Source organism: Pseudomonas cremoris (assembly GCF_014230465.1).
The window spans coordinates 228,875-284,819 of sequence record NZ_JAAXCY010000001.1 but is presented as its reverse complement, the minus strand read 5'-3'; the positions used below and the strand labels follow the sequence as shown (position 1 = coordinate 284,819).

Sequence of the window (55,945 nt, the reverse complement as noted above, 5' to 3'; positions counted from 1 at the left end):
TTCTTCCTTGGGCGTCTCGGCCAGCGCGCCCAGGAAGTGCGCGACTACGCCATTCATTCGCAGTGGAAGACCGATGCCTCCAGCCGCGCCAGTGGCCTGTTGTTCCAGTTCGGTATCGACATCTTTCGTGCAGCCGCGATGCTCACCGTGCTGTTTTCCGACCTGTCCATCGGCCAGATGCTCGCGGTGTTCAGCTACCTGTGGTTCATGATCGGGCCGGTGGAACAGTTGCTCAACCTGCAATACGCCTACTACGCCGCAGGCGGGGCACTGACGCGCATCAACGAGCTGTTGGCGCGCGCCGACGAGCCGCAATACGCCGGTGGGGAAGACCCGTTTACCGGACGGGAAACCGTCGGCATCGAAGTGCGCGGCCTCGATTTTGGTTATGGCGAAGACCTGGTGCTCAATCAGTTGAACCTGGCCATCGCGCCCGGCGAAAAGGTTGCGATTGTCGGTGCCAGTGGCGGCGGTAAAAGTACCTTGGTTCAACTGTTGCTCGGGCTGTATACGCCACAGGCCGGCAGTATTCGTTTCGGCGGTGCAACTCAGCAGGAAATTGGCCTGGAGACCATTCGCGAGCACGTTGCCGTGGTGTTGCAGCACCCGGCGCTGTTCAACGACACCGTGCGCGCCAACCTGACCATGGGCCGCACCCGCAGTGATCAGGCATGCTGGCAGGCGCTGGAAATCGCCCAGCTGGATGCTACCGTCAAGGCATTGCCGCTGGGGCTGGACAGTGTGGTCGGGCGCTCCGGCGTGCGTTTTTCCGGTGGGCAGCGTCAGCGCCTGGCGATTGCGCGCATGGTGCTGGCCGAACCGAAAGTGGTGATCCTCGACGAAGCGACCTCCGCCCTCGACGCCGCTACCGAGTACAACCTGCACCAGGCGCTGGCGCGGTTTCTCAGCGGTCGTACTACACTGATAATCGCCCACCGTCTGTCGGCGGTTAAACAGGCGGATCGAGTATTGGTGTTTGACGGTGGTCATATTGCTGAGGATGGCGATCATCAACAGTTGATTGCCGACGGCGGCCTGTACGCCAAGTTATATGGACACTTGCAACAAGTACGTTGATTTAGCCTAGGCTGAGCTATCGGAAGCGAATTATCGCGTGCGTACCAAGCAGTGCATGTGCAAGGGACTTCATGAAGCAAAAGCGGACTCTCGGAACGCCTCGGCTGTTGGGCATTGTGTGGCCCTTTATCGCCGTGGTGCTGTTCCAGGCATTGTTGGGTTGCGTCAGTCTCTACGTGCTTTCAGCCGTGCGTGGCTACGTGGCTGGCGAGAGCTTGTGGTCCAAGGGCCAGAAAGACGCCATCTATTACCTGACGCTCTATGCCGACAATCGCGACGAGGCAACTTACCTCAAGTATCAGCAAGCGATTGCTGTACCCCAGGGCGGGCACGAGTTGCGCATCGCGCTCGACCGCTCCACCCCGGACCTTACGGCCGCGCGGCTCGGCATCCTCAAGGGCGGCAACCACCCGGATGACGTGTCCAGCCTGATCTGGCTGTACCTCAATTTTCGCCATTTCAGCTACCTGGAAAAAGCCATCGAGCTGTGGACCGTCGGCGATGGCTACCTGGTGCAACTTGATGACCTGGCGCGGGAGATGCACCAGTCGATCCGCCGCGACCAGGTGAGTGCCAACGATGTGCGCCAATGGAAGGCTCATATCATTGCCATCAACGATGGGGTGACGCCAGCGGCCAAGGCCTTCAGTGATGCGCTGGGCGAAGGTTCGCGGATGATTCTGCGGCTGCTGTTGATCACCAACCTGGCCACGGCCCTGGGCCTGATCGTGCTGGCGTTGTTGCGCACCCATAAGCTGCTGACGCAGCGCCACGCCTTCGCAGATGCCTTGCAGGAGGAGAAGGAGCGGGCGCAGATCACATTGGAGTCGATTGGCGACGGCGTGATTACTACCGACGTCGATGGCGCTATCACCTACATGAACCCAGCGGCCGAAGCATTGACCCACTGGAATTCCGCCCAGGCCCAGGGCCTGCCTTTGGCGGCGTTGTTCAACCTGCTGGATGACAATGCCCAGCCCGACGGCTTTACGCTGATCGAACATATCGTCAAAGGGCAACTCCGGGGCGGCAGCGAGCATTCAAAGACCATCCAGCGTCTGGATGGCAGCACGGTTTCAGTAACGCTGGTGGGTGCGCCGATCCGCAGCGCCGGCAAGGTCAGCGGCGCGGTGCTGGTGTTGCACGACATGACCCAGGAGCGTCAATACATCGCCAACCTGTCATGGCAGGCGACCCATGACGCCCTGACCGGCCTGGCCAACCGTCGCGAGTTCGAGTTCCGCCTGGAGCAAGTACTGCACCCGGCAGGCCTTGCACAGGGCGGGCGGCATGCGCTGATGTTCCTTGACCTGGACCAGTTCAAACTGGTCAACGACACCTGCGGCCATGCGGCGGGCGACGAGCTGCTGCGGCATATCTGTGCGCTGTTGCAATCGGACCTGCGTGAAGGCGACACCCTGGCGCGCCTTGGGGGCGATGAGTTCGGCATCCTGCTGGAAAACTGCCCGGCGCCCGTGGCGGAAAAAATCGCCGAGAGCCTGCGCCACACCGTGCAAAGCCTGCATTTTGTGTGGAAGGGGCGGCCGTTCATGACCACCGTCAGCATCGGCCTGGTGCATATCTCCCAAACCCCGACCACCCTGGAAACCTCGCTGCGCGCCGCCGACATGGCGTGCTACATGGCCAAGGAAAAAGGCCGCAACCGCGTGCAGGTGTACCACGCCGATGACTCGGAATTGTCCCTGCGCTTTGGCGAAATGGCCTGGGTGCAACGGCTGCACATGGCCTTGGAAGAAAACCGGTTTTGCCTGTATGCCCAGGAAATTTCACCCCTGGGCAATACCGATGGCGGTAATGGGCATATCGAGATCTTGTTGCGCCTGCATGATGAGGCGGGCCGCATCATCCTGCCGGACAGCTTTATCCCGGCTGCCGAGCGCTATGGCTTGATGACGTCGCTGGACCGTTGGGTGGTGGAGAACGTGTTCAAGATCATCGCTCGCTGCATGCAGGAACGTCCGGGCCTGCCAATGGCGATGTGTGCGATCAATCTGTCAGGCATTACTATTGGCGATGAAGACTTTCTCGGGTTCTTGCGTGAGAAGTTTGACGCTTACAACATCCCGCCGGCGATGATCTGTTTTGAAATCACCGAAACCAGTGCTATTGCAAACCTCGGGAGTGCAATCCGCTTTATTAATGAACTCAAAGCCTTAGGTTGCTACTTCTCTCTGGATGACTTTTGTGCCGGAATGTCCTCATTCGCATATCTTAAACATTTACCTGTAGACTTCCTGAAGATCGATGGAAGTTTCGTAAAGGATATGCTGGACGACCCGATTAACCGTGCGATGGTCGAGGTGATCAACCACATCGGCCACGTCATGGGTAAGCGCACAATTGCAGAATTTGTCGAGACACCACAGATCGAACAGGCATTACTCGAAATTGGTGTGGATTACGCTCAGGGTTACCTGATTGAACGACCGCAATTGTTTACCTTTGATAGCCTGCAGTGTCGACCTGTGCGGCCGCAGCCTTTGTTGTTCAAGGCGCCCGGCACATTCCGCTGAAACGTTTGCTGGTCTGTACAATCACACATCAAAAGGAGCCCGACAGTGATCGACACATTCAACAGAACCGGCCCGCTTATGGAAGCCTCTAGTTACCCCGCCTGGGCGCAGCAATTGATCCAGGACTGTAGCGAGAGCAAGCGTCGCGTTGTCGAACACGAACTGTACCAGCGCATGCGCGATAACACGCTCAGCGCCAAGACCATGCGTCACTACCTGATCGGTGGCTGGCCCGTCGTTGAACAGTTTGCCTTGTACATGGCACAGAACCTCACCAAGACCAAATTTGCCCGCCATCCTGGGGAGGACATGGCGCGCCGCTGGCTGATGCGCAACATTCGCGTGGAACTGAACCATGCCGACTATTGGGTGCATTGGGCCCGCGCCCACGGGGTCAGCCTGGAAGACTTGCAGGCCCAGAACGTGCCGCCGGAATTGCACGCACTGAGTCACTGGTGCTGGCACACCAGCTCGGCTGACTCGCTGATCGTGGCCATTGCTGCGACCAACTATGCAATCGAGGGGGCGACTGGGGAGTGGTCTGCCGTGGTGTGCTCCACCGGCGTCTATGCGGCAGCCTTCCCCGAGGAAGACCGCAAGCGTGCGATGAAGTGGCTGAAGATGCACGCGCAGTACGATGACGCCCACCCGTGGGAAGCCCTGGAAATCATCTGCACCCTGGCCGGGATGAACCCGAGCAAGGCCCTGCAGGTTGAGCTGCGCCAGGCCGTGTGCAAGAGCTACGACTACATGTACCTGTTCCTGGAAAGCTGCATGCGCCTGGAGAAGGAAAAAGCCCCTGCGGTGGCGCGTGAGCGCCAGGCGCGGGTCGCTAGCGAAGCGTGATGTGAATGCGGTGGCGGGGGATTTACCCCGCCATTGCCAAGCGGTTGCGGCCTTCGCGCTTGGCCACGTACAGCGCGTTGTCGGCCCGGCGCAACAGGCTTTCGGCGGACTCGGCGGCCAGCAGCGTTGAACAGCCCAGGCTTACCGTCAATTCGATCCGCGTCCCATCCGCCCAATAATCCTGGGCCTGTGCTGCCTGGCGCAGGCGTTCACCGACCATTGCCGCGGCATCGCGACCGGTGTTGGACAGCAGGATCAGGAACTCTTCCCCGCCAAACCGAAACACCATATCCACGTTACGCAACTGGCCCTTGATCGCCCCGGCAACGGCGCGCAGTACGCTGTCGCCGGCGGCGTGGCCGTGGGTGTCGTTGATGTTCTTGAAGTGATCGATGTCCAGCATCAGCAAGGACAGCGGGTTCAGATGCCGGCGCGCCATGTCAATTTCCCGTTGCAGGGTTTGGTCCATGGCTACGCGGTTGCCGGTCTCGGTCAACGGATCGCGCAGGGCGCTGCGGGTGGCAGCGCGGTAGAGCAGGGCGTTGCGCATGGGGTATAGCAGCGTCGCCAACAGGGATTCGAGTTGGCCGAGTTCCTCTTCTGTCAGGCGCTGGTTGCGGCGAAAGATCAGCTCACCCAGGTGCTCACCTTCATGGCTCAGGCTGTAGCTGACCGAGTGGTGGCCGCGATGGCCGAACTCCAGGCGCAGGTCGCTGGCTTCGTGGCGGTATTGCAGGGCGTCCAGAGGCACCAGGCGCTGCACCTCCCGGAAGAACACCCCGAGGATGCGCTCCGGCTCCAGGCTGGTTTGCAGTTGCAGGCCCAATTGCTGGCGCAGTTGCGTAATGGTGGTACGGCGACGTGGAAGCAGGGACGGCTGACCAAAACCCAGGCGTTGCAATTTGGCACTGTCGAAGTCAATTGCGTTGGTCTGGGTGGGTGTTTTCATAAGCGAACGGCCTCTAAGCACTTAGCTGTCTTACAGGCTGGATGAAAGTGGCAAATGCCAGGCGTCTTACTGTTCCTTCAGTTCCGTAAAACATGAGTAACAGTTTAAACCGCTTTGCAACCGGTTATAACCCCTGGGCACCGCCGCACGTCTTGTCATCGCCTAACCTGCTTGAGAAAAGTTAGAGCGATATTCATGCCAAATCGTTCTGATTAAATAAAACTCCTTATAAATCAGTCGACTGCTCTTATCGCTAAAAACAGTCGCTGAACTATGGCGCCAGTTATTTGGCAAGTAGTGGCCTGGCTTACTGTTTTTGCGGGTCGAATTGTTTATCGCGAATAAACAACGCGGGGATTACGCCGCAGATAAAGTACGCGCCGCCCATCACCAGGAAACCCATGCCGATGGAACCGTGGGAGGCGAGGAAACCGATCGCCGCCGGCGCCACTGCCGCACCAATGCGCCCGATGTTGTAGGCGCCGCCCACGGCCGAACCGCGAAACTTCGCCTCGAAGCTTTCGGTCATGTAGGTCGCGTTCACGCCGTAGGGAATTCCGTACAGGAAGCCGAATACCACCAGCATCCACAGGATGTTCTCCGGGCTCTGGAACAACACGATCACCGGCAGGAAGATCGCCGTGCCCAGGGCGCCGAACGCAAACACCGCGCGACGGCCCAGTCGGTCTGCGGCCAAGCCGGCGAGGATCTTGCCGAAGATCATCGCCGCGTAGGTGCCGACCATGTAGCTGGTCATCGACTTGAAGTTCATCCCCAGCTCGCTCTCTAGGTACGACGGCATCCAGTTGTTCACGCCGTAGTAGCCAAACTGCAGGAAGCCTGCTGTCAGGGCCCAGAGCAAGAACATGCGGCTGGCCTTCGGGTCGCTGAAGATCAGCTTGAACATGCCGTCGGGCTTTTTCTTCAATGCGTTGCGAGTGCCGCTGGCTTTCTCCTTGGCGCGCTCGGCTCTGGCGGTGATCCAGGCTTGGGGCTCCGGCACCAGGCGCTGCATCAATACAGCGAGGATCACCGGGATGATCGCCACGTAGAACAGCCAGCGCCAGCCGTGCTCGGGCAGGATCCAGCCGGCCAATAACGTGGCAACGATGTAACCCACCGACCAACCGGCCTGCAGGGTGCCCAGCACGGTGGTGCGGTAGCGAGTCGGCACGTATTCCGCCATCAGGGTATTGCACGCCACATACAGCGCGCCCAAGCCCAGGGAGGCGAAGAACCGCGTGCTCGCGAACTGCCAATAGCTGTGGGTCATGCCCAGGATTGCCGTGCCGACGGAGAACAGCACGATGCTCCACACCACGGTTTTTACCCGGCCGAAACGGTCACAGGCCCAGCCACCGTAGATGCCGCCGATGGCCATGCCGGCCAGGGTAAAGCTGCCGAGGCTGCCGGCTTCGACGCTGGTCAGGCCGAACTCGGCCTTGAGGCTGCTGAGGCTGTAGGACAGCAGCATCAGGTCTGCGCCATCGATCAACAGGCCGAGGAAGCAGAAGATGAACACGATAATCCACAGTTTGCTTTTTGCAGGCGACAACGCGCCCGCCGATGCGGCGACTTCCATAGCGATACCTTGCTTGTAGTTGTTAGGGCATTGGGTATGGGTGGAGCGGTAAGGCCTAGCGTTGCGCCGCGCGAATCATGTTGCGGGCAATCACCAACTGCTGGATTTGCGTGGTGCCTTCATACAGGCGGAACAGGCGCACATCCCGGTAGAAACGTTCGATGGCGTACTCGCTGATATAGCCGGCGCCGCCATGGATCTGCACACAACGGTCGGCGACCCGGCCGCACATCTCGGTGGCGAACATCTTCGAGCACGAGGCTTCGGTGCCAATGTCCTGGCCCTCGTCACGCTTGCGCGCAGCGTCCAGCACCATGCAGCGCGCGGCGTAGATCTCGGCCTTGCTGTCGGCGAGCATGGCCTGGATCAATTGGAATTCAGCAATCGGTTGGCCGAATTGCTTGCGGTCGATGGCGTAGTGCAGAGCGTCGTTCAGCATGCGCTCGGCAGCGCCGACACTGACGGCGGCGATATGCAGGCGGCCCTTGTCGAGCACCTTCATCGCGGTCTTGAACCCCACGCCTTCCACGCCACCGATCAACTGGCCAGCGGGCACGCGCACGTTGTCGAAGATCACGTCGCTGGTATGCGCACCTTGCTGGCCCATCTTGTGGTCACGCTTGCCCAGGGACAGGCCTGGCGTGTCACGTTCGACGATAAATGCGCTGATACCGCCCGAACCGCGGATCGCCGGGTCGGTGCGCGCCATCACGGTGAAAATTCCGGCGTGAGGGGCGTTGGTGATAAAGCGCTTGGTGCCGTTGATCACGTAGTGGTCGCCATCGCGCATGGCGGTGGTTTTCAGCGAGGCGGCGTCGGAGCCGGAGTCCGGTTCGGTGAGGCAGAACGAGCTGAGCAATTCGCCGCTGGCCAGCAATGGCAGGTAGTGTTCCTTCTGCGCATCGGTACCGTCCAGCAGGATGCCGATGGAGCCGATGCCATTGTTGGTGCCGAAGTAGGAGCGGAAGGCGGGGGAGGTGCGCCCCAGTTCAAAGGCGATGGTCACCTCTTCTTCCATGGTCAGGCCCAGGCCGCCGTAGGCTTCGGGAATGGTCAGGCCGAACAGGCCCATGTCCTGGAATTGGCTGACGATGTCCGCCGGGATTTCATCGGTCTCGGCGACTTCGTTTTCCCGGGGAATCAGCGCTTCGTCGACGAACTGCGCAATGGCGTCCACCAGGATATGAAGCGTTTGTGCGTCTCGGATCATGTGCATTCCTCAGCGGCCCGTTCATCGGGCCTGTTATCGTCAATCTGCCGAGGCCATGCACCTGTCCTGCTAGCGGGCGGCGGCCTCGATATTGTTCACCATGTGCTTGAGGCGAGGTCCGATGTCGTCTTCGAGTTTCTCCCGCGAGAGGTGGAAACTCGGTCCGCCACAGTTGAACGCCAGCAAGCCGTGTTGGGCATGCAGCAGCGGTACGGCGATGGCATTGACATCGCGGTGCCACTCACCGATCGACATGCAATAGCCGAAGTCGGTGTAGTCCCGGAAGGCGCGTTCGAGCCCCTTACGGATGGTCGGCCAGTCCTCCAGATGACGCTGGCGGATGTGGTCGAGGATGAACTCCCGCTCGTTTTCCGGCATCGCTGCCAGGCAGGCGCGGCCTGCTGAACTCAGGTGCAACGGCAAGCGCGTACCCACCTGGCGGCGCATGGTCATGTTCGCTTCGCCCTGGACCACGTCCAGGTACACCGCGTCCAGCCGGTCCCGGGTGGCCATCGCAACGGCCGCCTGGGCGTACTTGGCCATGGTCTCCATCAACGGATGGGCCACGGCGCGCACCGACAGGTTCGACAACATCGCGTAACCGAAGGCCATCACCCCAACATCCAACTGATACCGGCCCGATTGCGGCAGGTGCTTGAGGTAACCCAGGCGTGTCAGCGTGTGGGTCATGCGGGTGATCGTCGGCTTCGGCAGCCCGGTCTTGCGCGCCAAGTCCTGGTTGCCCAGTACGCTCTCGCTCGGCGTGAAGCAGCGCAGCAATTCCAAGCCGCGTGCCAGGGCGGTGACGAACTGGCGGTCTTTGTCTTCCTCCTCATCGCTGTTCATCGGGTCAATCAACAAATGCTCGAAGGCGTTGTTGCCTGCAGGGACTTCGGTGCTGTCCGGGTCCGGGTTTCGACGGCGCATGTTAATCCTCATTTTTTTATAAAATCAACAAAACAAAATCATATTCCGCACAGCGAAACTAAGCAACTTTTTGAGAGTTGATTTTATTGTTGGATAACTCCCAATAAAACAGCGGTTTAGCAGCTGTTTTCGTAAGAGATTGGGTTTTTACGTTTACACCTGCCAGGTCGGTACTTATGATCATGGGTAAATACGGAATGTTATTTCGCACAGCGAAACAAGTAACAACCCAACTAACAAGAACATTGCAGTAGGAGAGCATGTGACCAGCGCAGACCCATCCGTGGTGACCCTCGACGTTCAGGACAATGGTGTGGCGGTAGTACGTATCCACCGTCCTGAGGTGAAAAACGCCCTCAACGCCCAGGTGCGTGAGGCACTGGCCGAACACTTCCGTGCATTGGCCAAGCGCCGGGATGTGCGCGCTATCGTGCTGACCGGTGGCGAGCAGTGCTTTGTGGCCGGAGCGGACATCAAGGAGTTCGCCCATGCCGGTGCAATCGATATGTACCGGCGCCACACCGAATACCTGTGGGAGGCCATCAGCCGTTGCCCCAAGCCGGTGATTGCGGCGGTCAACGGATTTGCCTTGGGCGGTGGCTGCGAGTTGGCGATGCATTGCGACCTGATTGTGGCCGGCGAGTCGGCACGGTTTGCCCAGCCGGAAGTGAAGCTGGGCTTGATGCCGGGCGCGGGCGGTACGCAACGCTTGATTCGTGCGGTGGGCAAATTCCAGGCGATGCGCATTGCGCTGACCGGTTGCATGGTCACGGCACCGGAGGCGCTGGCCATGGGCATGCTCAGCGAAGTCGTCAGCGATGACCGCACACTGCCTCGTGCCCTGGAACTGGCCGCGCAGATCGCCGCGCTGCCGCCGTTGGCCGTGGAGCAGATCAAGGAAGTGATGCTGGCCGGCGCCGACCTGCCGCTGGAAAGCGCGCTGGTACTGGAGCGCAAGGCGTTCCAATTGCTGTTCGATTCCAAGGACCAGAAGGAGGGCGCTGCCGCTTTCTTCGAGAAGCGCACGCCTGAATACCGGGGGGAATAAGCATGACCGATCCCATTAATACCTTGGGCCTGGTGGGCACCGGTGTCATGGGCGCCGGTATCGCGCAAATCGCGGCACAGGCAGGCGTGGTGGTGCGCCTGTTCGATGCCCGCGACGGGGCCGCACACACCGCGCGTGAGGGCCTTGCCGTCACGTTCGCCAAGCTGGTGAGCAAGGGCAAGATCAGCCAGGCAACGATGGACGCTGCGTTGGCCAACCTGCAGGTTGCGCACGTGATCAATGCGCTGAAGGATTGCGACCTGGTGGTCGAAGCCATCGTCGAAAACCTCGACGCCAAGCGCGGCCTGTTGCAACAACTTGAGGCCGTCGTCAGCCCGACCTGCATCCTCGCCACCAACACGTCTTCGCTTTCCGTCACGGCCATCGCCAGCGGTTGCCAGCGTCCTGAGCGGGTAGCCGGGCTGCACTTTTTCAACCCTGTGCCGCTGATGCGCGTAGTGGAGGTGATCGACGGCCTGGCCACCGCGCCAGCAGTCGGCAATGCACTGCTGGCGTTCGTCGCGCACACCGGCCATCGCGGCGTGCGCGCCAAGGATACGCCGGGGTTCATCGTTAACCACGCCGGGCGTGCCTACGGTACCGAAGCCCTGAAGATGCTCGATGAAGGCATCGCCGAACGTGGCGATATCGATCGCATTTTGCGCGACGGCGCCGGTTTCCGCATGGGGCCGCTGGAGCTGTTGGACCTCACCGGTCTGGACGTCTCGCACCCGGTGATGGAGTCGATCTACAACCAGTTCTACCAGGAACCGCGCTATAAGCCGTCGCCCCTGACCCGGCAGATGCTGCTGGGTGGGCGCTTCGGGCGCAAGACCGGCCACGGTTTCTATCAATATGAAAATGGCCAGGTCATCAATGGCCCGCAGCCGCAGCCAGTGCCTTCGGTTCACGCCAGGCCACCGGTCTGGATCGCCACCGAAAACAGTGAAGATTACGAGCGCCTAAGTCGCCTGGTGATAGACCTCGGTGCCCATCTGGAAAGCACGGCGCAACCTTCGTCCGAGGCGTTGTGCCTGCTGGCGCCATACGGCCGTGATGCCACCAGCGCCTGCGTGCGTTTCGACACCGACCCGGCGCGCACGCTGTGCATCGACCTGCTGACCGACCTGTCGCGCCATCGCACGCTGATGCAAAACCCCCTCACATCACCCGCCATGCGCGATGCCGCTCATGCCTTGCTGGGAGCGGACGGAGTGGGGGTAACGGTGATCGGCGACAGCGTCGGTTTCGTCGCCCAGCGAACTTTGGCGATGGTGGTCAACCTGGCCTGCGATATCGCCCAGCAACGCATCGCCAGCGTCGACGATATCGACCAAGCGGTGCACTTGGGCCTGGGCTACCCACACGGTCCGTTGGCCTGGGGCGATGCCCTAGGGCCGCGGCGCATCCTTACGATTTTGCAGCGCATGAGCGAACTGACCCATGACCCGCGCTACCGCCCCAGCCCTTGGCTGCGGCGGCGGGCGATGCTGGGGGTTTCCCTGCGCCATGAAGAGCCGGCAATCGGCTGATTTCACCACCTCACAGGATAAGAACAATGGGTGCTTTGACAGGTTTGCGGGTATTGGATTTAAGCCGTGTGCTGGCCGGCCCCTGGTGTGGGCAAGTGTTGGCCGACCTGGGTGCGGAAGTGATCAAGATCGAACGTCCAACCAGCGGTGACGACACCCGTGGCTGGGGGCCGCCCTGGATGAAGACCGACAGTGGCGAGTCGTCCGGCGAGGCCTCGTATTACCAGTCCACCAATCGCGGCAAATTATCCGTGGCCATCGACATGGCTACTCCCGAAGGGCAGGCGTTGGTGCGCGCGCTGGCGGCGAGCTCCGATGTGTTGATCGAGAACTACAAGGCCGGCTCCCTGGCACGTTACGGCCTGGACTACGCGACCCTGGCCGAGATCAACCCGCGCCTGGTGTATTGCTCCATCACCGGTTTTGGCCAGACCGGCCCGCGTGCCGAAGAGCCGGGCTACGACTTCATCATCCAAGGTATTGGCGGCTTGATGAGCATCACTGGCGAGCGCGATGACTTGCCGGGTGGTGGCCCGCAAAAAGTCGGCGTGGCATTTTCCGACCTCATGACCGGCCTGTATTCCACGGTGGCGATCCAGGCCGCTTTGCTCAGCCGTGAGCGCACCGGCGTGGGCCAATACATCGATATGGCGCTGCTGGATGTGCAGGTCGCCACGTTGGCCAACCAGAGCATGAACTACTTGGCCTCGGGCAAGGTGCCGCAGCGCTATGGCAATGCCCACGCCAACATCGTGCCGTACCAGGTGTTCCGCGCCGCCGACCGTGACTTCATCATCGCCTGCGGCAACGACAGCCAGTTTGTTGCCCTGTGCCAGAGTATCGGGCTGCCGCATTTGCCGGATGATCCACGCTTCCGGAGGAATGCCGACCGTGTGGCCCACCGTGAAGAGATCGTTGCGCTGCTCTCGGCGCACTTCCTCGGCCGCAGTGCGGATGAGTGGGTGGCATGTATTCATGCGTCGAAAGTGCCAGTGGGGGCGATCAACTCCATCGCCCAATCGTTGGAAGAACCCCAGGTGATTGCGCGCAACCTGATGGTGAACATCCCACATCCACAGAACCCGGATTTCGCCATGGTCGGCAGCCCGATCAAGATGTCCGGCACACCCGTGGAGTACGTGCGCCCGGCGCCGATGCTGGGGCAGCACACCGACGATATCCTTGGGCAGCGGTTGGGCCTGTCAGCGGAGCAACTGGCCCAACTCAAGGTGCGCGGTATCGTCGAACAGAAGGCTTAGACCAGGGTAGAGCGGTCGATCTGTTCGATCGAAGTCACGCCGGTCAGGGTCATGGCCACGCGCATTTCCTTGGCAAAGATGTCCAGCAGGTTTTCCACACCGTGCTGGCCATCGGCGGCCAGCGCGTAGGCGGTAGCGCGTCCCAATAGGCAGGCCTTGGCGCCCAGGGCGAGCATGCGCACCACGTCAAGCCCGGAGCGGATGCCGGAGTCCACCAGCACCGTGAGGTCATCGCCCACGGCTTCGGCAATCGCCGGCAAGGCCTTGGCAGTAGACAACACGCCGTCCAACTGACGGCCGCCGTGGTTGGACACCACAATGCCGTCGGCACCGAAACTCACGGCGTCCTTGGCATCCTGAGGGTCGAGGATGCCCTTGATGATCATCGGGCCTTTCCAGAAGTCACGGATCCACTCCAGGTCTTTCCAACTGATCGACGCGTCGAAATTGTTTGCCAGCCAACCGATGTAGTCTTCCAGGTGAGTCGGTTTGCCCAGGTACTTGGAGATATTGCCCAGGTCGTGGGGGCGGCCCATCAGGCCGACGTCGAAGGCCCATTGCGGCTTGGTGACGGCTTGCAGCATGCGCCGCTGTGCCGCGAATGGTCCGGACATGCCCGAGTGCGCGTCACGGTAGCGTGCGCCGGGCGTCGGCATGTCTACGGTAAAGACCAGCGTGGTGACGCCGGCAGCCTGGGCGCGCTCCAGCGCATTGCGCATGAAACCACGGTCCTTGAGCACGTAGAGCTGGAACCAGATCGCCTGCGCACTTTGCGACGCGACTTCTTCAATCGGGCACACCGACACCGTCGACAGGCAGAACGGAATGCCCTTGTTCGCCGCTGCCTTTGCCGCCTGTACTTCACCGCGTCGCGCATACATGCCGGTCAGGCCCACGGGGCTGAGGATCACTGGCATGTCCAATTCCTGGCCGAACAGCGTGGTCTTGAGGCTCAGGTTTTCGACATTGCGCAGGATGCGCTGGCGCAGGCTGATCTCGGCCAGGTCCGAACTGTTCGCACGCATCGTGTGTTCGGCGTAGGCACCGCCGTCGATGTAGTCGAACAGGAAGCGCGGCAGCTTGCGCTTGGCGGCTGCGCGGTAGTCGGAGGCAGACGAGATGATCATGAACAGTGGCTCCACAGGGCAAGGTAGGTTAAGGATAGGCAAACATCTGTCATGATAAAAACAACTTTTATCACTAGTAGCCAGTCGCGAAAGGAATACCGATGAACCTGAGAACCGTGCAGGCCTTTGTCGAAGTGGTGCGCCAGGGTGGTTTCTCCCAGGCCGCCGAAGTGGTGTCCCTGACCCAATCCACCGTGAGCAAGGCAGTCAAGACCCTGGAAGACGAGTTGGGCATGCCGTTGCTTAATCGCCTCGGCCATCGCAACGAACTCACCGCCGCCGGAGAAATCGCCTACCGCCGTGGCCTGGTGATGCTCGCAGAACGCAACGACCTGGTGGCCGAAATCAACGACCTGCGCGGCCTCAAGCGCGGCCAGCTGCGCATCGGCCTGCCGCCGGTAGGCTGCGGCGTGTTGTTTGCGACCATGTTCGCCACTTACCGCAGCCGCTACCCGCACATCGACATCGAACTCACCGAATACGGCAGCAAAAAACTGCGCGAATGCCTGGAAGCAGGGGAGATCGACCTGGCGGCCCTGTTGTTGCCGACAGACGAAGCGTTCGACTTCCAGCCCGTGCGCAACGAACCGCTGATAGCTGTGCTGCCCATGGACCACCCCCTGGCCCAGCGTAAGCGCATCGACTTCACCGACCTTGCGGACTCGCCGTTCATCCTGTTCGAAGCCGGCTTTGCCCTCAACGCCAAAATCCTCGCCGCGTGCGAACGCAAAGGCGTCACGCCACGGGTGACCGCCCGCAGTGGGCAGATCGACTTCATCGTCGACCTGGTGGCCGCCGGCTTGGGCGTGGCCTTCCTTCCACGCATGCTGGCGCACAAGCATCAACACAACGGCATCGCCCTGATCCCCCTCGACGAACCCCACACCGACTGGCACATCGCCCTGGCCTGGCGCGCCAGCGCCCACCTGCCACCGGCCGCGCTCGCCTGGTTGGAGTTGGCCAAGGAACAACAGCTTTCAACCGGCCATCCGGTTCAATCGACCGAATCACCAGAGAAAGCTTGACTTCCCCTTTTTAATCAGTAACATACGGCGCATTCCGCGATAGCTCAGTTGGTAGAGCAAATGACTGTTAATCATTGGGTCCCTGGTTCGAGTCCAGGTCGTGGAGCCAGATAGAGAAAAGCCTGCAGAGATGCAGGCTTTTTTTTGCCTTGGAATTCTCCGGGGTGATCAAAGCGCACAGCGTGACAGGCATGAAGACGTCTCTAATCCTACGATTTAGAGGTAAGCCCCATGAAAGTCGCTGCAGTCGTTTCAACCAAAGGCGGGCCGGGTAAAACCACGGTTGGCGCCCATCTGGGCGCGTTCTGCGCCGATGCAGGTGTTCGAACCCTGCTCATCGATCTTGATAATCAGCCTTCGCTGTCCTCGTTTTACAACCTGTCGCACGAGGCACCTGGCGGCACCTATCAGTTGATCACGAGCAATGAGACTCGACCTGATCAGATCATTTCTCAGACCTGTATTCCCAATCTGTCGCTGATCAAATCGAATGATCCGTTCAATTTGCTGAGCAATTTGTTACTGCACGCTGCTGACGGTCGCCTGCGTCTCAAGAATTTGATGCCAGCCTTCGCGCAGGACTTTGATCTGATTCTGATCGACACCCAGGGTGCTCGCTCCATCGTCCTAGAGATGGCCTTGCTGGGTTCTCAAATGGCGGTTTCTCCAATTACGCCCGATATGCTGACCGCTCGGGAGTTTCAGCGAGGGATGCTCCAGCTCTATCGGGACCTTGAACCGTTGGCTGCATTGGGTGCGGTGACCCACATGTTGAACATCGTGATCAACAAGCTGGATGCAACCAATGATGCAAACCTGATCTATCAGACGTTGACCGAGACCTTCTCTGATCACCCGAAAATTCAGATGGTCCATACAACAATTCCTGCTGCGGTGAGTTTTCGTCGCGCTGCCACCGAAGGTGTACCTGCCCACCGGCTGGAGTATCGGCTCCCCACTGCCAACTGGCAAGCACTCACACTGTCAATGGAAAAACACCGGCAGTGATGGGCGATAAGGCCTCCTGTCCGTTGCATTTAGGGGAGTTCGCGTTTATTGAAGGACACACCGTGCGGCGTATGAACAATATTCCAATCGTTCTGCAAGGTCATCGTCTGTCATGCGGGTGTCATGCGGGTGCCATGCGTTAGCAGGCGGCGCAAGGAGCGTGAGGGTTAGCGTCAGAATCAGCAGCCTCGCCAGAAATGTCAGTGCCGCATAGACCGCCGCCAATCCGTAGTTTTCAATTTGCAGGTGGATTTGGCTGCGGTGATGAAAGCGTATAGCGTGACAGGCATGAAGCCGTTTCTGATCCTGCGATTTAGAGCCCAAGCCCGGCGCTGCCACCTGTATTTGCTCCATTCGCCATGCCGCTGTGAACCACTGGAAAACAGCGGCATGCCACCCGCTCAGGCAAGAACCTAGTCTCAGGGCAGCCGCCGGGAGATCCCGGCGGGGGCAGAGTCCCTAAGAGAAGTGCGTGACCAACATCTCTCGAACCGCGCTGACCAGCGGGGCCTCACCAGGGCGCGGCGGTAACAGGCTGAACTCAACATCGGGCAGCGCCGGAAGCGATTGAGTCGACCGGTAGACTTCGGCTCCAGCAGGCACCGCTGAGCTGTTCAGGCATGCCACTCCCAGACCCGCCATCAGCGCCGATTGCAGGCCCCCGACACCCGACGCTGAATGTGCAATGACATACGGTACCCCACGCGCATCCAGTAGATCGATGGTGAATCGCTGCAAACTGCAATCCTGGGGAAGCACCACCAACGGCAGCGGCGCCAGGGGCTCGCGCTGCGCGTCAAACCCACTGAGTGCTACCCACCGCAGGGCCTCTCGTCGCACAGGGATGCCTTCGGGAAGGCTGCGCCCGTCAAGGATGCGCATCGACAGGCCGATATCGAATTCGCCGCTGTTGGAGCCATTTTCGATTTGCAGGCTTTTGCGCACCGAAACATGCAACCGAAGCTGCGGATAGCGCGTGCGCAACCCCTTCAACATACCCGCGATGGCGCTCGGTAAAAAATAGTCGGTGATGGCCAGGCGCAGTTCCCCGGTCAGGGTCACACCGCGCATGTCCTCCAGCACACAATCACTCAGCGCGAGCAATTCAAGTGCATGTGCCAACAACCGCTCTCCGGCGGGTGTTGGACTCACGCCTTTTTTTCCGCGCTCCAGCAGTGTGACGCCGGTAAATGTTTCCAGCTTGCGAAGTTGTTCACTGAGTGCTGACTGCGAGCGGAGCAGCTTGGGCGCGGCCGCTGAAAGGCTGCCGCACTGCAGGATCGTGACGAAGGAGCGCAGTTGCTCGAGATCAAAAGGGCGCATATCTATCCTGCGTTTTTTCCGATAGATACCATTATATCTTCCTGCTTTTCAGAATTTAATACTTTTCTTACTCTGGCGCCTCACCCTATCCATACGAGGAACTCCCCATGCCAGGCATCACCCTGAAAATCTCCGGCGAACGCAATCCCGAGCTTGTCCGCCAACTCGTCCCGCAGCTCACCGCGCTGACGTGTGAGGTGCTTGAAAAGCGTCCGGAACAGACCTTGCTGATACTCGATTTTGTGCCTCATGAGCAGTGGTTCATTCATAACCGCTCGCTGGTCGAACATGGACGTAATGCATTCCGCCTGGAAGTGACCGTCACCGATGAGACCAACACCAAAGCGCAAAAAGCGCGCTTCCATCGTGAGGCCTACGTGCTATTAGCCGAGTTGATAGGCAACCTGCATCCGCACTCCAATGTGCACATCATCGACTGCCGAGCCAGTGCCTATGGCTATGAAGGGGTTACCCAGGAGTACCGATATCAGCATGCTTGAGAGCAGGCGTTGTATGCGGATGTTGGATACGCCGGTGCCGATCACCTGATCAACTACAAGCGCGATTCAGACCGTTGCCCCCTGCAGAATGAAGTCGGTGCAACGTTCGCCAATCATGATGCAGGGTGCATTGGTGTTGCCGCTGATCAGGCTCGGCATGATCGACGCATCGGCGATACGCAGGCCCTCGACACCGCGTACCTTGAGTTGCTGATCCACCACCGAATGCTCATCCGAACCCATCCGGCAAGTTCCCGAAGGATGGAACACGGTCTTGCATACCCTGCGAATGTGGTCCGCCAGCGCCTGGTCCGAATATTCCCGGCGGTTGGGAAGAAGAATCGGGCTTTCGATCAATTCGGCCAACGGCCCGCTACGCAGAATTTCGAGGGAAATACGCACCCCTCGAATCATCGTCGCCAAGTCTTCTGGATGGCTCAGAAAGCCCGCATCCAGCCACAATGGGTCGCGCGGGTTGTTGCTGCGAAGCCGAGCCGTTCCTCGTGATTTTGGCCGCAGTGCGCAAGGGTTGATGCTAATGCCATGCCCCTCGGGTGGCGGGCGGTCGACGTCTCCCACCAGCGTCGGTGTCATGTGAATCTGGATATCCGGGCGACCGCCCGCGCCTGTGCTGTCGAAGAACGCACCTGACTCGATGACGTTGGAAGACAGCAAGCCTTTTCGGCCATACAGATACTTCAGGCCATGGCCTATCGCTGAGATGCCCTTGTCTTGGCCTAGCAAGCTGATGGGCGCGCGGGTACGGCCATAAACCGACGAAGTCAGGTGGTCCTGGAAGTTCTTGCCGACCTGCGATGCGTCGACAACCACGCCGATACCGTGCTGCCTCAGTTCATCAGCCGGGCCAATCCCCGACAGCATCAGCAGCTTCGGAGTCGCCACGGCGCCGGCTGCAAGAATGACTTCGCCTCGGCAGCGGAACTCTGCGGCGGGCTGCTTATGAAGGCTAGCCCGCACCCCGACAGCACGACCCGACTCGATCAATAACTGTTCCACCCCCGCATGGGTGAGGACCTGCAACAGTGGGCTGGGTAATACCGCCTTGAGGTAAGTGGCAGCGCTGCTCCCGCGACGACCGTTGCGCGTGGTGGTCTGGTAGTAACCCGCACCGGCCTGCGTGGGGCCGTTGAAGTCATCTGTAAACGGCAAACCGTAGGCGACTGCGGAGTCAACGAATGCCTTGCTCAGTGGGTGGCAATGGGTGTTGTCGCTGACGACCAAAGGCCCATCGTTGCCGTGCAGTGCAGTGTTTAATCGACGGTTGCATTCACTGCGCTTGAACACGGGCAGCACATCGTCCCAACCCCACTGCGTGCAGCCTGCCTTTTTCCACTCTTCGTAGTCCTCGGCCTGGCCACGGATATAGATCATGCCGTTGACCGAACTGCCACCGCCCAATGTGCGCCCTTGCGGTATGTACATCTGCCGGCCGTTGACGTAGCTCTGGCTGACCGTCTCATAGCGCCAGGTGCGGTGGGTGCCATGCACCTTGAAGAACGTGGCCGGGATGTGGATAAACGGGTGGTTATCCTTGGCCCCGGCTTCGAGTAGCAGCACGCTGTGTCCAGCTTGGATCAAGCGGCAGGTGACGGCGCAGCCTGCCGAACCTGCGCCCACCACGATGTAGTCGAACTCCCGCATGATGCGCGTTCCCCGTCTTTTACTTGTTGTTGTTGGTGGTGTTCTGGGCGCGGTGTTCAACCCAAACCAAGCTGTGCAATTGCGTAGTCGCGCAGGCGGTTTTTTTGGATTTTGCTGGATCCGGTCATGCCGATGCTTTCGAAGTCCTCGACCACCTGTAGGTAGCGAGGCACCTTGAAGTTGGCGCAGCGAGCCTTGCAGAACGCGATCAACTCTTCGCTGCTGGCCAGGCTTCCGTGCTTGAGGGTGACAAAGGCAGCAGGCACCTCGCCCAAACGTGGGTCGGGCACGCCAATCACCTGTGCCAACTCGATAGCGGGGTGTTTGAGCAGCACTTGTTCAACTTCCAGCGGCGCAACGTTTTCACCGCCCACGCGAAACATGTCCTTGAGTCGACCAATAAACTGCAGGCGGCCGTCTGCGGACAATGTCCCGAGGTCTCCGGTGTGCAGCCAGCCATCACGTAGCGCGGCGGCGGTTTGTTCGGGCAGCTTGTAGTAACCCTTCATCAGGCTCCAGCCGCGGGCGCAGATTTCACCGGGTGTGCCGGCGGGCACTGGCTGGCCGCTGTCCGGGTCAAGAACGCTAATCTCCAGGCCTTGGTGTGTGGTCATGGAGCCGTTCAGGCGCAGTGCCAATGGCTCACGGTAGTCAGAAAAGACCAAGTTCGGCGAAGCCTCCGAAAGACCGTAGGCATTGCAAATGTCCTTCGCCCCCATCTTCTCGACAACGTCGTGAAGTATCTGTGGGCTGGCAGCCGCCCAACCGCCGCGCAGGGACAATCGTTGGCCGCTGAATCCAGGCTCGGCCAGCATCATCAGAAACATCGTGTCGTTGCCCGACGTCAGGGTGCACTGTTCACGCTCCATGATCGCCAATGCCTGAGCCGGATCGAAGGTCGCGGATGTAATCAGGGCGGCGCCGTGAACCAGCGCAACCAGCAGCGACATGGTGCTGCCAGCCACATGGTAGAACGGCCGTGGGCTGAAGTAGCGGTCTTGCGGGCCGGCCCCCATGCGCACGGCCACGCATTTGGCGATGCCCAGCATTGAGGCGTGGCTGAGCATCACGCCTTTTGGAAAGGCGGTGGTGCCCGAGGTGAACTGGATCAACAGCGTATCGTCCGGCACGACGTGCGCGCGCGCAGCGGCCAACTCAGCAGGTGGGATGTGGTTGCCCATTTCGAGGAAGGCCGCTGCGCCGAGGCCCGCCGTCGGTACGTGTTGGCCGAACACCACCAGATGCTCCAACAGCGGCAGGTGGGTACCTGGCAGCTCTGTGTTGATCGCCGGTTCGACTGCTTCGAGCATGCCGACAAAATCGATTTTATTGAGGAACCTATCCACGCAGAACAATGCCCGCACGTCTTCATGAGCCAGGCCGTAACTGAGCTCGTCGCTACGAAAACGTGTGTTGAACGGCACGCAAACCAGTCCGAGCGAGGCCGCGGCATACCAAATCACCGCCCATTGAACGGAGTTGCCCATCAGTACGCCGATGTGCTCGCCAAGTTGCAGGCCCAACCCGAGCATGGCGCGAGCGGTGATATTTACCTGATCGAGCAGCTGGCTATAAGTGAGTCGGCCGTCGTCGGCAATCAACGCGTCATTGTCGGGGTAGTGCTGGGCAGCGTCGCTCAGTACGGTCCACAGGGGACCGGGCAGCGGAGAAGTCGTTACAGTCATGGGGATTCCTCAGGCGAAAGATGTCATGCCGGCACGCCAGGTGCCTTCGGTCAGGTTGTCCTCTATCGCGAGGATCTCGTGGGCCAGGGCACCCGCGCGGCTGTCATCCGCGCCTTTGTCGAGGGTGCGTTTGGCGCTGCGAATAGCGTGGGTGGGGGCCGAGGCGATCTCGTGGGCCAGCGCCTCGACATAGCGTTCGAACTCGGCATGGGGCAGTACCTGGTTGACCAACCCGATGGACTTGGCCTCCTGTGCGCTGACTTCGCGGCCAGTGAACATCAGCTCTTTGGCCATCCGGCGGCCGACGATGCGTGGTAGTCGCTGAGTTGCACCCACCGTCCCCCAGCGGGCCTCCGGGTAACGGAAGCTGGCCAGGTCGCTGGCGACGATGAAGTCACAGGCGCTGGCGATCTCGCAGCCGGATCCCACTGCCGGCCCCTGGATCACGGCAATCACAGGCATGGGCAGGTTTTCCAGTGCCGCATACAGCGCGAACGCCTTGATGCGTCGCGCGCGGATCTGGTCCTCATCCATCAGCTTGCGCTCCTTGAGGTCGGCACCGGCACAGAACACCGGGCCGTTGGCGCGTATGAGCAGCACATGGATGTCGGTGCGTGCGCCGATTTCGCGTAAGGCCACATGCAATTCGACGCACAGTTGGGTATTCAAGGCGTTGCGGGCTTGGGGGCGGTTCAGGGTCACGGTGGCGATGTTTCCCGCTACCGCAAGGCTTACCACGGATGGAACGTCGGGCTGAGTCATGGTCATACAGCTCCTGCGCGGTGCAAGGCGTCGATGTCTTGCGGGTTGTAGCCAAGGTCTTGGAGTACCCGGTCAGTGTGCTCGCCCAACAGGGGCGGGCGGTTTGCCGTGGGGTTGTCATAACCGTTGAACAGAAACGGCAATTGGATGGCCGGGAAACGCCCGCTCTCGGGGTGTTCGAAGTCGGCGAACACGCCGCGTGCGCGCAAGTGCGGGTCGACAATCACTTCGTCGAGCGTATTCAACGGCCCGGCGGGCACACCCGCCGCGTCGCAGGCGGCGCAAAGCTGAGCGCGGGTGAGCAGGGCGATGGCGCCCGTCAGGTGCTCCATGACCTCGTCGCGGTGCAATACGCGGCCACTGTTGTGCTGCAGTCGCGGGTCGGCGCCCAAAGCATCGAGGCCCAGCAAGGCACAGAGCGGACGCCAGTGCTGATCGGCCCCTGTGATGTGCACGTAACCGCCATCAGCACACAGGAAACTGGCTGAAGGGACGCGGCCAGGGTGTTCGGTGCCCAGGCGTTCGGGCACTTCATCCAGGGCAAAGTAGCGCGCGGCGGCCAAGGCCAGAAGGCTGATTTGCCCGTCGAGCATGGAAAAGTCGAGGTAGGCGCCCGTGCCGTCTTTTTGCCGACCCTGGAGCATGGAGACAATCCCCAGGGCGATCCACAAACCAGAGCTCAGGTCGGACACCGGAATACCGGGCTTCACCGGGCCACCGTCTTTTTCGCCGGTCAGGCTCATGATCCCACTCATGGCCTGGAACACCGTGTCGTAGCCTTTGCGACTGGCATAGGGGCCGGTCTGGCCGAACCCTGTGCAGGAGACGTAGAGCAGGCGCGGGTTGATAGCCTTGAGTGCGGGCCAATCCAGGCCATAGCGCTTGAGGGTGCCCACCGGGAAATTTTCCAGCACAACGTCGGCGTCACGCGCCAGTTTGCGCACGATCTCCTGTCCCTCGGCGGTGCGCAGGTTCACTGTGATCGACTCCTTGCTGCGGTTGAAGGCATAGAAGTAAGCACTGCGCTCACGCCCCATGGCTTCGGCTTGGGCGTCTTCGTCCAAGTGGGCAAGGCTCTCGTCAGGCTGACCGACAAAGGGTTCATAGCCTCGGGTTTCGTCACCGTCGACGGGCTGTTCAACCTTGATCACCCGGGCGCCCAGTTCGGCGAGAATCATGCCGGCGAAGGGGCACGCCAGCACACGCGCCAGCTCCACCACCGTTACACCTTCCAGGGGTTTCATTCGGTCGACTCCGCTTGGCGAAACGCGCGCATGTGTGCGTTCAATTGCTGGCCGATTTTCAGGCCTTCGCTGAAGGGCAGTTCGGTGACCCGGTGGAAAATCCCCTTGGTGGCTTGCATCGCCTGTAACGGATGGGCCGCGAGCTCCTGCGCCAGGGCTTGCACTTCACCCAGCAGGTCGGCGTCGGCCACGACCCGGTTGACCATGCCCAGTTGTCGGGCCTCATGAGCGTCCAGGGTGCGTCCGGTAGCTACCAGGTCGAACGCGGCCTTGCGCCCGACATGCTCGACCAGCCCTGCCATGACGATTGCGGCGACGATGCCATGCTTGACTTCTGGGTACCCGAAGCGCGCGCTTTCACCCGCCAACGCGAGGTCGCAGGAAAGGGCCAACCCGCAGCCACCGCCCATGGCGTAGCCATTCACGGCAGCGATCACCGGTTTGCTCATCTGTTTGACCAACCCTTGTAACTCGGTGGTCAGCGCAGCACGGCGTTCGACCAGCGCTTGATTGTCCGGGGTCAGCACCTGGAACTCGCGGGTATCGGCCCCCGCACAGAAGCCACGGCCAGCACCGGTGACGATCACGACGCGAATCGACGGGTCGGCATCGGCATCCTTCAACGCCTGGACCAGCCCCTCGGTGAGGGCGAAATCCAATGCGTTGAGTTTGTCCGGGCGGTTGAGCTTCAGCGTTTGAACGCCGTCACGGGTTTCGCGCAGAACGACCTGTCGTTCGGTCATATAAAGTGCTCCTGTCAGGGTTGCATGGCGCGCAGGCGGGCAAGGGCCTGTTCGAGTTCTTCAATGAGCGATTGCATGATTGCGCTGGCGGGCAGCAGTTGATGGATGAGCCCGGCACTTTGTCCGGCTTCCACCTTGCCGTTGCTGACATCGCCGTCGAACGACGCCTGTTTCAAGCTGGCCGAAGCCAGCAGCGCGGCGTAAGCCTCGGGGGCGGTCTGGGGCAAGCCATCGCGCTCGGCCTGTGCGACACGTTCGGTAAACGCGTTGCGCACGCTGCGCACTGGCAACGCACCACGCCCGACCAGGACGGTGTCGCCAATGTCAGCCTCAAGGACTTTTTGTTTATAGGCCGGGTGCAGGAACGCTTCCTCGGAGAGCATAAAGCGGGTACCCAGTTGCACGGCGTCAGCGCCGAGGGCAAGCAGCGCAGCGATGCCGTGGCCATCGGCGACACCCCCACCGGCCACGAGCGGGCAGTCGACTTCCTGCAACACGCGCCGCACGTTGACCAGGGTGCTGACTTCGTTTGCCGGCGGATGCCCGCCGGCTTCGCTGCCGACCACCACCAGCCCATCGACCCCGGCTGCGGCTGCCTTGCGTGCGTGGTCGACAAAGGCGACCACGTGCAGCCAAGTCGCCCCGTAAGCCTTGAAGCGTTGCAAGTGAGCCTTGGGCGAGCCTTGGCTGGCAATGATCACCGGAACCCGCTCGGCCACCAGCAAGTCCAGGACTTCGTCGGCGCCCTTGCGGTACAGCGGGATGTTGACCGCAAAAGGTTTATCGGTCAGCTCGCGCATTTCGCGCAGTGTCTGCGCAAGGTCGGCCAAGCGCATCGGCCCTGCCGCAATCACACCCAGGCCACCGCCATTGGAAACGGCAGCGGGGAGGGCGGCGCAACTGGATGCCCAACTCATGCCCGCCTGGATAATTGGATAGCGGATACCCAGCAAGCGAGTCAGACGGGTGTCGAGCGACATGCTTCAATCCTCATCGTCATTCTCCGGACTCAGGTTGTACGGATTGTTTTTCTTGAGTTCGCCGTAGTACTCAAGGCTGTTGTTGAACACGCGCTGCATCAGTTCGCGCAATTGCTTGAGTTCGCTGTCAGACAAGCCGCTGAGCATGCGTTCGTTCCGTTCGTTGGAGTCATCGAGGATGCGACGCACCATCTCCTTGCCTTCCGCGCTCAGGCACAGCAGGGCGCTGCGTCCGTCTTCCGGGTTGGGCTGGCGCTCGATCAACTCGCGTTTGGTCAAGTGGGTGACGATCCTGCTCATCTGGCTTTTCAACACGCTGGCGTGCTTGGCCACGCGCACCAGGGGGGCTTGGCCGAGGTAGTCGAGAATCGCCAGGGTTCGCCATTCCAGCACCGTAATCGCGAAATGCTGGGGGATAGTCATGGCGGCGATACGGCTCGACAGGCCGGCCAGACGTTGCAGTTGGACGGAAAACAGGTCGCGCATGTCGGTGGTGATTTCGGGCTCTCGTTCGGCTGCGGTGGTCGTTTTTTTCATAAGGCACCTAGGGGCTATCTGGAGGAAGGAATTAGCCTCTCATTGTTCTGGAGTACCTACACCAGCTCAACCGTTGAAGCGCGATTGTTCGCGCAATAGCGCCAGGCTGGCATCCAGTCCTTTGGTAAAGGCTTCGAGTACCAGGTCGACTTCGCTGTCGGTGATGATCAAGGGCGGCGCGAACACCACGCTGTCGTTCAGCGCACGCGCGGTCACGCCGTTGGCTTCGGTTTGCCGAGACACGCCCAGGCCGACTTTCCAGTCTTTCGGGAAGGCGCCCTTACTGGCTTTGTCGGCAACCAATTCGACACCCCACATCAGGCCTGCGCCACGCACTTCGCCTACCAGCGGATGGTCGGCCAGCTTGCGCAAGCCGGCGCCCAGGCGTGCGCCGACCTTGTCGGCATGCGCAGGCAGTTGGCGCTCGGCGTAGATGTCCAGGCACTCCAGCGCGACAGCGGCAGGGACCGGGTGGCCGCCGTAGGTGAAGCCGTGGCCGAACACGCCGATCTTTTCGCTTTGGCTTTTCATGGCCTGGTACACCGGTTCGGAAATCATCAGCGCGGAAATCGGCAGATAGGACGCCGACAGCGCTTTGGCGCACGTCAACATGTCGGGCTGCAGGCCGAAGGTCTGTGAGCCCCACCAGTTGCCGGTACGGCCAAAACCACAGATGACCTCGTCCGCCACGAGCAAGATGCCATGGCGTTTGAGCACCGCCTGGATTTTCTCGAAATAGCCCACCGGCGGGGTAATCACGCCACCGGTTCCCATCAACGGTTCGGCAAAGAATGCGCCAATGGTCTCGGGGCCCTCGCGCTCGATCAGCGTTTCAAGCTCGGCGGCCAAGCGCGTGGAAAAGGCTTCTTCGCTCTCGCCTGGCAGCCCTTCGCGGTAATAGTGCGGGCAGGTCACGTGCAGGAAACCCGGCAGTGGCAACCCGAAATCCTGGTGCAAATGCCCAAGGCCGGTGAGGCTGGCACTGGCGATGGTGGTGCCGTGGTAAGCGCGATTGCGGCTGATGATCTTGCGCCGTTGTGGCTGGCCAAGCGCGCTCCAGTAATACCAGACCAACTTGATCGCGGTGTCGTTGGCCTCGGAGCCCGAGCACGCGAACAACACTTTGGACATCGGCACCGGTGCCAGCGAAATCAAACGCTCTGCCAGCTGGATGGCCGGTTCGGTAGAGCGGTGTGCAAAGTTCTGGTGATAGGGCAGTTGCTTCATTTGCCGCAGCGCGGCTTCTTCCAGGCGCGTCTCGCTATAGCCCAGTGCAGCACTCCACATGCCGGACATGGCATCCAGGTATTGCTTGCCTTGGTCGTCCCACGTGTAGATGCCCTCGCCGCGAACCATCACGGTCGGGCCGACCTGTTCATGACTGGCAAGGTTGGTCTGGCTGTGAATGTGAAAAGCGATGTCGCTGGCGTGCAATGAGCGTGACATAGCGAAACTCCGTTCGGGTGGGGCGACCTGCAGTCTGGGTGCAGTGGTTGTTAATTTGCCTGATTTCAATATGGTTGACAATGTGAATCATGTGGTTCATGTTGTCAACCATCTTCTGCCGCTCATACCGCTGAAGAAAAACGACCGGGAACACGGCCGGGTTCATCGATAACTGCGCTAAGGTTTGATCTTTATCTCTGCTTAATAACAAGTCCGCGCTCATCGGGCGCTAGAAACAGGAGATGGAAAATGTTCAACACCCTGAAAAAATCAGCATTTGGGCTTCATGTGTTGGCGGTTGTGAGTGCGGTGTTGATCGCACCACAGGCCTGGGCGGCCGACCCGTCGACAGTGACCGTTGCAGGCTATGGCGGAGGCTTGCAGGATGCATTGATTGCCACGTTGTGGGGCCCGGCGGCAGAGAAGGCAGGATTGAAGCTGCGCACCGAATCGCATGACGGCCAGCCCGCCGTGCGACTGCAGGTGCAGTCTGGCAAGCCCGCATGGGATGCCATTCATATCGGTGCCAATGATTGCGCAGCGCTGGACAAGCAGGGGATGCTGGAACCGTTGGACTACTCGGTCATTGACGCCAAGGGCGTGCCGAGCCTGGCGCGGGATAAAAACTGGATCGCGACCAACAGCTATTCTGTGGTCATGGGCTGGCGCACCGATAAATTCAAGGAAGGCCCAAAGAGCTGGAAGGAATTTTGGGACGTTAAAAAATTCCCCGGGCGCCGCGCGTTGTCTGTCGCGCCAGACGAAATGCTTGAAGTGGCCCTGCTGGCCGATGGCGTGCCCCGCGACCAGCTCTATCCTCTGGATATCAAGCGGGGGCTTGCCTCGTTGGAAAAGATCAAACCCTACGTAGCGGTCTGGTGGACCTCCGGCGCGCAGTCGGCGCAGCTGATCAAGGACGGAGAGGTTGACCTGATTGCGATCTGGAGCAGCCGCATCGACTCCGTCGTGAAGGACAAGGCACCTGTGGCCTACACCTATGAAGACGGCCTGCTCGGCTACGGTTGCATGGCCATCCTGAAAGGCGCGCCCAATGTGCCAGGCGCGCAAAAGCTGATCGCCAATTCGATATCCCCGGCCATTCAGGCACGGATTCCAACGATGATGGGTTACTACGGCCCCACCAACAGCCTTGCGTTCGAGCAGCCCGGTGTTCCCGCCGACGCCTTGAACAGTTCAAACATGTCGCCCGCCAACAGGGCCAAGCAAACGCTGATGGACGCACGCTGGTGGGGCGAGCATGTCACGGACGTCCAGGAAGACTACAAAGAATTGATCGCACAGTAACAGTGGCTTTTGTGGAGGTCGGAATCATGCAAGGCAGTATTGCAATTCGGGATGTCTATAAAGGTTACGGGACATTTACCGCTATCGATCATGTGTCCCTGGACGTCAATCCTGGTGAGTTTTTAACGCTTCTCGGCCCTTCGGGGTCCGGGAAAACTACCTTGCTGAATGTGTTGGCAGGCTTTATTCGCCCGGATGCAGGCAGCATCAAGGTGGACGGTGTGGAGTTCCTGACCTGCCCGCCACACAAGCGTGACATTGGTATGGTGTTTCAGAACTATGCCTTGTTCCCGCATATGACCGTCGCAGAAAACGTCGCCTACCCCTTGCGCTTGCGCAAGGTCAGCGGTGCCGAGCGAGCTCGAAGGGTCAAGGCCACACTGGAAATGGTGCAGATGGACCACTTGGGTGAACGCGGCATTCACCAGCTGTCCGGTGGGCAGCGCCAGCGAGTTGCACTGGCCAGGGCAATGGTGTTCGAACCCAAGATCATGCTGATGGACGAACCCCTTTCGGCCCTGGACAAAAACCTGCGTGAACACATGCAACTTGAGCTCAAGCGTCTTCATGCTCGATTGGGCATGACCACGATTTATGTCACCCATGATCAGAAGGAAGCACTGACGCTGTCACACCGTATTGCGGTGTTGAACAAAGGCAAGCTGGCGCAATTGGATACACCGGACGCGCTCTATGAGCGGCCGAGTAATCGCTTTGTGGCGGGGTTCATTGGCGAGAGTTGTTTTTTTGCCGTGGAGGAGGGAGCGGATGCCGTCACGTTCCAGGGCCGAGCGCTGAAACTGCCCAAAGGCACCGCGCTTAAGGTGTCGCAGCCGCGGGTGCTGATGGTGCGGCCGGAGCGTTTGCAATGGCAGGTGCCGTCGGACACCAGCGCGATGAACCGGATCGATGCAATTGCACGTGACGTGGTTTATCAGGGGGACAGCTATCACGTTGGCCTGGTGCTTTCCGATGGGAGTGAACTCACCGCGCGCCATCAAAAGGGCTTTCGTGAAGTGCCGGTGCCCACGCCGGGTTCAGCTGTCGAGCTCTGGCTGCATGCTGAAGACACGTTGCTGGTGGCGGAGGGTGCATGAATGCCAATTTCCCCATCTGCCCAAAGCCATAGAGGGGCTGCGCCCATGAAGCAAGTCGGTTTATCCGGGAGTGCCAGAAGCGCCGCCGCGCCAGATAAAGACCCGATGGCCAGCCTTCTGGCGCGCGCCGAAGCCCGTGAGCGCCGGGCCCTGCTGTCGTTGACGCTGCCGGGGTTCATCCTGGTGTTTGTGGTACTGGCCGTGCCGCTGGGTTGGCTGTTCTGGTTATCGGCTTTTGACACCAACGGCGCGCTGACCCTGGACAACTATCTACGCTTGCTGCGGCCGGTGTACCTGAGCAGTTTCATCATCACGTTCCAGATGGCGTTCTGCGTCACGGCGGTGTGCGTGGTGCTGGGCTATCCACTGGCGTACCTGCTTTCACAGTTGCCGGAACGCGCCAGCCAGATCTGCATGGCCTTTGTGCTGCTGCCGTTCTGGACCTCGATTCTGGTACGTACCTATGCCTGGCTGGTGTTGTTGCAGCGCCAAGGCGTCATTAACAACGGGTTGCTTGATCTGGGCCTGATCCATGAACCACTGGCGCTGGTGAACAACTTCTTCGGAACCGTTGTTGGCATGGTGCACGTCATGTTGCCGTTCATGGTGTTGCCGCTCTACGACAGGATGAAAAACATCGATCCACTGTTGATGTCAGCGGCAGCCAACTGCGGCGCTACGCCGGCCCAGGCGTTTCGCCAGGTATTTTTCAAGTTGTCGCTCCCAGGCCTGGCCTCGGGCATCACGCTGGTATTCGTGATTTGCCTGGGCTTTTACCTGACGCCGGCGCTGCTAGGGGGCGGACGGGTGTCCATGTGGTCGATGAAAATCAGCGACACCATCGCCCTGTACGGAAACTGGGGAGCCGCGAGTGCGTTGGGTGTCGCTTTGTTGGTGGCCACGGTGTTGATCCTGTGGGGCATGCGCAAGCTGTTCGGGCTCAACGAACAAGGGAGAAATCGCTAATGTTCAAACTCCATCAAGCGGTGACGCCGACGCAGATCACCCATGCGCATCGGCTCTGGTTGTATGTGTTGGTTGGGTTGATTCTGCTGTTCCTGATCATCCCGTGCCTGATCGTTATCCCGATGTCGTTTTCCGCCTCGCAGTACCTGGAGTTTCCGCCGCGAGCGTGGAGCCTGCGTTGGTATGAGGCTTACCTGGGGTCGCCGGAGTGGATGACGGCCACCTGGATAACGCTGAAGGTGGCAGTCCTGTCGACCTGTATCGCCACGGTGTTGGGGACATTGGCCGCCTACGGCCTGTCGCAGGTGCGCGGCGGCGTGGCCAGGCTGATCAACAGCTTGATGATGCTGCCCATGCTGGTGCCGATCATTCTGGTCGCGGTGGGCGTGTTTTTCGTCTACTCACGTACTGGGCTCAACAACAGCATCACAGGGCTGGTACTCGCGCACAGCGTGCTGGCGATACCGTTTGTCCTGATCGCCGTCGGCAATGGCCTCCAGGGGTTCGACATGAACCAGGAAATGGCGGCTCGCAGCCTGGGGGCCTCACGGCCATGGGCGTTTCTCAGCGTTACCTTGCCGCAACTGCGCTTGTCGATTTGTTCTGGCGCGTTGTTCGCGTTCATCGCGTCATTCGACGAGGTGGTGATTGCCCTGTTCATCGTCGGCGGTGAGAGTTCCACGCTGCCTCGGCGCATGTTCGCCAATATCCGCGATCAGATCGACCCGACCGTCGCTGCGGTATCCACATTGATGATTCTGTTGTCGATTGTGCTGCTGGTAGCGATGCAATACATCAAGCGCCTGGAGCGTCGTCAGTCGCACTGATTCGGTGGTCATGAAAAAGGCGCATGGACCCAGGCCCATGCGCCTTTTTTATTCCCGTGGGCGGGTCACGCGCGGGCGTGAATAAGCGGGTTCAGCCCACTGCGCAGGGTACGGCTGTGCAGTTCACGACCGAGGGCAGTCTCGCATTCGGCGGCAACATCAAGCAGGCGTTCAAGATCGATCCCGGTACGCACGCCCATGGACTCCAGGAGGCTTACCCAGTCTTCGGTGCTGACGTTGCCGGTGTGACCGCCACCGTATTTGACCTTGGCCGGATGCCCGCCAATGCCTCCAAAGGCACAGTCGTAATGCGTGACGCCGGCTTCCAGGGCGGCGATGTAATTCACCAACCCGGTGGCGCGGGTATCGTGGAAATGAGCGATGGGCGTGACCTCGGGGAACAACGCCTGCACCGCACGAAACAGGCGCTTGACGCTCTGTGGCGTGGCAACACCCGTGGTGTCACCCAGCGTGATGTACTTCACGCCGCATTGGGCAAACTGTTCGATATCCGCCAGCACGTCGGCTTCGTTGACGCGTCCTTCAAACGGGCAGCCAAACGCCACGGATACAGTGCCGATCAAACGGAACTGCCCCTCGGCCTTTTCGACCATCTGTTTGATGTTGCGCCACTGATCCTCCCGGCTGCGCTTGAGGTTCTTCAACGAATGAGCATCCGAAGCAGACACCAGCAGGCTGATCTCATTGGCACCGTGTCCAGCGCAAAGGTCGTTGAGCGCGCGTTCTACCGCGCGCACGTTGGCGCAAGTGGCTTTGTAGAACACTCCGGGCCGACGCTGCAGGTCTGCCAACAAGGCGCTGGCGTCGGAAAATTGCGCAATAACCGCAGGGTTGGAGTAGGACGTAGCCTCGATCCTTTGAAAGCCGATGTCGGCGAAACGCTCCACCAACGTGCGCTTCAGGTGGGTAGGCAGAAAGTCTGGCTCGTGTTGCAGACCATCACGGGCGAAGCATTCACACAGGATGACGTCTCTCATTGGGGCCTCATTATGACCATAAAACATGGTTGACATAGTGAACCAAAGTTACGAGTATGTGGTTGACGGTGTCAACCTGTTGCCTTGTTTTATTTGTCTGCGCGCACGTTGCTCGCCGCTATGCGTTTTCCTGCGTCAAATGCCAATTATCGAGGAGTGATCCATGTATACCGATCTGTTGTTCTACATCGACGGCCAATGGACTGCAGGGTGTTCGGGCAATACTGCAACTGTCATCAACCCGTCGACAGGCGAGACGATCGGGCAGTTGCCGTTAGCGTCCAACGCGGACCTGGACACCGCGTTGGCAGCCGCCGGGCGAGGGTTTGAAACGTGGTCGAACACGTCGGCCTACGACCGCTCGGCCATCCTGCGCCGCGCCGCGGCACTGGTCCGTGAACGCCATGCGCGGATGGCCGAATGCATGACACTGGACCAGGGCAAGCCGTTGGCCGAGTCCACCCTGGAGGCCAAAAGCGCCGCTGACCACATTGAGTGGTATGCCGAGGAAGGCCGGCGCGCCTATGGCCGCATCGTGCCGTCGCGCAATGCGGCCGTGCGCCAACTGGTGGTGCGCGAGCCCGTTGGGCCCGTGGCAGCCTTCACGCCGTGGAATTTCCCGATCAATCAGGCAGTGCGCAAAATCGCCGGCGCCTTGGCGGCAGGCTGCAGCATCATCATCAAGGCACCGGAGGAGGCACCTGGCGCCGTGATCGAGCTGGTGCGCTGTTTCCATGATGCGGGCTTGCCCGAGGGGGTATTGAACCTCGTGTTTGGCGTGCCGGCGCATGTCTCCGATTACCTGATCAAGTCACCGATCATCCGCAAGGTGTCCTTTACCGGCTCGACCGCCATCGGCAGGCAACTGGGCGCCTTGGCTGCGGCGCATTTGAAGCTGACGACAATGGAGTTGGGCGGGCATGCGCCGTTTATCGTCTGCGAGGATGCAAACGTGGAAGCTGCCGCCGCACTGGCGTGCGTGCTCAAGTTCCGCAATGCCGGGCAAGTCTGCGCCGCCCCCTCGCGTTTCTACGTGCACGATGCCGTCTTCGAGCCGTTTGCCCGCAGGTTTGCCGAGCTCGCGGCACAGCTCAAGGTGGGCGACGGTTTCGACCCCGCCAGTCAAATGGGGCCACTGGCGAACGCGCGTCGGTTGATGATGGTTCAAGAGCTGGTCGCCGACGCCCGGGAGCTGGGGGCAACGCTGCTAACGGGTGGACAACGGATGGGGGACAAGGGCAATTTCTTCCAGCCGACGGTGTTGACCGACTTGCCGGAACAGGCGCGACTACTCAATGAAGAGCCTTTCGGGCCGGTGGCACCGCTGTTGCGTTTCAGCGATCTGGACAGTGTCATCGCTCAAGCCAATAGCCTGGAGTATGGCCTCGCGGCGTTCGCTTTTACCCGCTCATTGAAAACCGCGACCGAACTGGGCAACCGGTTGCAGGCTGGCATGGTATCGATCAACCACTTCGGCCTCGCCTTACCCGAAACGCCGTTTGGCGGGATCAAGTCCAGTGGACATGGCAGTGAGGGGGGAACTGAAGGCCTGGATGCTTACCTGACCACCAAATTTATCAGTCAGGTCGGCATTTGACTGATCTGTCTCCTATCACCAACGGGGTTGCCTATGTCCAGACTTGCCAAGTTTCGCCGCTTGAATCAACCCAACGCCCAGCAGTCCACGGACGACGTTGCACTCCAGGAAACCTTTGAGACCGCGCTACGCAAATTGCTCGGTGAGTACAACATGAACCTGGGCGATGTTGTCTCGATTCTTGATTTGAGTCGCATCGCCAAAACCGTGTCCACGAAGCGGACGGTTCGAAGGGCATAAGCGTTTCAACCCGGCCTCGCGTGGCAGTGCACCCGCACCGCCACGCGAGCGTCACAGGCTTACAGCGTCTGCACAATAATCTGGCTTTTCAGATCATTGACCATCCCCTCGATCGCCGGCTTCATCGCGACAAAATCCTGCGGGCTGCACAGCGCTTCAGGGTGGGTAAATGCGTAGCTGCGGGTGATCAACACGCTGTTGCCTTCCTTGACGTAGGTGGTCTGGTAGTTGAAGCCACCGATGTCCAAGGACGCGCCCTTGGGCACCGCCAGAATGTTCACTTCCTTGGGGAAATCGAACCGCGCGGTTTCCTTGATCGTGCCCGAAGCGCAAGAGAAGCTCTGCGTTCGGTCCTTCTCCGAGATGAAGCTGAACACGTTCTGGCCGATGCCGCCGGCCAGGCTGCTGAGGGTGGGTACGCCGGTGGGGCCGGGCAGGTTGACCAGGTTTTCGGTGCGGCCCGTTACCGTGGACTTGAAGGTCGGGGCGTTGCTGTCCAGCGGGTCTGTCTCGATCTCGCCGCTGCCGGTTTGGCCGTACATGCTCAAGACTTTCTGGGTCAGTTGACTACGGTCGGTCGGGGTCATGGATTTGAACAGGAACCGGTTGAACTCCGTGCCCCAGCCTTGCACCGTGTTGTCGTTGGTAAAGTCCGCCCCGCCTTGCGGGTTGATCTTGAACACCAGCGCGCCGTCCACCTTGCTCAGTTGGCGGGACGGTGTGCGTGCCAGCTTGCCGCTCTGGGTCAGCACCACCGGCTTGCCCAACTCGGGAATGGGCAGGTAGCCCGCCGCGATGGGGGTGGCGGTGGAGTCCAGGTACAGGTCCAGGCTCGGTACGTAGGTGATCGCATGGTTGAGCAACCCCAGTGTCGGCACCTTTGGCAGCACGTAGGCGTTGCCGAAGTTGATCAGCACGGGCGAGCTTTCGATGGCGACGGCCTTGAGCAAGGCTTCCAGCAGGGCGACGTGGTCCTTGCAGTCGCCATAACGGTTGTCCAGCACGGCCTGGGCAGCGTGCGGAACCACGCCACCGTCACCGACGTAGACCGCGACGTAGCGGATGTTCTTGCGTACCCAGTCACTCAAGACCAGGGCTTTGGCGTGGGGTGTGTCCAGCTTGGCCGTGAGTTCGGTGGCTAGCTTAGTGATCGCCGGTGTCACCTCGACGTGCGCGCGAGCAGCGTAGGCCTGAGCGAATTGCGCGTAGTCGCTGAACGTCGATACGGCGAGGAATTGTCCGTAATCGGTGTACGCGACAGCGCCGTTTTCCGGGCGGGCTTTTTCGGCGGGTAACAGCTCCCAGCGGTAGACCTTGCGTCCTTTTGCGGTGTCGGGCGTTGAGGCCTTGAAGCCTTTGAAGTCGGCATGCAGCGGCATATCGGCGGGCATGTCGTAGGTGAGCGTTACCGTTTCCTGCTGGTAGTAATCCGGCGCGGAGAGGTCTTCGAACTGCCCGGGAAACAGCGGTGTGGTGCGATGACGCTGGTAGTGCAGGACCAGGCGATCACCTACGGCGACCTCCGGGAAAATCACGACCTTGACCAGCGAGTCCTGGAACATCGGCGCTTCGACCGAGGCCTTCTCTTGTTGCTCCTTGATCTGGTCGGCGCTGACCTTGACCTTGCGCCCATCGGCCTTAAGCGTGTAAGCCTCGGCGATGTCGAGGGTTTCCAACGTGCGGTTGAAACTCACCGAACGCTGGGCGTTGGGCTGGATCGCGCGCTCTTCGTTGATGCGCGAGACGAGCTCGACATCCAGTACAAAACTACCGTCGGCATTGACCACATAGGACTGGATGTTTTTTTCGACGGTCAGGGAACGGTCGGTACCGTCGGCGTTGGCGTGTGCCGTCAACAGGCCGCAAACAAGCACGGCCAGCACACCGAACAGGCGTGCCGGGGAGGGAGTAAAGCCTTGCATAAAGATCCTTCTGAACGATGACGCGCGCCGTCGACAAGAGGACGCGCGTACCTTGGGCAAACCGCTTAATGCGAAGCGTTACTATATAGAAGTGGCGATAGGCCTGCTTTGTTTTCCTTTTCCGAGGCATGGGCGAAGAAAAATTTTTCGGTGAATCTTGAATTTTTTCCCCCTGAACCTACCTAGGGAATACGCGACGCCGAATCCGGGTCGCGAGTTAAATCACTTGGAGAACACTCAGGAGATTTTGCTATGGCTACTACTGCTTCCTTGGCACCCCTGTTCCGCCACTCCGTTGGCTTTGACCGTTTCAACGACCTGTTCGAATCGGCGCTGCGCAACGAGGCCGGTACCGCGTATCCGCCCCATAACGTCGAGAAACACGGGGATGACCACTATCGCATCGTCATCGCGGCCGCAGGCCTGGTGGAGGACGACCTGGACATCCAGGTGGAAAAAGGCGTGTTGACTGTCGCCGGCGGCAAACGTGAACACAGTGAAGGCATTACCTACCTGCATCAGGGGATCGCACAGCGCGCATTCCGGTTGTCGTTCCGCCTGGACGACCACATCGAAGTGCATGGCGCACGGCTCTCCAACGGCCTGTTGAGCATCGATTTGCTCAGGGTTGTACCGGAGGCAGCCAAGCCAAAACGCATTGCGATTGAGGGTGGGGCAAACGCTGATCTGACGCCTATCAGTCAGCAATGATCCCCGAATGAATAAAGGCGCTCTGCGGAGCGCCTTTATTTTTTGCGGCAATGATTAACAGTCATTTGTTGCCAGCCCAGCAGAACTGACCCACTCCACTCGCCTCGATTTCTCCAGGGGCTGGGTAAAGAAATCCTCTACTGCCAGCCATGCCTTCTCAGGCGGGAGAAATGAGCCGGCGGGTACGAATTGATCGTCTCCACAGTCCTCGATCAGGTGCATTTTTGCTGGATGGCCCACGGCGTAAAACTCCACCCCTTTACGCTCGCCTGCGGCCCTGAAGTTGTACCTCACGGAAATGCCGAGGTGCGTATTTTCCAGGACGGACAGATCAGCCTTGTCACCTGCGTCGCTGATGAAGCTGAACACCCCGTCGCCGCCTCCGTTTTGCCACAACGAGGGTTGATAGTTCAGAAAGAACTCCGCGTAGAACCGCAGGTCAGGCTCTGCATCGAGAGCATGATCAAGAAAAAAACATTTGAATTTCGCCATAACGTCCTCTGTTCTCTACGACCTGACCTGCGTGTGGCCAGAGACTATAACGCCTGAGAATCTTGCGCATGACATCGCCAATGTGGCTTGAACGAGGATGTCGCGAAGTGGGTGCAGGCCTGCTTGTTGTTCTAGGTGTGCTCGGGAAACAAATGCGCTCTCAGAAAATCGATAAACACCCGTAGCTTCAATGCTGGGTGCTTGCCCGACGGCCACATGATCCGGTAGACCTCGCCATGGGAGCAGTCATCGAGGACCTGCAGCAGTGCATTGGCATCGAGTGCAGGGCGGATCGCGAAATCCGGCAGGTAGGCAATGCCGATGCCCTGGACAGCGAAGCAGATGCGTGCTTCCAGGTTATTGCAGACCATGGACGTGGGCAGGTCGATGTCGGCGTGTTCACCGCGCAATGGCCAACTTTGCAGTTTGCCGGTGTTGGGAAAACGAAACTGGATGCAGGCGTGTTGCAACAGGTCGAGCGGCCGTTGTGGCACGCCGTGTTGTTGGAAGTAGTCCGGGGCGCCCACCAGCATCATCTGATAGCGCCCCAGCAGTCGTGACGTGAGGCTGGAGTCCGGCACGTCACCGGCGCGGATCACTGCGTCGTAACCCTCTTCGATCACGTCGACGCGACGGTCATCGAAGGTCAGGTCCAGGTCGACGCTGGGGTAGGTTTTCTTGAACTGCGCCAGCACCGGCAAAAATGGCTCGCTCACCAGCGGCAAACTGATTTTCAGACGGCCTTGTGGGGTGCTGCTGGTTTGGGAGAACTCCGCCTCGGCGGCTTCGATCTCGCCCAGGATGCGCAGGCTGCGTTGCAGGAAACGTTCACCTTCATCGGTCAGGGTGATGCTGCGGGTGCTGCGGTTGAACAGGCGCACGCCAAAGCGCTGCTCCAGGCGCGCGATGCTTTTGCCGATGGCAGAAGACGACACACCCATTTGCCGGCCGGTGGCCACGAAACTGCGGGTCTCGGCGACGGATACAAAAATCGTCAGTGCATTCAGGCTGTCCATGGTCGCTCTCGGTGGCGTGTTGACGTGAACATTACCTTACGCCATTACGGACCAAAACGTCCGCAGATAGAGGAGTGCTCACCCACTTATTCCCGGCGTATGCGGCTCTTATCATCGGCGCTACCGTCCACCCACCGAGATCGCCGTTATGTCCGAATCAATGCAGCGCTGGGAAATTTCCGCGTTTGGCCTGGATAACCTCCAGCTCATTAACCGACCACTGCCAACCCCTGGTTACGGCGAGGTACTGGTCAAAGTCGACGCTGTTTCACTCAACTACCGCGATACCCAAGTGGTTGAAAATGGCATGACCGCCACCCTGGCGTTTCCCTTCACACCGGCCTCCGACATGGCCGGTACGGTGGTTGCGGTGGGGCAGGGCGTCAGCCGTTTCGCTGTCGGTGATCGGGTGATCTCCACCTACATTACCAACTGGATCGACGGCAATCCGCAGACCTGGGCGCAGATGCCGACCCAAGGTGGGCCGATCCAGGGCATGCTCGCTGAATATGTCGCCACGCCGGCCGATTGGTGCGTACGCGCGCCGAGCAATCTCACGGCCGTTCAAGCAAGTACCTTGCCGATTGCAGCCCTTACCGCGTGGATGGCGCTGATCGAACTGGGTCACCTGCACGCCGGACAAACCGTGGTGGTGCAGGGCACGGGTGGGGTTTCGCTGTTTGCCGTGCAGTTGGCAGCGGCCAGCGGGGCGAAGGTGATTGTCACTAGCAGCAGCGACGAGAAAATCGCCCAGGCCATCGCGCTTGGCGCCACCCACGGGATCAACCGCAGCACTACACCGGATTGGCACACTGCCGTGTTGGCCCTGACCGATGGCCGTGGCGCTGATCACATCCTGGAAATGGCCGGTGGCGACAACGTGGGGCGTTCGCTGCAAGCCGTGGTGCCGGGCGGTCGTGTGTCGATTATCGGCCTGCTGGAGTCTGACGAATTGCGCACGCCGATCATGCCCTTGCTCGGCAGCCGTGCGTCCATCGTCGCGGTGGCGGTCGGCCCACGTAGGGCGCTAGAAGACCTGGTGCGCATGGTCGAGCACCACGGCATCGAGCCGGTGATCGATGCGACCTACCCACTGGACCAGGTGCCGCAAGCCTTCGCCCACTTGAACCGCGGTGCCTTTGGCAAAGTGGTGGTGGACTTCACCCGATGAGTGCGCCGATCAAACCCATGAGCGTGATGCCTTTCATCATCCTTGGCCTGTTTGGCCTCTACACCCTGGAGTTGGGCGTGGTTGGCATCTTGCCGATGATCGTCGAACGCTTCGCGGTCAGTGTGGCCCAGGCGGGCTTGTTGATGAGCTTGTTTGCGCTGATCGTCGCGCTGTGCGGGCCGTTTCTGGTGCTGGTGTTTTCGCGCTTTGATCGCAAGCGAGTGCTGGTCGGCGCCTTGCTGTGCTTTTCGTTGTGCAGTGTGTTGTCGGCGTATGCCCCCAACTACTCGACGCTGATGGCGTTGCGGGTGGTGCCGGCGATGTTGCATCCGGTGTTCTTTTCGGCCGCATTCGCCGCAGCGATGTCGCTGTACCCCAAGGAGCGTGCAACTCACGCCACCACCGTGGCGTTTATTGGCACCACCTTGGGCCTGGTATTTGGCGTGCCGATCACGGCGTGGGTGGCGGGGCGGTTTTCCTACGAGGCATCGATCCTGTTTTGCGCGGTGGCGACCTTGCTGGCGGGTGTCGGCTTATGGCTGCGGCTGCCACGCCAGGTGACCGTGGCGCAGAGTTTTGCCAGCCAGTTGTCGATCCTGAAAAAGCCGGCGGTGTGGCTGGCGATTGTCGCGACGGTATTGATCTTCACCAGCAAGTTTGCGGTGTACAGCTATGCAGCCGAATACCTGCGCAGCGAGACCGGCCTGGAGGCCGAGACCATCAGCCTGATGCTGGTGATCTTCGGGATTGGCGGCGTGCTGGGTAATGTGTTGGCGGGACGAGCGTTGGCCAGCCATTTGGTGGGCACCGTAGTCATGTTTCCGATTCTGCTGAGCGTCGCCTACCTGGTGCTGTACAGCCTGGGCAACGCGTCGGTGGGGGCGATGGCGGTGATCGTGGTGCTGTGGGGCGCAATCCACACCAGCGGCATGATCATCTCGCAGATGTGGCTGGCCGAAACGGCGCCCCAGGCGCAGTCGTTTGCCACCAGCCTATACGTGTCGGCGGCCAATGCCGGCATCGCCCTGGGAGCGTGGATCGGTGGTGTGTTTATCGACACCTATGGCTTGCCTGGCACCCTGGTGTGCGGGCTGTTGTTTGCCGGGTTGGCGTTGCTGGTAATCGTGGCCAAGGCCGTGCTGTACGGGCCGCGCCGATCAGTTGGCATGGCCCTGGCGTAGCGCCGCGATAAACACCTGCAGCGCCGACGACATCTGCCGGTTGCTCGGGTAGTACAAGTAAAAGCTGGGGAAGGGTGTGGACCACGCTTCCAGCAGCGGCACCAGGGCGCCGCTGTCCAACTCGGCCTTGAGCCACTCGCGAATCCACACCGTAATGCCCAGCCCGTCCACCGCCGATTGCAGCGCCACCGCGCAATCACTCACCACCAGCGAGCCTTTGACGCTCAGCTCAAACGGCGTGCCGTCGTTGAAAAAACGCCACTTGTACAGCCCACTTTCACCGGAGCGTCGCCAGTTCACGCAGCTGTGTTCCAGCAGGTCGGCAGGGGTCTGCGGGGTGCTGCGCTGTTGCAGGTAGGCGGGCGAGGCAATCGCGATTTGTGTCAGCGGCTCGCTGAGCTTGAGGGCGATCATGTCCTGCTCGATGAACTCACCCAGGCGAATTGCCGCGTCGTAGCCCTGGGCGACGATGTCGGTGGTGCTGTCGTCGTTGGTCAGTTCCAGCTGGATATCTGGGTACGCTGCCTGGAATGCCGGCAGGATCGGCTGGATAAAGTGCAGCATCGCCACCTGCGGTGCACAGATACGCAGGGTGCCGGTGGGCGTGTCGCGGTAGTGGTTGAGCGCTTCGAGGGCCGCATCCAGGTCGTCGAAAATTACCCGCAAGCGTTCGGCCAACTGGGTGCCAGCCTCGGTAGTCGACACACTGCGCGTGGTGCGATTGAGCAGCCTGACCCCCAAGCGTTCCTCCAAACCCTTGATGGTCTGGCTTAGCGCCGAGGGCGAAACCCCCAGGGACTGCGCCGCCCGCGAGAAGTTACGTGTCTGGGCCACACTGAAAAACGCCTTGAGGTGGGGGAAATCCTGACTGCGCATTGTGTATGCGCTCCTTCATAATGTTTGAAGATGTTTCGATATTCTAAATAAACCCCACGGGTCGGACAATTCAGGCAAGCGGCAATGTTGCCCTGGCCCGAGGAGTTCACCCCATGTCGTTCCCCGCCCGTTTTGACCTGTTGAACACGGCCCTGGCGCCGTTGCCCGATGACCAACGCCTGCTGCTGATCCGCGGCGGTACCGTACTGACCATGGACGACACGTTGGGCAATTTTGCCGACGGCGACGTGTTGGTACGCGGTACTCACATCATAGCTGTCGGCCCGCACCTCGACGCCGAGGGCGCCCAGGTTATCGACGCCAAGGGCATGATCGTGATGCCGGGCATGGTCGACACCCACCGGCATGCCTGGGAAGGTCAATTGCGCCGTATCAACCCGGACTCGCCGAGCCTGGAAGACTACTGCAACGCTACCCACTTCTCCTTTGCCAAGTACTACCGGCCGCAGGACATGTACGTCGGCAACATGCTGACCGCGCTTGGCTGCATCAACGCCGGTATCACCACCATCATCGACAACTCGCACAACGCGCGCAGCGGCGCGCACTCCGACGCGGCCATCGAAGCCTTGCAGGATGCGGGCATCCGCGCCGTGCACGCACCCGGCGCGCCATTGTCGGGTACTTGGGAGTCCGACCAGTGGCCCCAGGACCTGGGCCGCTTGAAAGGCAAGTACACCACCGACCCGAATGCGCTGGTGACCCTGGCCATGATGGCGCAGATCGACCGCGAGCAATGGGCAGTTGCCCGAGAGTTGGGCTTGAGCATCGTCACCGAGTTCTTTGGCGCAGGTATGGCGACGGAATTGGACGCGCTGCATCAAGAAGGCCTGCTGGGCCCGGATAACATTTTCAACCACTGCACCTGTTTGCCGGACCGTGGCTGGTCGGTACTGCGCGACGCCGGTGTGAAGGTCAACGTGTGCCCGCGTTCGGATGCCCACTACGGTTTGGAAGACGGCGTGTTCGCCTGGCAGAAAGCCGTGGACCACGGCATGCACCCCGGCCTCAGCGTGGACAACGAAAGCAGCTACGGCGGCGACATGTTTGGCGAAATGCGCGTGGCGTTCTACCTGCAACGCGCGGCGGCTCATAGCGCACGCTTTCACGGCCAGCCCGACGTCCCAGCGTTAGTCAACGCGCGCCAACTGCTCAAAGCCGCCACCCTCGACGGCGCCGCCTGCGCCGGCCTCGACGCAAAAATTGGCAGCCTCACGCCGGGCAAACAAGCCGACATCCTGCTGATTCGCACCGACAACCTCGGTATCTATCCGTCGAATAACGCTCTGGGCACCGTGGTGCACGCGGCCGAACGCAGCGACATCGACACCGTGATCATTGCCGGGCGCCTGCGCAAACGCGGCGGGGTTGTGTTGGGTGTGGACCGCGAACAGTTGGAACGTGCCACCGAAGAATCCCGCGAGCATCTGTTCAGCGCTGCCGGCTATCGCCCGGACCCGTTCGCTGAACATTTTTCCCCACTGCCTGCCCTGTAAGAGGTGATTGTCATGGTCCTGGTTTCCTTCGCGCTGGCTTTTCTGGCTGGCATCGCAATAGCGGTACAAGCGGCGGTCAACAGCCAATTGGCTGGGGCCATGACGGGCAATACGCTGGCGGCGGCGTTCTATTCGTTCTTCACCGGGATGCTGCTGTTGGGCGTAATGGCCTTCCTGCGCGGTGGTTTGAGTGACGCCCTCAGTGTGATCCCCAGCCAACCGGGCTGGCGCCTGGTGGGCGGCGTATTAGGCGCGGCGGCCATTTTCTGCACCGTATGGCTGGCGCCACGCATTGGCTTGGCCAACCTGTTGGTGCTGGTGATTGCCGGGCAGTTGTTATCGTCGCTGGCCATCGACCACTTCGGCTGGCTCGGCGCAGTGGTGCGGCCCGCCGCGTCGATCAAAATGATCGGCGCGTCGGTGGTGGTGCTGGGCGTGTGCCTGACCTTGTTTGGCGAGCGGCTGCTCAGCCTGCTGCCTCGCGGGCTGTAAGGCGATGAGCACGCTTCGATTTGGCGCGCTGCTGTTAGTGGGGGTCAGCGCCGTGGCCCAGGCAGATTTTTTCAGCGACTCCCACGCTACGTTTGAAACACGCAATGTGTACTTCAATCGGGATTTTCGCGATGGCCCTCAGCAATCCAAGCGTGATGAGTGGGCGCAAGGACTGATGCTCAAATTTGCATCCGGGTATACGCCGGGCGTTGTCGGCTTTGGTGTGGACATGCTGGGCATGGTCGGTGTGCGTCTGGATTCCAGCCCCGACCGTACCGGCAGCGGCTTGCTGCCGGTACGCAGTGATGGGCGGGCGGCTGCGCAATACGGCAAGCTGGGTGTGACCGGCAAAATCAAAGTCGCCAGTACCGAATTGAAGGTGGGTTCACTGATTCCCGCGCTGCCGACCTTGCGGCCCAATGACGGCATGATCCTGCCGCAGTCGTTCCAGGGTGCGCTGGTCACGTCCCAAGCCTTGGCCGACACGTTGGTGACGGCCGGGCAACTGCGGCAAGCCAAGGCGCGCAACGACACGAGCTATGAGGACATTACGCTCAATAACAAGAACAACCGGTTTACCCGCAACGCCCCCGGCGATCACTTGAGCCTGGGCGGCTTTGACCGCACGTTCGGCAAGCAGTTGACGTTCAGTTATCACTACGCGCAATTGAGTGACGTCTACAGCCAGCACTTTGCAGGGGTGGTCGCGACCCAACCCTTGGGGACGGGCAAGTTAAGCGCAGACATGCGGTTTTTTTCCAGCACTGACCAAGGCGCTGCGCGCGGCGGGCCGATTGATAACCGGGCGTTCAGCGGCATGTTCGGTTACGGCGTGGGCGCACAAGCATTCAGCGTGGGGTATCAGCGCATGGCCGGCCGCAGTGCCTTTCCCTATGTGGAGGGCAGCGACGCGTACTTGGTCAACTTCTCGCAGATCGGTGATTTTGCCGAGGCCCACGAGCGTTCCTGGCAGGCGCGTTATGACCTCAATTTCGACCGATTGGGAGTGCCCGGGCTGACCTTCATGAGCCGCTACATTTCCGGCAGTGAGGCTCAGGTCGGTGCCGCGCAGGGCCAGGAGTGGGAGCGCGACACTGAAGTGAAGTACGTCATCCAGAGCGGCACCTTTAAAAACCTGGCCCTGCGGGTACGGGATGCAACTTACCGCTCTTCTTTCAGTCGCGATGCGGATGAAGTGCGGGTGCTGATCACGTACACACAGGCGTTGTGGTGAGCGGCATTACCAGCGAAAGGTCAACGAACTGACCAACTGCCGCTCATCCCCATACCGGCAAATCGCGAACTCGCAGTAGGTGTAGCGTTTGTTGGTGACATTGTTGGCGTTGAGCGCGACCTCCCAATGCGGGTCGATTTCGTAGCTGGCGCGGGCGTCGTACAGGGTGTAGGCGGGCATCGATGACGGTACGCCAGAGGCCTGGGTGGTGCCTTTGTAGCGGGCGCCGCCGCCGATGCGCAGTTGCGGGACGCCCAAGGCAGCCAGGCGGTAATCGGCCCAGAGGGCGGCTTGGTGGTAGGGGGTGTCTTCGCTGCGTTGGCCGATTTCGCTGGCCACTTCGCTCTGGGTGATGCGTGCGTCGATGTAGGCGTAGGAGGCGATCAGGCTGAGGTTGGGGGTGGCTTCGGTCTTGGCTTCCAGCTCGAAACCCCGGGAGCGTACTTCGCCGGTTTGCACCGAGAAGTTGATGTCGGTGCGGTCCTGGGTCAGCACGTTTTTCTGCTCCAGTTGATACACCGCTGCACTCAGCAGCGTGGCGCTGCCTTCGGGTTGATAGCGGATGCCCACTTCATATTGCTTGCCCTCGGTGGGAATGAACGCTTGCCCGGCCTTGTTGGTGCCGGCCACCGGAAAGAACGACTCGCTGTAGCTGATGTAGGGCGCCAAGCCGTTGTCGGCCTTGTAGACCAAGCCCGCACGCCAGGTGGTGGCTTCGTCGCTTTGGCTGCTCTTGGCTGAGTTGCGGAACAGTTCGGTGTGCTGGTCTGCCCAGTCATGACGCCCGCCCAACAGCAAGATCCAGTGTTCGTCGAACTTGATCTGGTCCTGGAAGTAGATGCCTTTTTGCAGCGTGTCGATCTGCGAACCGCGGTCGGTGGCCGGGTCGCGATTGACCACCACCGGCTGGCCGTAGGTGTAGGTCGCCAGGTTCAACACCGGCGCAGTGCCACGGAAGTTGTGGGAGTCGTAGCTGGTGTCATAGCCATCGAAGCCCAGCAGGAAGGTGTGCTGCCAGTCACCGAACTGCCATTTGCTCTCGATATTCGTGTCACTGGCCAGGCCGCGCGAACGCTCTTGGCGGTCGCTGTATTGGCGGCGCAGCAGGCCAGTGGTTTGCGCGGTAGCGATGTTGGTACCGCCCGTGTTGACCTGCAGGTAGCGCCACGTGACATCCGACTGGTAGTAACGCAGCTTGTTGCTGATGCGCGTGTGCTCGTCGAAGCGGTGCTCGAACTCGTAGCCCAGCGCCGACATCTCGCCGTTCATTTCGTCGTAGTCGGGTTCGCCGATAAAGTCATGGCGGCCGATCTGGAACTTGCCGCTGCCCACGCCTTTGGTCAGTTGGTAGGGCAGGGGCGCGGAGAAGCCGGTCTCGGTCTTCTGGTAGAACGACAGCAGGGTCAGCGAGGTATCGTCATCGGGCCGCCAAGTCAGCGCCGGGGCGACGTAGACCTTGTCGTTGTTGATGTGGTCGGCGGCGGTGTCACTCTTGCGGTCCAGCAGGGTCAGGCGATAGCTCAGGGTCTCGCTGTCTCCCACCGGCCCAGTGACGTCGGCGGACAATTGCTTGCGATCGTTCTGCCCGGCTTGCAGGTTGATCTCATGGTAGGGCGTCTGGCTTGGGCGCTTGCTCACGGTATTGATCAAACCGCCCGGCGACAGTTGGCCATACAGCACCGACGCCGCGCCGCGAATCACCTCTGCGCGTTCCAGTCCGTAGGGTTCCTGCACGCCGTCGTAGGAGTTGTTTTGCAGGCGCAGGCCATCGCGCAGGGAGCCGCCGGTGGCTGACTCCACATCGAAACCGCGAATGCGGAAGCGGTCCGAGGTGCGATTGAAGCTAGTGGGCTGGCTGGTAAAACCCGGCGTGAGGTCGAGGGTTTGCGACAGCGTTTCCGATTGGCGGTCGCGGATCTCATCACTGGTGACCACCGACAGCGATTGCGGGGTCTCGATGATGGGGGTGTCGGTCTTGGTGGCGCTGAGATTGCGCGTGGCCACGTAGCCCTTGACGTGTTCGGTGCTGCTTTCTTCGATGAGGCCGGTGATTGCGGTCGGGCCCAGTTCCAGCGAGCCGCTGGTATTGAGCGGCACCAGCACGTAACCATTGGCGCCTTGCACGGCCTGCAAACCGCTGCCTTGCAGCAGTTGGGCGAAACCTTGGGCGACCGGGAATTCTCCCTGCAAGCCGCGGGTATTCAGGCCGGCGACGGTCTTGCTGTCGAACAGCAGCGCCACATGAGCCTGCTGGGCAAACAGGTTCAGTGCCGGGCCAAGGGGGCCGGCGGCAATCGCATAACGCGCTGCCTCTTGTGCGGCCACCGGGCTGCTGATGGCCAGGCTCAGGGCCGTCAGGCTGGCGAGGTTGATCGCCAGGGCGAGGGGCAAAGGGGAACGCTTGAGGTGGCGCGACATGGAAGAAATTCCTGTTATTTGAGGTGCTTTCTTCCTTGACGGGGCAGTCGTGAAAAGCGGAACCCGGTACACCAAACTATTTTTGCTGACGCTCGATCTGCAGCCACAACGGACTGAACGCGCGGATGCGCACAGGCAATCCGTCGGCGATCAATTGCAGGGCGCGGCGCGGATTATCCAGCGGCAAGACGGCGGACACCCGCAGGTCGGCCAGTTGTGCGCGGTCGAACTGCACATGCCCGCCGTATTGGCGCGCCAGCTCGTCCAACACCTCTGGCAACGGTCGGTCCTGCACCACCAGTTGATGGTGTTGCCAGGCGTCCTGGGTGGCGCGAGGGTCGATCTTGCCCAGCCGTTTCACCGCATCCGGGGTGATGCGTGCCTGCTCACCGGCGCTGACGCGCACATCGTCGTGATGGCTGGCGTCGGTGGCGGAGACTGTGGATTCGAGCATGCTCAGCAGCGTGCTGGAGGTTTCTCGCTTGACCGTAAAGCGCGTGCCGAGGGCGCGCATCTGGCCGTCGTCGGTGACCACCGTGAACGGCCGCGTGGCATCGTGGGCCACTTGCACCAGGATCTCGCCGCGCAGCAAACGCACCTGGCGTTGCTCGCCGTTGAAGTTCAGGTCCACGGCGCTGTTGCCGCTCAAGGTCAATTGCGAGCCGTCTTCCAGGTTGACCTGTTGCCATTGCGCTGGCGCGGTACGCTGGTCGGCCAGCAGGTAACTCGGCGGATACGCCCGTAATGCCAGGGCCACGGGCAACGCCACCAACACCCCCAGCAACACGCGACCCGCCGGATTGCGGCGGCGTACCCGCGCGGCTTCCAGCGCGGCCTGCACTGGCACTTGTTGCGGGCGCAACGCCTGCAAGCGCCCGACAAAGCCTTGCAGGCGCTCGAAGGCCGCGCCATGCCGAGGGTCGGCGGCCTTCCAGCGTTCGAATTGCTGTTGCTCGCGCTCGCTGAGGTTGCCCTCATTCAGGCGGATCACCCAGTTGGCCGCTTGTTGGTCGAGATCGGTGCTCATACGTCTAACGCGTGGTTGCAGTGCATCAGGGCATTCATCAGATGCTTGCGCACCATGCGCTCGGAAACTCCCAGGCGGCTGGCGATCTCGCTTTGACGCAGGCCTTCAAGGAAGTACAGCAGGAATGCCTGTCGCGCATTCTGGGCCAGGCCGTCGAGTACGAAGGCGATTTGCTCCAGTGCTTCGAGGGTGACCAGGATCTGTTCCGGCGACTGTTGGCACTGCTCCATCATCTCGATGGTCAGCGCCAATTCGCGCAGGTAGGTGTCTTCCAACTGGCGACGGCGCGCGCGGTCGATGATCAGGTGGCGTGCCGTGGTGGTCAGAAAGGCGCGGGGTTCGCGCATGCCGCCGAGCGCATCACGGGAAGCGAGGATTCTTACAAAAGTATCGTGGGATAAATCCGCAGCGTTATGTGGGCACCCGAGCTTTTTTCGCAGCCAGCCGAACAACCAGCCATGGTGCTCGGTGTAGAGCGTATGGACGGCCTGGTTCAGGGGAAGTTCGCTGGCCGACATGAGAAGGTACGTCTGCGGATAAGAATTATTCGCAAGATTAGCGGTGTGCCATCAGCGAAAGCAAGCGCGGCCAGTACCGAGCGTTGTATTTATGCGCAGAAGGCTGATAAACAGGCTGTCTATCTTTTAGGCTGATACTCGGTGTAATCAATCATGAAGCGCCATTTCGAAGATTTGCAGCTGGGTAGCATCGAGCTGTTCTGCCTTGCTGCCGAGGCCAGCAGTTTCACCGCCGCTGCGCAAACCGCCGGCGTTACACCGGCGGCGGTGAGCCGCAGCATCTCGCGCCTGGAAGAGCGTCTGGGTTCGCGCCTGTTTGTGCGCACTACCCGTAGCATTCGGCTGACCGACAGTGGCCGGACGTTTTTCGAGCAATGCCGCCAAGCACTTACCCAACTGGTGGAAGCGCAACAGGAAGTGATGGGCGCCCAGGCGGTGCCCTCCGGCCTGTTGCGCATCAGCATTCCGACGACATATGCCCACCATCGTCTGCTGCCGCTGCTGCCGAGGTTTCGCGAGCTGTACCCGCAGGTCACCGTGGATATCCACATCAGCAATCGCAATATCGACTTCGTCGCCGAAGGCTACGACCTGGCAATCCGCGTGCGCGCCCAGCCGGATTCCTCACTGATCGCACGGCTGCTGGAGAACGGTGAACTGGTGGTGGTCGCGGCGCCGTCTTATCTGCAACGTGCCGGTATCCCGCAAACACTGGAGGATCTGCCTGGGTTTGAGTGCATTCAATACGAATTGCCCAGCGACGGTCGGCGCATTCCCTGGTTATTCCAGGTAGACGGCACGGCGCAGGAGTTCGCAGGGGCGGCGGGGTACAGCTGTTCCGACGATGTGTTGGGTGGCGTGACACTGGCCAAGCATGGGGCGGGGTTGTTCCAGACGTACAAATTTATCGTCGAGCGGGAGCTGGCAGACGGCAGCCTGGTGGAAGTGTTGAAACCGTTTGGCGGAAGGTCGCGCCCGTTTACGTTGCTGTATCCCCACGGGCGGTATGTGCCCCATCGCGTGCGGGCGTTTTTGGATTTTCTGCTGGCGTGTCGTGACGAATGGGCGGGGCGATAGACGCTGCGGCGTCCCATGTCATCAACAACCCCGTGATCGCCGCATCGATGGTTGCGTGCGGCACGTTATCCCGCGCCAGGATCGAAACGCCCTGCAGGAAACTGTCAAATACCGTCGCCATAACGGCCGGGATGGTCGTGTCTGGCAACTGCCCGGCCTGCACCGCACGTTCCACACACGCTACGATTCCAGCCCGGGTGCGCAAGCGTGATTGGGTTAACGCATCCGCTACGCGCGCGTTCTCCGGGCTCGGCGCGCTCATCACGCCGAGGGCCACCATGCAGCCCTTGGGATGCCCGTCTTCACACTGCATGCGTGCCGATTGGCGCAACGCGGTTTCGATGGCCTGGCGCGGCGGCAGGGTTTCGTCCCACAGGCATTCGGTGACTTGGGCGTAGGTCGCCAAGTAGCGTTGCACGCACTCATCGAACAGCGCCTCCTTGGACCCGAACGCGGCGTAAAAACTTGGCGCGGAGATGCCACCGCCCAGGCCGGCCTTGAGCTGGGCCAGGGATGTGGCGTCGTAGCCGTGCTGCCAGAACAGGTGCAAGGCCTGGTCTACGGCCTGGTCGCGGTCGAAATTACGGGGGCGGCCCATTTGTGCCATGTCGGGTCTCCTGTGGAAAACGAGTTAAATACTAATCGATACATAAGTCGTTGACAACGTGCAGCGTGCGCCTGCAACATTTGTATCGATCAGTATTTAAATCCGCTCAAGGAGTTTCCCGTGACACCTTCGCTCAGCTTATCGGCGTCATCCGACCGTCTGCCCATCGGCGCTTTGCTCGCCCTGGCCATGACCGGCTTTATCTGTATCGTCACCGAAACCCTGCCCGCCGGCCTGTTGCCGTTGATCAGCGAGGGCCTGGCAATTTCGCCGTCGATGGCCGGGCAGATGGTTACCGCGTATGCGCTGGGTTCGGTATTGGCGGTGATCCCCATGACCATCGCGACCCGTGGCTGGCGCCGGCGCAATGTGCTGTTGCTGACCATCGTCGGTTTCCTGCTGTTCAACTCCATCACCGCGCTGTCGTCGCACTACGGTGTGACCCTGGTGGCGCGGTTCTTTGCCGGCGTCGCGGCGGGGTTGGCCTGGAGCCTGTTGGCCGGTTACGCCCGGCGCATGGTCGCGCCGCATCAACAGGGCAGGGCCTTGGCGTTGGCGATGGTGGGCACACCGATTGCGCTGTCGTTGGGCGTGCCGCTGGGCACGTGGCTGGGTGGCTTGGTGGGGTGGCGCACCACGTTTGGCCTGATGTCGGCGCTGACGGTGGTGCTGATTGTCTGGGTGCTGGTGAAGGTCCCGGACTTCGCCCCCCAAGCGGCGCACCAGCGGTTGTCGTTGGGAGAGGTGTTGACCACGCCGGGTGTGCGGCCGGTGCTGGCGGTGGTGATCACCTGGATGCTGGCGCACAACATTCTCTACACCTACATCGCCCCGTTCGTGGCGCCAGCGGGGTTGGCGGATCGGGTTGACCTGGTGCTGTTGGTGTTCGGCATTGCCGCTTTGGCCGGGATTTGGCTGACGGCCAAATTGGTCGAGCCACTGCTGCGCAAAACCGTGCTGGTGAGCCTGGCGACCTTTGCGCTGGTCAGTGTGGTGTTCGGTTTGCTGGGCGATCAGCCCCAGGTGATCTACCTCGGCGTGGCCGTCTGGGGCCTGAGCTTCGGTGGTGCCGCGACCTTGCTGCAAACTGCCCTGGCCGACGCGGCAGGCGATGGCGCAGACGTGGCGCTGTCGCTGAATGTGGTGGCGTGGAACAGTGCAATCGCCTGCAGCGGTGTGGTCGGCGCAGTGTTGCTGGATACCTGGGGCGTGGCGTCATTTCCCTGGGCGATGGTGGTGTTGATCGGTGTGTCGTTTGCGATTGCCTGGGGCGCACGTGGGCATGGCTTCAAACCCGGCGCGCGCAGTGCGGAAAGTCCTGCGGCGGTCGGGCACTAATCTTACAATTTCCTGTCAATAAATCCTGCAATATCATCCACTTGGCTCCGCACGGCGGAGCCTGCCGCTTTACTCCCTTTCGAAGATTTAATGCATGCGCCTTCGCAACATTGCAGTGGGGCTGTCCGCCCTTGTTTTGCTCTCCACCGGGGTCAGCGCCCGCAGCCTGCCCGACCTTTATTCCACGCAGGAAAAGCGACTGTCGTTCGACGCCTGTGCCGACTTGTTTCCCGCGACCCCCATCAACACCGCTACCGTGCCGGCGAATATGAAACCCCTGGCGCTGTGTTCCGATCACTTTGCGGTGCTCTATTCGCAAACCAGCAAGACCCCGCTGGTGGTGGTCGAACGCCTGAACGCCGCGCAGTTGAAAGACGCCAAGGGCGAGGAGCGCACCAACCAGTTCTACGCCGACCCGCGCATCCCCAAGGGCGGGCGCGCCGAGTTGAGCGACTACCGCGCCCAACACATGGACCGTGGCCATCAATCCCCGGCTGCCGATGCGCCGAATGCCAATGCCATGGCCCAGTCTTTCGCGCTGTCGAACATGGTGCCGCAAGACCCCACCAACAACCGCAAGATCTGGAGCAAGGTCGAGGCCGACGTGCGCAAGTTCGCCGTGCGTGCCGGCGGCGATGTGTATGTGTTTACCGGGCCGTTGTTCGACACTGGCTACAGCACCATCGGCGACAACAAGGTCTGGGTGCCGACGCGCCTGTTCAAGCTGGTGTATGACGCCTCGTCCAAACGTGCCTGGGCTTACGTGCTGCCCAATGCCGAAACGCGTATCCAGAAACCTATGGACTACGACACCTTTGTGAAAAGCACCGGCTTGAAACTGCTGGGCAACCTTCCCGTGTCGGGCTCGGTAGGGCGCGGCTGATCGCTACTTGGTCTTTTTCAACGCCTTTAATCGCTGCGTGGCGCGTTGCACGGCGGCCATCTTCTCGGGGCGCTTCATGCGCTTCCATTTGCGGATGTCGTCCTTGCTGCGCCCGCAACTCACGCAGAGGTCGCCGCTGAGCTGGCAGATGGAAATGCACGGGTTTTCGATGTCTTTGGCCAAGGGTTCACCTGGATAGGGAGTAAGCGGCTGTTACGCCGCACGGAACTCGACGGTGAGGTGGCTCACTTCATGGACGGGCTTGAGACGTTCGCGAATGAGCTCGGCGTCCGTCGTAGCGCCACCGATCACGCTCACAATGGCTGCATGCGCATCGGGTCCTACGCGCCAGACGTGCAAGTCGGTGATCGTTGCATCACCGGGCTGCTCCACCAACTCTCGGATCTCTTCGGCGACGTGTGCGTCGGTCTGGTCCAGCAGCACGCCGGCGGTGGTGCCCATCAGCGTCCAGGCCCAGCGCGCGATCACAATGGCGCCGACGATGCCCATCACGGGGTCCAACCACACCCAACCCAAGTAACGTCCTGCCAGCAATGCAGCGATGGCCAGCACTGAGGTCAAGGCATCGGCGATGACATGAACGTAGGCAGACTTGAAATTGTTGTCGTGGCCGTGATGGGCATGGCCGTGGTCGTGATCATGGCCTTGACCCTGGCCGAGCAGTAGCGCGCTGACAACGTTCACCCCCAGGCCAACCGCCGCGATCAATGTGGCTGTGCCGAACTGCACGTCGGTAGGAGTGAGCAGGCGCATCACCGACTCGACACCAATGCCCAAGGACACCAGCGCCAGGATCAGCGCCGAGGCGAAGCCGCCCAAATCACCCACCTTGCCGGTGCCGAAACTGTAGCGCGGGTTGTTTGCATGGCGTTTGGCATAGGCGTATGCCGCCGCGGCAATGCCCAGGGCCACCACATGGGTGCCCATGTGAAAACCGTCGGCGAGCAGGGCCATGGAACCGGTGAGGGCCCCGGTGACAATCTCCGCGACCATCATGACCACGGTGAGCATCACCACCCAGAGGGTGCGCTTGGCATTCTCTTCGTGGGCGGCGCCGAGAAACACGTGTTCGTGTGTGTGGCTGTTCAGGGCGATCATTTGGAGTACCTGCGGATGGCTTCCAGCAGTTCTTCAACACCTTGGCTACGTTGCTCGGCGTTGAGGGACGGGTCGGCCACGTGAGCCCTGGCATGGTCTTCGATGATTTCTTCCATCAAACCGTTGATGGCGCCGCGCGTGGCGGCCACCAGGTGCAGGGTCTTGGCGCAGTCGGCGTCGGCTTCCAGTTCGCGTTCGAGGGCCTGGATCTGTCCGGCGATGCGTTTGACGCGCTTGATCAGATTGTCTTTGTTTGCGGCTACGTGACCCATGTGTATACCCCCCCTACCTATAGTGGGGCGGATCATTGCATACCCCACCCCCCTATAACAAGGGGGGCTTTTCTGGCTGATCCAATTGGCGTCTGAGGGTATAGAGCGCCACGCCTACAGCGAGGATGCCCGCCACTGCGCCGACCGCCAGCGCCCAGCGCGGACCCAGGTGGTCGGCAACCCAGCCGACGATGGGCGCACCGATGGGCGTGCCCCCCAAGGCCACGCCGACGCGCAGGGCAATCACCCGACCGCGCATGGCGGGCTCGGTGCTGAGTTGCATCAGGCTGTTGGTGGTGTTGCTGAAGGTCATGGCGCCCACGCCGATGATCACCAGCGCGACCGCGAACAACCCGTAGTTCGGCGCCAGGGCGGCCAAGGTGCAGCCGACGCCGAAGATGGCGGCGCCGTTGAGCAGCGACTTGAACTGCGGCCGCTCGCGCCCGGCGGCCAGCAGGGCACCGACGATGGTGCCGATGGCCAGGGTCGAGGTCAGCAGGCCATAGCCACGGGCGTCGGTGTGGAACACGGTGACGGCCATGGTCGAGATGAAAATCGGGAAGTTCATGCCGAAGGTGCCGATCAGAAACAGCATCAGCAGAATCGCCTTCAAATCCGGCCGCGCCCACACGTAACGCAATCCCTCAGTCAGGCTGCCTTTAGTGCGCAAGGCGCGCACCTTGGCGTGTTGGCCAGATACCCGCAGGAAAAACAACGAGGCCAGCACCGCAAAAAAGCTGCTGCCATTCAGCAAGAACGCCCAGCCGGTGCCCAGCGATGCGATGGTCAGGCCCGCCACCGCCGGGCCGATCATGCGCGCCATATTGAACGAGGTGGAGTTGAGCGCGATGGCGTTGGACAAGTCCTTCTCGCCCACCAGTTCCGCGACGAAAATCTGCCGGACCGGCGCATCGAACGCCGAGGCGCAGCCGGACAAAAACGCAAACACATACACCTGCCACAGCTGCACGATGCCGGTGACGGTGAGCACACCCAGGGTCAGCGCCAGCACGCCCATCGTCGCCTGGGTCGCGATCAGCAATTTGCGTTGGTCGTAGTGATCGGCGGCAAAACCGGTCCAGGGCAGTAACAGCAGCTGCGGCCCGAACTGCAACGACATGACAATACCGACCGCCGCAGCGTTGTGCGGGGTGAGTTGGGTGAGCACCAGCCAGTCCTGAGCGGTGCGTTGCATCCAGGTGCCAATGTTGGACACCAGCGCCCCGGCGGCCCAGATACGGTAGTTGGTGCTGCGCAGGGAGCGGAAGGTGCCGAGCAAACGCATGAATACTCCTTAGATAAGCCGCCCCTGGGTTTATACTCGCCCCCCTCGCAATCCTCCACATTCAAACGAACCGGGATACCCCCATGAGTACCTCTCTTCCTCTCGCCCCCGCGCGCAAGCCCATTGCGCCGCTGGTGGCCTTTATCATTCTGGTGCTTGGCGCCTTGTTTCTGCAGAACAGCGTCGGTTCCTCCCAGGTGTTGTTGCTGGTGGTCGGTGCTGCACTGGGCTTGACCCTCTACCACGCGGCCTTCGGTTTTACGTCGGCCTGGCGTGTGTTCATCAATGAGCGTCGTGGCGCAGGTTTGCGTGCGCAGATGGTGATGCTGGCGCTGGCGGTGCTGTTGTTTTTCCCGGCACTGGGGGCGGGCAGCTTGTTTGGGCAACCGGTGGTCGGGCTGGTGGCGCCGGCCGGGGTGTCGGTGGTGTTCGGGGCATTTATCTTCGGCATCGGCATGCAGCTGGGTGGCGGCTGTGCGTCGGGCACGCTGTTCACCGTGGGCGGCGGTAATGCGCGCATGCTGGTGACGCTGTTCTTTTTCATCTGCGGTTCGTTGATCGCCACACACCACGTGGATTGGTGGTTTGCGCTGCCGTCGTTCCCGGCAGTGTCCATCGTCAAGAGCTTCGGCGTGGCACCCGCCATGGGCTTGAGCCTGACAGTATTCGCGTTGATCGCTTGGGTGACGGTGCGCCTGGAAAAAGGCCGCCACGGCCAACTTGAAGAAGGCGTGACCAGCGAACACACCGGCT

The 55,945-nt window shown here is 60.9% G+C and carries 53 protein-coding genes and 1 tRNA gene (2 of these 54 cut by a window edge); 27 read left to right on the top strand and 27 right to left on the bottom strand.

Annotation, left to right across the window (positions count from 1 at the left end):
- The 3 genes from HF257_RS01350 to HF257_RS01340 all read left to right on the top strand — a co-directional run.
- On the top strand, positions 1–1,077 hold the 3' portion of the coding sequence (locus HF257_RS01350; protein WP_185703848.1) for an ABC transporter ATP-binding protein. 726 nt of this gene lie to the left of the window's left edge; the window shows 1,077 of its 1,803 coding nt (coding positions 727–1,803); the start codon falls outside the window, past its left edge; its stop codon occupies positions 1,075–1,077.
- Positions 1,078–1,148: 71 nt separating this feature from the next.
- On the top strand, positions 1,149–3,611 hold the full coding sequence (locus HF257_RS01345; protein WP_185703850.1) for an EAL domain-containing protein: 2,463 nt from the start codon (positions 1,149–1,151) through the stop codon (positions 3,609–3,611).
- A 78-nt stretch (positions 3,612–3,689) separates the two neighbouring features.
- Positions 3,690–4,457: a TenA family transcriptional regulator gene (locus HF257_RS01340; protein WP_198913442.1), complete on the top strand. Its 768-nt coding sequence runs from the start codon at positions 3,690–3,692 to the stop codon at positions 4,455–4,457.
- A gap of 22 nt (positions 4,458–4,479) precedes the next feature.
- On the opposite strand, the gene HF257_RS01335 is transcribed toward HF257_RS01340, so the two are convergent.
- The 4 genes from HF257_RS01335 to HF257_RS01320 all read right to left on the bottom strand — a co-directional run bounded on the left by HF257_RS01335 (position 4,480) and on the right by HF257_RS01320 (position 9,137).
- Positions 4,480–5,406, bottom strand: a complete 927-nt coding sequence (locus HF257_RS01335) for a GGDEF domain-containing protein (protein WP_185703855.1) — start codon at positions 5,404–5,406, stop codon at positions 4,480–4,482.
- Positions 5,407–5,713: 307 nt separating this feature from the next.
- Positions 5,714–6,988 carry an MFS transporter gene (locus tag HF257_RS01330; RefSeq protein ID WP_185703857.1) on the bottom strand — a complete coding sequence of 425 codons (1,275 nt, stop codon included), beginning with the start codon at positions 6,986–6,988 and terminating at the stop codon, positions 5,714–5,716.
- Between the two features lie 55 nt (positions 6,989–7,043).
- On the bottom strand, positions 7,044–8,198 hold the full coding sequence (locus tag HF257_RS01325) for an acyl-CoA dehydrogenase family protein (RefSeq protein ID WP_185703859.1): 1,155 nt from the start codon (positions 8,196–8,198) through the stop codon (positions 7,044–7,046).
- Between the two features lie 69 nt (positions 8,199–8,267).
- On the bottom strand, positions 8,268–9,137 hold the full coding sequence (locus HF257_RS01320; RefSeq protein ID WP_233081203.1) for an IclR family transcriptional regulator: 870 nt from the start codon (positions 9,135–9,137) through the stop codon (positions 8,268–8,270).
- A 250-nt stretch (positions 9,138–9,387) separates the two neighbouring features.
- Here HF257_RS01320 and HF257_RS01315 point away from each other — a divergent pair, with 250 nt between their 5' ends.
- Genes HF257_RS01315 through HF257_RS01305 form a run of 3 tightly spaced genes read left to right on the top strand, consistent with a single transcriptional unit; the run spans position 9,388 to position 12,964 of the window.
- Positions 9,388–10,173 (top strand): enoyl-CoA hydratase, encoded by a 786-nt coding sequence (locus HF257_RS01315; protein ID WP_185703863.1) that lies wholly within the window; start codon positions 9,388–9,390, stop codon positions 10,171–10,173.
- A 2-nt stretch (positions 10,174–10,175) separates the two neighbouring features.
- Positions 10,176–11,705: a 3-hydroxyacyl-CoA dehydrogenase gene (locus HF257_RS01310; RefSeq protein WP_185703865.1), complete on the top strand. Its 1,530-nt coding sequence runs from the start codon at positions 10,176–10,178 to the stop codon at positions 11,703–11,705.
- 26 nt (positions 11,706–11,731) lie between these two features.
- Positions 11,732–12,964, top strand: a complete 1,233-nt coding sequence (locus HF257_RS01305) for a CaiB/BaiF CoA transferase family protein (protein WP_185703867.1) — start codon at positions 11,732–11,734, stop codon at positions 12,962–12,964.
- On the opposite strand, the gene lldD is transcribed toward HF257_RS01305, so the two are convergent.
- Positions 12,961–14,091: an FMN-dependent L-lactate dehydrogenase LldD gene (lldD, locus tag HF257_RS01300; RefSeq protein WP_185703869.1), complete on the bottom strand. Its 1,131-nt coding sequence runs from the start codon at positions 14,089–14,091 to the stop codon at positions 12,961–12,963. The two genes, HF257_RS01305 and lldD, sit on opposite strands and share 4 nt — an antisense overlap.
- A 101-nt stretch (positions 14,092–14,192) precedes the next feature.
- Between lldD and HF257_RS01295 the strand changes: the two genes are divergently transcribed.
- The 4 genes from HF257_RS01295 to HF257_RS01280 all read left to right on the top strand — a co-directional run bounded on the left by HF257_RS01295 (position 14,193) and on the right by HF257_RS01280 (position 16,267).
- A complete protein-coding gene (locus HF257_RS01295) occupies positions 14,193–15,116 on the top strand; it encodes a LysR family transcriptional regulator (RefSeq protein WP_185703871.1) in 924 nt (307 codons plus the stop codon).
- A 33-nt stretch (positions 15,117–15,149) separates the two neighbouring features.
- A tRNA-Asn gene (locus tag HF257_RS01290) sits at positions 15,150–15,225 on the top strand.
- Positions 15,226–15,347: 122 nt separating this feature from the next.
- Entirely contained in the window at positions 15,348–16,124 is a 777-nt protein-coding gene (locus HF257_RS01285; RefSeq protein ID WP_185703873.1) for a ParA family protein, read from the top strand.
- Entirely contained in the window at positions 16,082–16,267 is a 186-nt protein-coding gene (locus tag HF257_RS01280) for a PAAR domain-containing protein (RefSeq protein ID WP_233081229.1), read from the top strand. Before HF257_RS01285 ends, HF257_RS01280 begins: the two co-directional genes overlap by 43 nt.
- A 316-nt stretch (positions 16,268–16,583) precedes the next feature.
- Here the strand turns inward: HF257_RS01280 and HF257_RS01275 are convergent, their stop codons facing one another.
- The gene (locus tag HF257_RS01275; RefSeq protein WP_185703876.1) at positions 16,584–17,447 is read right to left on the bottom strand and encodes a LysR family transcriptional regulator; all 864 of its coding nucleotides are present in this window, start codon (positions 17,445–17,447) and stop codon (positions 16,584–16,586) included.
- 107 nt (positions 17,448–17,554) lie between these two features.
- Between HF257_RS01275 and HF257_RS01270 the strand changes: the two genes are divergently transcribed.
- Complete coding sequence (locus tag HF257_RS01270) at positions 17,555–17,947, top strand: tautomerase family protein (protein ID WP_185703878.1); 393 nt, start codon at positions 17,555–17,557, stop codon at positions 17,945–17,947.
- A gap of 66 nt (positions 17,948–18,013) precedes the next feature.
- Here the strand turns inward: HF257_RS01270 and HF257_RS01265 are convergent, their stop codons facing one another.
- The 8 genes from HF257_RS01265 to HF257_RS01230 all read right to left on the bottom strand — a co-directional run bounded on the left by HF257_RS01265 (position 18,014) and on the right by HF257_RS01230 (position 27,006).
- On the bottom strand, positions 18,014–19,609 hold the full coding sequence (locus HF257_RS01265; RefSeq protein ID WP_185703880.1) for a GMC family oxidoreductase: 1,596 nt from the start codon (positions 19,607–19,609) through the stop codon (positions 18,014–18,016).
- A gap of 56 nt (positions 19,610–19,665) precedes the next feature.
- Entirely contained in the window at positions 19,666–21,294 is a 1,629-nt protein-coding gene (locus HF257_RS01260) for an AMP-binding protein (RefSeq protein ID WP_185703883.1), read from the bottom strand.
- A gap of 9 nt (positions 21,295–21,303) precedes the next feature.
- Positions 21,304–22,056 carry an enoyl-CoA hydratase/isomerase family protein gene (locus tag HF257_RS01255; RefSeq protein WP_185703885.1) on the bottom strand — a complete coding sequence of 251 codons (753 nt, stop codon included), beginning with the start codon at positions 22,054–22,056 and terminating at the stop codon, positions 21,304–21,306.
- Positions 22,057–22,058: 2 nt separating this feature from the next.
- Positions 22,059–23,300 carry a CaiB/BaiF CoA transferase family protein gene (locus HF257_RS01250; RefSeq protein WP_185703887.1) on the bottom strand — a complete coding sequence of 414 codons (1,242 nt, stop codon included), beginning with the start codon at positions 23,298–23,300 and terminating at the stop codon, positions 22,059–22,061.
- Positions 23,297–24,043, bottom strand: coding sequence for an enoyl-CoA hydratase/isomerase family protein (locus tag HF257_RS01245; protein ID WP_185703889.1), 747 nt, complete (start codon positions 24,041–24,043; stop codon positions 23,297–23,299). The genes HF257_RS01250 and HF257_RS01245 overlap by 4 nt, the downstream gene beginning before the upstream one ends.
- Before the next feature lie 14 nt (positions 24,044–24,057).
- Positions 24,058–25,023 (bottom strand): NAD(P)H-dependent flavin oxidoreductase, encoded by a 966-nt coding sequence (locus tag HF257_RS01240; protein WP_185703891.1) that lies wholly within the window; start codon positions 25,021–25,023, stop codon positions 24,058–24,060.
- Between the two features lie 3 nt (positions 25,024–25,026).
- Positions 25,027–25,560, bottom strand: a complete 534-nt coding sequence (locus HF257_RS01235; protein ID WP_185703893.1) for a MarR family winged helix-turn-helix transcriptional regulator — start codon at positions 25,558–25,560, stop codon at positions 25,027–25,029.
- A 66-nt stretch (positions 25,561–25,626) separates the two neighbouring features.
- Positions 25,627–27,006 (bottom strand): aspartate aminotransferase family protein, encoded by a 1,380-nt coding sequence (locus HF257_RS01230; protein ID WP_185703895.1) that lies wholly within the window; start codon positions 27,004–27,006, stop codon positions 25,627–25,629.
- Between the two features lie 249 nt (positions 27,007–27,255).
- Between HF257_RS01230 and HF257_RS01225 the strand changes: the two genes are divergently transcribed.
- Genes HF257_RS01225 through HF257_RS01210 form a run of 4 tightly spaced genes read left to right on the top strand, consistent with a single transcriptional unit; the run spans position 27,256 to position 31,201 of the window.
- Entirely contained in the window at positions 27,256–28,311 is a 1,056-nt protein-coding gene (locus HF257_RS01225) for an ABC transporter substrate-binding protein (RefSeq protein ID WP_185703897.1), read from the top strand.
- Positions 28,312–28,337: 26 nt separating this feature from the next.
- Positions 28,338–29,408 (top strand): ABC transporter ATP-binding protein, encoded by a 1,071-nt coding sequence (locus tag HF257_RS01220; RefSeq protein ID WP_185703899.1) that lies wholly within the window; start codon positions 28,338–28,340, stop codon positions 29,406–29,408.
- Positions 29,409–29,453: 45 nt separating this feature from the next.
- Entirely contained in the window at positions 29,454–30,374 is a 921-nt protein-coding gene (locus tag HF257_RS01215) for an ABC transporter permease (protein ID WP_185703901.1), read from the top strand.
- Positions 30,374–31,201: an ABC transporter permease gene (locus HF257_RS01210; RefSeq protein ID WP_185703903.1), complete on the top strand. Its 828-nt coding sequence runs from the start codon at positions 30,374–30,376 to the stop codon at positions 31,199–31,201. Before HF257_RS01215 ends, HF257_RS01210 begins: the two co-directional genes overlap by 1 nt.
- A 65-nt stretch (positions 31,202–31,266) precedes the next feature.
- On the opposite strand, the gene HF257_RS01205 is transcribed toward HF257_RS01210, so the two are convergent.
- Positions 31,267–32,199 carry a hydroxymethylglutaryl-CoA lyase gene (locus HF257_RS01205; RefSeq protein WP_185703905.1) on the bottom strand — a complete coding sequence of 311 codons (933 nt, stop codon included), beginning with the start codon at positions 32,197–32,199 and terminating at the stop codon, positions 31,267–31,269.
- Positions 32,200–32,362: 163 nt separating this feature from the next.
- Between HF257_RS01205 and HF257_RS01200 the strand changes: the two genes are divergently transcribed.
- Positions 32,363–33,796: an NAD-dependent succinate-semialdehyde dehydrogenase gene (locus tag HF257_RS01200; protein WP_185703907.1), complete on the top strand. Its 1,434-nt coding sequence runs from the start codon at positions 32,363–32,365 to the stop codon at positions 33,794–33,796.
- A 33-nt stretch (positions 33,797–33,829) separates the two neighbouring features.
- Complete coding sequence (locus HF257_RS01195; RefSeq protein ID WP_185703909.1) at positions 33,830–34,036, top strand: hypothetical protein; 207 nt, start codon at positions 33,830–33,832, stop codon at positions 34,034–34,036.
- Between the two features lie 59 nt (positions 34,037–34,095).
- On the opposite strand, the gene HF257_RS01190 is transcribed toward HF257_RS01195, so the two are convergent.
- The gene (locus HF257_RS01190) at positions 34,096–35,958 is read right to left on the bottom strand and encodes a DUF3857 domain-containing transglutaminase family protein (protein ID WP_185703911.1); all 1,863 of its coding nucleotides are present in this window, start codon (positions 35,956–35,958) and stop codon (positions 34,096–34,098) included.
- A gap of 252 nt (positions 35,959–36,210) precedes the next feature.
- Between HF257_RS01190 and HF257_RS01185 the strand changes: the two genes are divergently transcribed.
- A complete protein-coding gene (locus HF257_RS01185; protein ID WP_185703913.1) occupies positions 36,211–36,669 on the top strand; it encodes an Hsp20 family protein in 459 nt (152 codons plus the stop codon).
- A gap of 54 nt (positions 36,670–36,723) precedes the next feature.
- Here HF257_RS01185 and HF257_RS01180 read toward each other — a convergent pair whose 3' ends face one another.
- The gene (locus tag HF257_RS01180; protein WP_185703915.1) at positions 36,724–37,161 is read right to left on the bottom strand and encodes a hypothetical protein; all 438 of its coding nucleotides are present in this window, start codon (positions 37,159–37,161) and stop codon (positions 36,724–36,726) included.
- Positions 37,162–37,292: 131 nt separating this feature from the next.
- Complete coding sequence (locus HF257_RS01175; RefSeq protein WP_185703917.1) at positions 37,293–38,177, bottom strand: LysR family transcriptional regulator; 885 nt, start codon at positions 38,175–38,177, stop codon at positions 37,293–37,295.
- Positions 38,178–38,325: 148 nt separating this feature from the next.
- Between HF257_RS01175 and HF257_RS01170 the strand changes: the two genes are divergently transcribed.
- Positions 38,326–39,348 (top strand): zinc-dependent alcohol dehydrogenase family protein, encoded by a 1,023-nt coding sequence (locus tag HF257_RS01170; protein ID WP_185703919.1) that lies wholly within the window; start codon positions 38,326–38,328, stop codon positions 39,346–39,348.
- Complete coding sequence (locus HF257_RS01165; RefSeq protein WP_233081205.1) at positions 39,345–40,529, top strand: MFS transporter; 1,185 nt, start codon at positions 39,345–39,347, stop codon at positions 40,527–40,529. Before HF257_RS01170 ends, HF257_RS01165 begins: the two co-directional genes overlap by 4 nt.
- On the opposite strand, the gene HF257_RS01160 is transcribed toward HF257_RS01165, so the two are convergent.
- Positions 40,506–41,405, bottom strand: a complete 900-nt coding sequence (locus tag HF257_RS01160; protein WP_185703921.1) for a LysR family transcriptional regulator — start codon at positions 41,403–41,405, stop codon at positions 40,506–40,508. The two genes, HF257_RS01165 and HF257_RS01160, sit on opposite strands and share 24 nt — an antisense overlap.
- A gap of 113 nt (positions 41,406–41,518) precedes the next feature.
- Between HF257_RS01160 and HF257_RS01155 the strand changes: the two genes are divergently transcribed.
- The 3 genes from HF257_RS01155 to HF257_RS01145 are packed head-to-tail and all read left to right on the top strand — an operon-like array spanning position 41,519 to position 44,648.
- Positions 41,519–42,922 (top strand): amidohydrolase family protein, encoded by a 1,404-nt coding sequence (locus tag HF257_RS01155; RefSeq protein ID WP_185712015.1) that lies wholly within the window; start codon positions 41,519–41,521, stop codon positions 42,920–42,922.
- 12 nt (positions 42,923–42,934) lie between these two features.
- Positions 42,935–43,414 (top strand): DMT family transporter, encoded by a 480-nt coding sequence (locus HF257_RS01150; RefSeq protein WP_185703926.1) that lies wholly within the window; start codon positions 42,935–42,937, stop codon positions 43,412–43,414.
- Between the two features lie 4 nt (positions 43,415–43,418).
- Positions 43,419–44,648: an OprD family porin gene (locus tag HF257_RS01145; RefSeq protein WP_185703928.1), complete on the top strand. Its 1,230-nt coding sequence runs from the start codon at positions 43,419–43,421 to the stop codon at positions 44,646–44,648.
- 6 nt (positions 44,649–44,654) lie between these two features.
- Here HF257_RS01145 and HF257_RS01140 read toward each other — a convergent pair whose 3' ends face one another.
- From HF257_RS01140 to HF257_RS01130, 3 genes are all read right to left on the bottom strand, one after another.
- Positions 44,655–47,066, bottom strand: coding sequence for a TonB-dependent siderophore receptor (locus HF257_RS01140; protein WP_185703930.1), 2,412 nt, complete (start codon positions 47,064–47,066; stop codon positions 44,655–44,657).
- A gap of 76 nt (positions 47,067–47,142) precedes the next feature.
- Positions 47,143–48,093 (bottom strand): FecR family protein, encoded by a 951-nt coding sequence (locus tag HF257_RS01135; RefSeq protein WP_185703932.1) that lies wholly within the window; start codon positions 48,091–48,093, stop codon positions 47,143–47,145.
- Positions 48,090–48,611: a sigma-70 family RNA polymerase sigma factor gene (locus HF257_RS01130; RefSeq protein ID WP_185703934.1), complete on the bottom strand. Its 522-nt coding sequence runs from the start codon at positions 48,609–48,611 to the stop codon at positions 48,090–48,092. The genes HF257_RS01135 and HF257_RS01130 overlap by 4 nt, the downstream gene beginning before the upstream one ends.
- Positions 48,612–48,764: 153 nt before the next feature.
- On the opposite strand from HF257_RS01130, the gene HF257_RS01125 reads away from it, so the two are divergent.
- Positions 48,765–49,688, top strand: coding sequence for a LysR family transcriptional regulator (locus HF257_RS01125; protein WP_185703936.1), 924 nt, complete (start codon positions 48,765–48,767; stop codon positions 49,686–49,688).
- Here the strand turns inward: HF257_RS01125 and HF257_RS01120 are convergent.
- A complete protein-coding gene (locus tag HF257_RS01120) occupies positions 49,591–50,295 on the bottom strand; it encodes a TetR/AcrR family transcriptional regulator (protein ID WP_185703938.1) in 705 nt (234 codons plus the stop codon). The two genes, HF257_RS01125 and HF257_RS01120, sit on opposite strands and share 98 nt — an antisense overlap.
- Positions 50,296–50,415: 120 nt before the next feature.
- Between HF257_RS01120 and HF257_RS01115 the strand changes: the two genes are divergently transcribed.
- Positions 50,416–51,633, top strand: a complete 1,218-nt coding sequence (locus tag HF257_RS01115) for an MFS transporter (RefSeq protein ID WP_185703940.1) — start codon at positions 50,416–50,418, stop codon at positions 51,631–51,633.
- 94 nt (positions 51,634–51,727) lie between these two features.
- A complete protein-coding gene (locus HF257_RS01110) occupies positions 51,728–52,516 on the top strand; it encodes a DNA/RNA non-specific endonuclease (RefSeq protein WP_185703942.1) in 789 nt (262 codons plus the stop codon).
- Positions 52,517–52,519: 3 nt separating this feature from the next.
- Here HF257_RS01110 and HF257_RS01105 read toward each other — a convergent pair whose 3' ends face one another.
- The 4 genes from HF257_RS01105 to HF257_RS01090 are packed head-to-tail and all read right to left on the bottom strand — an operon-like array spanning position 52,520 to position 55,192.
- Positions 52,520–52,699, bottom strand: coding sequence for a DUF1289 domain-containing protein (locus HF257_RS01105; RefSeq protein ID WP_185703944.1), 180 nt, complete (start codon positions 52,697–52,699; stop codon positions 52,520–52,522).
- A 30-nt stretch (positions 52,700–52,729) separates the two neighbouring features.
- Positions 52,730–53,635: a CDF family Co(II)/Ni(II) efflux transporter DmeF gene (gene dmeF, locus HF257_RS01100; RefSeq protein WP_185703946.1), complete on the bottom strand. Its 906-nt coding sequence runs from the start codon at positions 53,633–53,635 to the stop codon at positions 52,730–52,732.
- A complete protein-coding gene (locus HF257_RS01095) occupies positions 53,632–53,907 on the bottom strand; it encodes a metal/formaldehyde-sensitive transcriptional repressor (protein ID WP_185703948.1) in 276 nt (91 codons plus the stop codon). The genes dmeF and HF257_RS01095 overlap by 4 nt, the downstream gene beginning before the upstream one ends.
- 52 nt (positions 53,908–53,959) lie before the next feature.
- Complete coding sequence (locus HF257_RS01090) at positions 53,960–55,192, bottom strand: MFS transporter (protein WP_185703951.1); 1,233 nt, start codon at positions 55,190–55,192, stop codon at positions 53,960–53,962.
- Between the two features lie 83 nt (positions 55,193–55,275).
- Between HF257_RS01090 and HF257_RS01085 the strand changes: the two genes are divergently transcribed.
- Positions 55,276–55,945, top strand: partial view of a YeeE/YedE family protein gene (locus HF257_RS01085; protein ID WP_185703954.1) — the 5' portion only. It continues 542 nt past the right edge of the window; the window shows 670 of its 1,212 coding nt (coding positions 1–670); it begins with the start codon at positions 55,276–55,278; its stop codon lies off the right edge, out of view.

What these genes read in the sequence shown, in the direction of transcription:
- HF257_RS01340 (WP_198913442.1), top strand. Translation starts at nt 3,690, where the DNA reads ATGGAAGCCTCTAGTTACCCCGCCTGGGCGCAGCAATTGATCCAGGAC.
- HF257_RS01345 (WP_185703850.1), top strand. Translation starts at nt 1,149, where the DNA reads ATGAAGCAAAAGCGGACTCTCGGAACGCCTCGGCTGTTGGGCATTGTG.
- HF257_RS01195 (WP_185703909.1), top strand. Translation starts at nt 33,830, where the DNA reads ATGTCCAGACTTGCCAAGTTTCGCCGCTTGAATCAACCCAACGCCCAG.
- HF257_RS01155 (WP_185712015.1), top strand. Translation starts at nt 41,519, where the DNA reads ATGTCGTTCCCCGCCCGTTTTGACCTGTTGAACACGGCCCTGGCGCCG.
- HF257_RS01185 (WP_185703913.1), top strand. Translation starts at nt 36,211, where the DNA reads ATGGCTACTACTGCTTCCTTGGCACCCCTGTTCCGCCACTCCGTTGGC.
- HF257_RS01335 (WP_185703855.1), bottom strand. Translation starts at nt 5,406, where the DNA reads ATGAAAACACCCACCCAGACCAACGCAATTGACTTCGACAGTGCCAAA.
- HF257_RS01135 (WP_185703932.1), bottom strand. Translation starts at nt 48,093, where the DNA reads ATGAGCACCGATCTCGACCAACAAGCGGCCAACTGGGTGATCCGCCTG.
- lldD (WP_185703869.1), bottom strand. Translation starts at nt 14,091, where the DNA reads ATGATCATCTCGTCTGCCTCCGACTACCGCGCAGCCGCCAAGCGCAAG.
- HF257_RS01295 (WP_185703871.1), top strand. Translation starts at nt 14,193, where the DNA reads ATGAACCTGAGAACCGTGCAGGCCTTTGTCGAAGTGGTGCGCCAGGGT.
- HF257_RS01140 (WP_185703930.1), bottom strand. Translation starts at nt 47,066, where the DNA reads ATGTCGCGCCACCTCAAGCGTTCCCCTTTGCCCCTCGCCCTGGCGATC.
- HF257_RS01190 (WP_185703911.1), bottom strand. Translation starts at nt 35,958, where the DNA reads ATGCAAGGCTTTACTCCCTCCCCGGCACGCCTGTTCGGTGTGCTGGCC.
- HF257_RS01230 (WP_185703895.1), bottom strand. Translation starts at nt 27,006, where the DNA reads ATGTCACGCTCATTGCACGCCAGCGACATCGCTTTTCACATTCACAGC.
- HF257_RS01205 (WP_185703905.1), bottom strand. Translation starts at nt 32,199, where the DNA reads ATGAGAGACGTCATCCTGTGTGAATGCTTCGCCCGTGATGGTCTGCAA.
- HF257_RS01145 (WP_185703928.1), top strand. Translation starts at nt 43,419, where the DNA reads ATGAGCACGCTTCGATTTGGCGCGCTGCTGTTAGTGGGGGTCAGCGCC.
- HF257_RS01170 (WP_185703919.1), top strand. Translation starts at nt 38,326, where the DNA reads ATGTCCGAATCAATGCAGCGCTGGGAAATTTCCGCGTTTGGCCTGGAT.
- HF257_RS01310 (WP_185703865.1), top strand. Translation starts at nt 10,176, where the DNA reads ATGACCGATCCCATTAATACCTTGGGCCTGGTGGGCACCGGTGTCATG.
- HF257_RS01220 (WP_185703899.1), top strand. Translation starts at nt 28,338, where the DNA reads ATGCAAGGCAGTATTGCAATTCGGGATGTCTATAAAGGTTACGGGACA.
- HF257_RS01210 (WP_185703903.1), top strand. Translation starts at nt 30,374, where the DNA reads ATGTTCAAACTCCATCAAGCGGTGACGCCGACGCAGATCACCCATGCG.
- HF257_RS01305 (WP_185703867.1), top strand. Translation starts at nt 11,732, where the DNA reads ATGGGTGCTTTGACAGGTTTGCGGGTATTGGATTTAAGCCGTGTGCTG.
- HF257_RS01270 (WP_185703878.1), top strand. Translation starts at nt 17,555, where the DNA reads ATGCCAGGCATCACCCTGAAAATCTCCGGCGAACGCAATCCCGAGCTT.
- HF257_RS01090 (WP_185703951.1), bottom strand. Translation starts at nt 55,192, where the DNA reads ATGCGTTTGCTCGGCACCTTCCGCTCCCTGCGCAGCACCAACTACCGT.
- HF257_RS01275 (WP_185703876.1), bottom strand. Translation starts at nt 17,447, where the DNA reads ATGCGCCCTTTTGATCTCGAGCAACTGCGCTCCTTCGTCACGATCCTG.
- HF257_RS01250 (WP_185703887.1), bottom strand. Translation starts at nt 23,300, where the DNA reads ATGAAACCCCTGGAAGGTGTAACGGTGGTGGAGCTGGCGCGTGTGCTG.
- HF257_RS01320 (WP_233081203.1), bottom strand. Translation starts at nt 9,137, where the DNA reads ATGAGGATTAACATGCGCCGTCGAAACCCGGACCCGGACAGCACCGAA.
- HF257_RS01160 (WP_185703921.1), bottom strand. Translation starts at nt 41,405, where the DNA reads ATGCGCAGTCAGGATTTCCCCCACCTCAAGGCGTTTTTCAGTGTGGCC.
- HF257_RS01285 (WP_185703873.1), top strand. Translation starts at nt 15,348, where the DNA reads ATGAAAGTCGCTGCAGTCGTTTCAACCAAAGGCGGGCCGGGTAAAACC.
- HF257_RS01200 (WP_185703907.1), top strand. Translation starts at nt 32,363, where the DNA reads ATGTATACCGATCTGTTGTTCTACATCGACGGCCAATGGACTGCAGGG.
- HF257_RS01095 (WP_185703948.1), bottom strand. Translation starts at nt 53,907, where the DNA reads ATGGGTCACGTAGCCGCAAACAAAGACAATCTGATCAAGCGCGTCAAA.
- HF257_RS01255 (WP_185703885.1), bottom strand. Translation starts at nt 22,056, where the DNA reads ATGACTCAGCCCGACGTTCCATCCGTGGTAAGCCTTGCGGTAGCGGGA.
- HF257_RS01330 (WP_185703857.1), bottom strand. Translation starts at nt 6,988, where the DNA reads ATGGAAGTCGCCGCATCGGCGGGCGCGTTGTCGCCTGCAAAAAGCAAA.
- HF257_RS01165 (WP_233081205.1), top strand. Translation starts at nt 39,345, where the DNA reads ATGAGTGCGCCGATCAAACCCATGAGCGTGATGCCTTTCATCATCCTT.
- HF257_RS01215 (WP_185703901.1), top strand. Translation starts at nt 29,454, where the DNA reads ATGAAGCAAGTCGGTTTATCCGGGAGTGCCAGAAGCGCCGCCGCGCCA.
- dmeF (WP_185703946.1), bottom strand. Translation starts at nt 53,635, where the DNA reads ATGATCGCCCTGAACAGCCACACACACGAACACGTGTTTCTCGGCGCC.
- HF257_RS01175 (WP_185703917.1), bottom strand. Translation starts at nt 38,177, where the DNA reads ATGGACAGCCTGAATGCACTGACGATTTTTGTATCCGTCGCCGAGACC.
- HF257_RS01260 (WP_185703883.1), bottom strand. Translation starts at nt 21,294, where the DNA reads ATGACTGTAACGACTTCTCCGCTGCCCGGTCCCCTGTGGACCGTACTG.
- HF257_RS01325 (WP_185703859.1), bottom strand. Translation starts at nt 8,198, where the DNA reads ATGATCCGAGACGCACAAACGCTTCATATCCTGGTGGACGCCATTGCG.
- HF257_RS01150 (WP_185703926.1), top strand. Translation starts at nt 42,935, where the DNA reads ATGGTCCTGGTTTCCTTCGCGCTGGCTTTTCTGGCTGGCATCGCAATA.
- HF257_RS01180 (WP_185703915.1), bottom strand. Translation starts at nt 37,161, where the DNA reads ATGGCGAAATTCAAATGTTTTTTTCTTGATCATGCTCTCGATGCAGAG.
- HF257_RS01240 (WP_185703891.1), bottom strand. Translation starts at nt 25,023, where the DNA reads ATGTCGCTCGACACCCGTCTGACTCGCTTGCTGGGTATCCGCTATCCA.
- HF257_RS01130 (WP_185703934.1), bottom strand. Translation starts at nt 48,611, where the DNA reads ATGTCGGCCAGCGAACTTCCCCTGAACCAGGCCGTCCATACGCTCTAC.
- HF257_RS01235 (WP_185703893.1), bottom strand. Translation starts at nt 25,560, where the DNA reads ATGAAAAAAACGACCACCGCAGCCGAACGAGAGCCCGAAATCACCACC.
- HF257_RS01110 (WP_185703942.1), top strand. Translation starts at nt 51,728, where the DNA reads ATGCGCCTTCGCAACATTGCAGTGGGGCTGTCCGCCCTTGTTTTGCTC.
- HF257_RS01265 (WP_185703880.1), bottom strand. Translation starts at nt 19,609, where the DNA reads ATGCGGGAGTTCGACTACATCGTGGTGGGCGCAGGTTCGGCAGGCTGC.
- HF257_RS01245 (WP_185703889.1), bottom strand. Translation starts at nt 24,043, where the DNA reads ATGACCGAACGACAGGTCGTTCTGCGCGAAACCCGTGACGGCGTTCAA.
- HF257_RS01225 (WP_185703897.1), top strand. Translation starts at nt 27,256, where the DNA reads ATGTTCAACACCCTGAAAAAATCAGCATTTGGGCTTCATGTGTTGGCG.
- HF257_RS01125 (WP_185703936.1), top strand. Translation starts at nt 48,765, where the DNA reads ATGAAGCGCCATTTCGAAGATTTGCAGCTGGGTAGCATCGAGCTGTTC.
- HF257_RS01120 (WP_185703938.1), bottom strand. Translation starts at nt 50,295, where the DNA reads ATGGCACAAATGGGCCGCCCCCGTAATTTCGACCGCGACCAGGCCGTA.